59 protein-coding genes and 4 tRNA genes (2 of these 63 running past the window's edge) are annotated in these 56,790 nt (G+C 32.8%); 46 read left to right on the top strand and 17 right to left on the bottom strand.

Features of this window, described 5'->3' with window-relative positions; genetic code table 11:
• On the top strand, positions 1-397 hold the end of the coding sequence (locus ELQ09_RS03725) for an HD domain-containing protein (protein ID WP_052859121.1). 830 nt of this gene lie to the left of the window's left edge; the window shows 397 of its 1,227 coding nt (coding positions 831-1,227); its start codon lies off the left edge, out of view; it ends in the stop codon at positions 395-397.
• A gap of 91 nt (positions 398-488) precedes the next feature.
• Complete coding sequence (locus ELQ09_RS03720) at positions 489-1,013, top strand: YagU family protein (protein WP_070316619.1); 525 nt, start codon at positions 489-491, stop codon at positions 1,011-1,013.
• A gap of 11 nt (positions 1,014-1,024) precedes the next feature.
• Here the strand turns inward: ELQ09_RS03720 and ilvD are convergent, their stop codons facing one another.
• Entirely contained in the window at positions 1,025-2,701 is a 1,677-nt protein-coding gene (gene ilvD / locus ELQ09_RS03715; protein ID WP_134224680.1) for a dihydroxy-acid dehydratase, read from the bottom strand.
• Positions 2,702-2,860: 159 nt separating this feature from the next.
• Between ilvD and ELQ09_RS03710 the strand changes: the two genes are divergently transcribed.
• From ELQ09_RS03710 to ELQ09_RS03700, 3 genes are all read left to right on the top strand, one after another.
• Positions 2,861-3,508, top strand: a complete 648-nt coding sequence (locus ELQ09_RS03710) for a ferritin family protein (protein WP_002855562.1) — start codon at positions 2,861-2,863, stop codon at positions 3,506-3,508.
• A 64-nt stretch (positions 3,509-3,572) separates the two neighbouring features.
• Positions 3,573-3,812, top strand: coding sequence for a ComEA family DNA-binding protein (locus tag ELQ09_RS03705; protein WP_002855574.1), 240 nt, complete (start codon positions 3,573-3,575; stop codon positions 3,810-3,812).
• Positions 3,813-3,845: 33 nt separating this feature from the next.
• Entirely contained in the window at positions 3,846-4,421 is a 576-nt protein-coding gene (locus tag ELQ09_RS03700) for a ribonuclease HII (RefSeq protein ID WP_134224679.1), read from the top strand.
• Here the strand turns inward: ELQ09_RS03700 and ELQ09_RS03695 are convergent, their stop codons facing one another.
• The 3 genes from ELQ09_RS03695 to ELQ09_RS03685 form a co-directional block, all read right to left on the bottom strand.
• The gene (locus ELQ09_RS03695) at positions 4,422-5,867 is read right to left on the bottom strand and encodes a glutamate synthase subunit beta (RefSeq protein WP_134224678.1); all 1,446 of its coding nucleotides are present in this window, start codon (positions 5,865-5,867) and stop codon (positions 4,422-4,424) included.
• A gap of 10 nt (positions 5,868-5,877) precedes the next feature.
• Complete coding sequence (gene gltB, locus ELQ09_RS03690; RefSeq protein ID WP_002877914.1) at positions 5,878-10,368, bottom strand: glutamate synthase large subunit; 4,491 nt, start codon at positions 10,366-10,368, stop codon at positions 5,878-5,880.
• A 133-nt stretch (positions 10,369-10,501) separates the two neighbouring features.
• Complete coding sequence (locus ELQ09_RS03685; protein WP_134263773.1) at positions 10,502-11,809, bottom strand: Na+/H+ antiporter family protein; 1,308 nt, start codon at positions 11,807-11,809, stop codon at positions 10,502-10,504.
• Positions 11,810-12,012: 203 nt separating this feature from the next.
• Here ELQ09_RS03685 and ELQ09_RS03680 point away from each other — a divergent pair, with 203 nt between their 5' ends.
• Both ELQ09_RS03680 and ELQ09_RS03675 read left to right on the top strand, forming a co-directional pair.
• Positions 12,013-13,251, top strand: coding sequence for a sulfite oxidase (locus tag ELQ09_RS03680; RefSeq protein WP_070316613.1), 1,239 nt, complete (start codon positions 12,013-12,015; stop codon positions 13,249-13,251).
• Between the two features lie 2 nt (positions 13,252-13,253).
• A complete protein-coding gene (locus ELQ09_RS03675) occupies positions 13,254-13,595 on the top strand; it encodes a monoheme cytochrome C (RefSeq protein ID WP_070316612.1) in 342 nt (113 codons plus the stop codon).
• 25 nt (positions 13,596-13,620) lie between these two features.
• On the opposite strand, the gene gyrB is transcribed toward ELQ09_RS03675, so the two are convergent.
• The 3 genes from gyrB to dnaA all read right to left on the bottom strand — a co-directional run bounded on the left by gyrB (position 13,621) and on the right by dnaA (position 18,508).
• Entirely contained in the window at positions 13,621-15,930 is a 2,310-nt protein-coding gene (gene gyrB / locus ELQ09_RS03670; protein ID WP_134263772.1) for a DNA topoisomerase (ATP-hydrolyzing) subunit B, read from the bottom strand.
• Between the two features lie 28 nt (positions 15,931-15,958).
• A complete protein-coding gene (dnaN, locus tag ELQ09_RS03665; RefSeq protein WP_002855594.1) occupies positions 15,959-17,026 on the bottom strand; it encodes a DNA polymerase III subunit beta in 1,068 nt (355 codons plus the stop codon).
• A 159-nt stretch (positions 17,027-17,185) separates the two neighbouring features.
• Positions 17,186-18,508 (bottom strand): chromosomal replication initiator protein DnaA, encoded by a 1,323-nt coding sequence (dnaA, locus tag ELQ09_RS03660; protein ID WP_088303444.1) that lies wholly within the window; start codon positions 18,506-18,508, stop codon positions 17,186-17,188.
• Between the two features lie 95 nt (positions 18,509-18,603).
• On the opposite strand from dnaA, the gene ruvC reads away from it, so the two are divergent.
• The 4 genes from ruvC to ELQ09_RS03635 all read left to right on the top strand — a co-directional run bounded on the left by ruvC (position 18,604) and on the right by ELQ09_RS03635 (position 23,272).
• The gene (gene ruvC / locus ELQ09_RS03655) at positions 18,604-19,086 is read left to right on the top strand and encodes a crossover junction endodeoxyribonuclease RuvC (RefSeq protein WP_011050020.1); all 483 of its coding nucleotides are present in this window, start codon (positions 18,604-18,606) and stop codon (positions 19,084-19,086) included.
• A gap of 201 nt (positions 19,087-19,287) precedes the next feature.
• Positions 19,288-21,855 (top strand): flagellar hook protein FlgE, encoded by a 2,568-nt coding sequence (gene flgE, locus ELQ09_RS03650; RefSeq protein ID WP_134263771.1) that lies wholly within the window; start codon positions 19,288-19,290, stop codon positions 21,853-21,855.
• A 246-nt stretch (positions 21,856-22,101) separates the two neighbouring features.
• Positions 22,102-22,485, top strand: a complete 384-nt coding sequence (gene queF / locus ELQ09_RS03640; RefSeq protein ID WP_070209957.1) for a preQ(1) synthase — start codon at positions 22,102-22,104, stop codon at positions 22,483-22,485.
• A 139-nt stretch (positions 22,486-22,624) separates the two neighbouring features.
• Positions 22,625-23,272: an outer membrane beta-barrel protein gene (locus ELQ09_RS03635; RefSeq protein WP_134263769.1), complete on the top strand. Its 648-nt coding sequence runs from the start codon at positions 22,625-22,627 to the stop codon at positions 23,270-23,272.
• A 27-nt stretch (positions 23,273-23,299) separates the two neighbouring features.
• Here the strand turns inward: ELQ09_RS03635 and ELQ09_RS03630 are convergent, their stop codons facing one another.
• Positions 23,300-23,929, bottom strand: coding sequence for a hypothetical protein (locus ELQ09_RS03630; RefSeq protein WP_134263768.1), 630 nt, complete (start codon positions 23,927-23,929; stop codon positions 23,300-23,302).
• Between the two features lie 317 nt (positions 23,930-24,246).
• On the opposite strand from ELQ09_RS03630, the gene leuA reads away from it, so the two are divergent.
• From leuA to leuD, 4 genes are read left to right on the top strand one after another with little or no spacing between them, the layout of a single operon-like run.
• Positions 24,247-25,782, top strand: a complete 1,536-nt coding sequence (gene leuA, locus ELQ09_RS03625; protein ID WP_134263767.1) for a 2-isopropylmalate synthase — start codon at positions 24,247-24,249, stop codon at positions 25,780-25,782.
• Positions 25,779-26,855, top strand: coding sequence for a 3-isopropylmalate dehydrogenase (gene leuB, locus ELQ09_RS03620; RefSeq protein WP_134263766.1), 1,077 nt, complete (start codon positions 25,779-25,781; stop codon positions 26,853-26,855). Before leuA ends, leuB begins: the two co-directional genes overlap by 4 nt.
• Positions 26,842-28,254, top strand: coding sequence for a 3-isopropylmalate dehydratase large subunit (leuC, locus tag ELQ09_RS03615; RefSeq protein ID WP_134263765.1), 1,413 nt, complete (start codon positions 26,842-26,844; stop codon positions 28,252-28,254). The genes leuB and leuC overlap by 14 nt, the downstream gene beginning before the upstream one ends.
• Before the next feature lies 1 nt (position 28,255).
• On the top strand, positions 28,256-28,858 hold the full coding sequence (gene leuD, locus ELQ09_RS03610) for a 3-isopropylmalate dehydratase small subunit (RefSeq protein ID WP_052785404.1): 603 nt from the start codon (positions 28,256-28,258) through the stop codon (positions 28,856-28,858).
• On the opposite strand, the gene ELQ09_RS03605 is transcribed toward leuD, so the two are convergent.
• The 5 genes from ELQ09_RS03605 to ELQ09_RS03585 form a co-directional block, all read right to left on the bottom strand.
• Positions 28,838-29,368: a GNAT family N-acetyltransferase gene (locus ELQ09_RS03605; RefSeq protein ID WP_070316608.1), complete on the bottom strand. Its 531-nt coding sequence runs from the start codon at positions 29,366-29,368 to the stop codon at positions 28,838-28,840. The two genes, leuD and ELQ09_RS03605, sit on opposite strands and share 21 nt — an antisense overlap.
• Before the next feature lie 27 nt (positions 29,369-29,395).
• Positions 29,396-29,471: transfer RNA gene (locus ELQ09_RS03600), tRNA-Val, on the bottom strand.
• 3 nt (positions 29,472-29,474) lie between these two features.
• Positions 29,475-29,550: transfer RNA gene (locus ELQ09_RS03595), tRNA-Ala, on the bottom strand.
• Positions 29,551-29,689: 139 nt separating this feature from the next.
• Positions 29,690-30,646, bottom strand: coding sequence for a glycosyl transferase family 90 (locus tag ELQ09_RS03590; RefSeq protein ID WP_070300166.1), 957 nt, complete (start codon positions 30,644-30,646; stop codon positions 29,690-29,692).
• Between the two features lie 113 nt (positions 30,647-30,759).
• A tRNA-Ser gene (locus tag ELQ09_RS03585) sits at positions 30,760-30,847 on the bottom strand.
• Positions 30,848-30,981: 134 nt separating this feature from the next.
• Here ELQ09_RS03585 and ELQ09_RS03580 point away from each other — a divergent pair.
• Positions 30,982-31,058: transfer RNA gene (locus ELQ09_RS03580), tRNA-Met, on the top strand.
• A 13-nt stretch (positions 31,059-31,071) separates the two neighbouring features.
• On the opposite strand, the gene ELQ09_RS03575 is transcribed toward ELQ09_RS03580, so the two are convergent.
• Genes ELQ09_RS03575 through ELQ09_RS03565 form a run of 3 tightly spaced genes read right to left on the bottom strand, consistent with a single transcriptional unit; the run spans position 31,072 to position 32,796 of the window.
• Positions 31,072-31,170 carry a hypothetical protein gene (locus ELQ09_RS03575; RefSeq protein WP_070240248.1) on the bottom strand — a complete coding sequence of 33 codons (99 nt, stop codon included), beginning with the start codon at positions 31,168-31,170 and terminating at the stop codon, positions 31,072-31,074.
• Positions 31,167-32,237, bottom strand: a complete 1,071-nt coding sequence (gene rlmN / locus ELQ09_RS03570; RefSeq protein WP_070316607.1) for a 23S rRNA (adenine(2503)-C(2))-methyltransferase RlmN — start codon at positions 32,235-32,237, stop codon at positions 31,167-31,169. The genes ELQ09_RS03575 and rlmN overlap by 4 nt, the downstream gene beginning before the upstream one ends.
• Positions 32,238-32,259: 22 nt before the next feature.
• Positions 32,260-32,796: a purine-nucleoside phosphorylase gene (locus tag ELQ09_RS03565; RefSeq protein ID WP_002855603.1), complete on the bottom strand. Its 537-nt coding sequence runs from the start codon at positions 32,794-32,796 to the stop codon at positions 32,260-32,262.
• Between the two features lie 80 nt (positions 32,797-32,876).
• On the opposite strand from ELQ09_RS03565, the gene rsmA reads away from it, so the two are divergent.
• The 26 genes from rsmA (at position 32,877) to ELQ09_RS03435 (ending at position 49,837) form a co-directional block, all read left to right on the top strand.
• Entirely contained in the window at positions 32,877-33,677 is an 801-nt protein-coding gene (rsmA, locus tag ELQ09_RS03560) for a 16S rRNA (adenine(1518)-N(6)/adenine(1519)-N(6))-dimethyltransferase RsmA (RefSeq protein ID WP_002937496.1), read from the top strand.
• Positions 33,646-35,640 (top strand): ribonuclease J, encoded by a 1,995-nt coding sequence (locus ELQ09_RS03555; protein ID WP_134224670.1) that lies wholly within the window; start codon positions 33,646-33,648, stop codon positions 35,638-35,640. The genes rsmA and ELQ09_RS03555 overlap by 32 nt, the downstream gene beginning before the upstream one ends.
• Positions 35,641-35,675: 35 nt before the next feature.
• Positions 35,676-36,437 carry a pseudouridine synthase gene (locus ELQ09_RS03550; RefSeq protein ID WP_002853086.1) on the top strand — a complete coding sequence of 254 codons (762 nt, stop codon included), beginning with the start codon at positions 35,676-35,678 and terminating at the stop codon, positions 36,435-36,437.
• A gap of 197 nt (positions 36,438-36,634) precedes the next feature.
• Positions 36,635-36,946: a 30S ribosomal protein S10 gene (gene rpsJ / locus ELQ09_RS03545; RefSeq protein ID WP_002779353.1), complete on the top strand. Its 312-nt coding sequence runs from the start codon at positions 36,635-36,637 to the stop codon at positions 36,944-36,946.
• A 9-nt stretch (positions 36,947-36,955) separates the two neighbouring features.
• Positions 36,956-37,531: a 50S ribosomal protein L3 gene (gene rplC / locus ELQ09_RS03540; RefSeq protein ID WP_002779987.1), complete on the top strand. Its 576-nt coding sequence runs from the start codon at positions 36,956-36,958 to the stop codon at positions 37,529-37,531.
• Entirely contained in the window at positions 37,528-38,142 is a 615-nt protein-coding gene (gene rplD / locus ELQ09_RS03535) for a 50S ribosomal protein L4 (RefSeq protein WP_134263764.1), read from the top strand. Before rplC ends, rplD begins: the two co-directional genes overlap by 4 nt.
• Positions 38,143-38,144: 2 nt before the next feature.
• Positions 38,145-38,426: a 50S ribosomal protein L23 gene (locus ELQ09_RS03530; RefSeq protein ID WP_002856384.1), complete on the top strand. Its 282-nt coding sequence runs from the start codon at positions 38,145-38,147 to the stop codon at positions 38,424-38,426.
• A gap of 1 nt (position 38,427) precedes the next feature.
• Positions 38,428-39,258 (top strand): 50S ribosomal protein L2, encoded by an 831-nt coding sequence (gene rplB, locus ELQ09_RS03525; protein ID WP_134263763.1) that lies wholly within the window; start codon positions 38,428-38,430, stop codon positions 39,256-39,258.
• Position 39,259: 1 nt separating this feature from the next.
• Positions 39,260-39,541 carry a 30S ribosomal protein S19 gene (gene rpsS / locus ELQ09_RS03520; protein WP_002851509.1) on the top strand — a complete coding sequence of 94 codons (282 nt, stop codon included), beginning with the start codon at positions 39,260-39,262 and terminating at the stop codon, positions 39,539-39,541.
• 10 nt (positions 39,542-39,551) lie between these two features.
• Entirely contained in the window at positions 39,552-39,995 is a 444-nt protein-coding gene (gene rplV / locus ELQ09_RS03515; RefSeq protein WP_002855723.1) for a 50S ribosomal protein L22, read from the top strand.
• Positions 39,995-40,696: a 30S ribosomal protein S3 gene (gene rpsC / locus ELQ09_RS03510; protein WP_002851138.1), complete on the top strand. Its 702-nt coding sequence runs from the start codon at positions 39,995-39,997 to the stop codon at positions 40,694-40,696. Before rplV ends, rpsC begins: the two co-directional genes overlap by 1 nt.
• Positions 40,697-40,698: 2 nt before the next feature.
• A complete protein-coding gene (rplP, locus tag ELQ09_RS03505) occupies positions 40,699-41,124 on the top strand; it encodes a 50S ribosomal protein L16 (RefSeq protein ID WP_002779441.1) in 426 nt (141 codons plus the stop codon).
• On the top strand, positions 41,111-41,296 hold the full coding sequence (gene rpmC, locus ELQ09_RS03500) for a 50S ribosomal protein L29 (RefSeq protein WP_002851566.1): 186 nt from the start codon (positions 41,111-41,113) through the stop codon (positions 41,294-41,296). Before rplP ends, rpmC begins: the two co-directional genes overlap by 14 nt.
• 9 nt (positions 41,297-41,305) lie before the next feature.
• Entirely contained in the window at positions 41,306-41,557 is a 252-nt protein-coding gene (rpsQ, locus tag ELQ09_RS03495) for a 30S ribosomal protein S17 (RefSeq protein WP_002851549.1), read from the top strand.
• On the top strand, positions 41,557-41,925 hold the full coding sequence (gene rplN / locus ELQ09_RS03490) for a 50S ribosomal protein L14 (protein WP_002779438.1): 369 nt from the start codon (positions 41,557-41,559) through the stop codon (positions 41,923-41,925). The genes rpsQ and rplN overlap by 1 nt, the downstream gene beginning before the upstream one ends.
• Entirely contained in the window at positions 41,925-42,158 is a 234-nt protein-coding gene (rplX, locus tag ELQ09_RS03485) for a 50S ribosomal protein L24 (RefSeq protein ID WP_002779437.1), read from the top strand. Before rplN ends, rplX begins: the two co-directional genes overlap by 1 nt.
• A 3-nt stretch (positions 42,159-42,161) precedes the next feature.
• Complete coding sequence (gene rplE / locus ELQ09_RS03480; RefSeq protein WP_002851453.1) at positions 42,162-42,707, top strand: 50S ribosomal protein L5; 546 nt, start codon at positions 42,162-42,164, stop codon at positions 42,705-42,707.
• Between the two features lies 1 nt (position 42,708).
• Entirely contained in the window at positions 42,709-42,894 is a 186-nt protein-coding gene (locus ELQ09_RS03475) for a type Z 30S ribosomal protein S14 (protein ID WP_002851478.1), read from the top strand.
• A gap of 9 nt (positions 42,895-42,903) precedes the next feature.
• Positions 42,904-43,299: a 30S ribosomal protein S8 gene (gene rpsH, locus ELQ09_RS03470; RefSeq protein ID WP_052799086.1), complete on the top strand. Its 396-nt coding sequence runs from the start codon at positions 42,904-42,906 to the stop codon at positions 43,297-43,299.
• A gap of 78 nt (positions 43,300-43,377) precedes the next feature.
• Positions 43,378-43,914 (top strand): 50S ribosomal protein L6, encoded by a 537-nt coding sequence (gene rplF / locus ELQ09_RS03465; protein ID WP_057033977.1) that lies wholly within the window; start codon positions 43,378-43,380, stop codon positions 43,912-43,914.
• A 9-nt stretch (positions 43,915-43,923) separates the two neighbouring features.
• Positions 43,924-44,280, top strand: coding sequence for a 50S ribosomal protein L18 (rplR, locus tag ELQ09_RS03460; RefSeq protein WP_002785535.1), 357 nt, complete (start codon positions 43,924-43,926; stop codon positions 44,278-44,280).
• A gap of 11 nt (positions 44,281-44,291) precedes the next feature.
• Positions 44,292-44,735 carry a 30S ribosomal protein S5 gene (gene rpsE, locus ELQ09_RS03455; RefSeq protein WP_052777998.1) on the top strand — a complete coding sequence of 148 codons (444 nt, stop codon included), beginning with the start codon at positions 44,292-44,294 and terminating at the stop codon, positions 44,733-44,735.
• Positions 44,736-44,739: 4 nt separating this feature from the next.
• Entirely contained in the window at positions 44,740-45,132 is a 393-nt protein-coding gene (gene rplO / locus ELQ09_RS03450) for a 50S ribosomal protein L15 (protein WP_002922071.1), read from the top strand.
• Entirely contained in the window at positions 45,132-46,397 is a 1,266-nt protein-coding gene (gene secY, locus ELQ09_RS03445) for a preprotein translocase subunit SecY (protein WP_002866819.1), read from the top strand. Before rplO ends, secY begins: the two co-directional genes overlap by 1 nt.
• Positions 46,398-46,587: 190 nt before the next feature.
• Complete coding sequence (locus ELQ09_RS03440) at positions 46,588-47,841, top strand: MFS transporter (RefSeq protein ID WP_070316603.1); 1,254 nt, start codon at positions 46,588-46,590, stop codon at positions 47,839-47,841.
• Positions 47,825-49,837: a CocE/NonD family hydrolase gene (locus ELQ09_RS03435; RefSeq protein WP_134224668.1), complete on the top strand. Its 2,013-nt coding sequence runs from the start codon at positions 47,825-47,827 to the stop codon at positions 49,835-49,837. The genes ELQ09_RS03440 and ELQ09_RS03435 overlap by 17 nt, the downstream gene beginning before the upstream one ends.
• A 58-nt stretch (positions 49,838-49,895) precedes the next feature.
• On the opposite strand, the gene ELQ09_RS03430 is transcribed toward ELQ09_RS03435, so the two are convergent.
• Positions 49,896-51,167 (bottom strand): MFS transporter, encoded by a 1,272-nt coding sequence (locus ELQ09_RS03430; RefSeq protein ID WP_070316601.1) that lies wholly within the window; start codon positions 51,165-51,167, stop codon positions 49,896-49,898.
• Between the two features lie 194 nt (positions 51,168-51,361).
• On the opposite strand from ELQ09_RS03430, the gene topA reads away from it, so the two are divergent.
• The 4 genes from topA to ELQ09_RS03410 all read left to right on the top strand — a co-directional run.
• Entirely contained in the window at positions 51,362-53,464 is a 2,103-nt protein-coding gene (topA, locus tag ELQ09_RS03425) for a type I DNA topoisomerase (protein ID WP_134224667.1), read from the top strand.
• 1 nt (position 53,465) lies between these two features.
• The gene (locus ELQ09_RS03420; RefSeq protein WP_002932087.1) at positions 53,466-54,302 is read left to right on the top strand and encodes a biotin synthase; all 837 of its coding nucleotides are present in this window, start codon (positions 53,466-53,468) and stop codon (positions 54,300-54,302) included.
• A complete protein-coding gene (locus ELQ09_RS03415; protein WP_134263762.1) occupies positions 54,283-55,458 on the top strand; it encodes a cation:proton antiporter in 1,176 nt (391 codons plus the stop codon). Before ELQ09_RS03420 ends, ELQ09_RS03415 begins: the two co-directional genes overlap by 20 nt.
• 113 nt (positions 55,459-55,571) lie before the next feature.
• Positions 55,572-56,790, top strand: the 5' portion of a protein-coding gene (locus ELQ09_RS03410) for a citrate synthase (RefSeq protein WP_070316600.1). 50 nt of this gene lie beyond the right edge of the window; the window shows 1,219 of its 1,269 coding nt (coding positions 1-1,219); it begins with the start codon at positions 55,572-55,574; its stop codon lies off the right edge, out of view.

The raw sequence follows: 56,790 nt of genomic DNA, 5'->3' as shown, positions 1-56,790 counted from the left end.
TATTAATGAAAGAATTTTACCCTTTGTACCTGAGGGTTTAAGGGCTGAGTTTTCTTATATTTTAGGCATTAGAGAAGGTAGAAACGATGAGTCAAATTTTGTAAAAAATGAGTTTGAAAATCGCACCTATAAAAATGCTAAAATAGAACTTTGCAGCGGAAGTTTAAGTTCTTTTAATGAAAATGAATTTGGTGCTATAGATGGTAAGGCGCTTAAATACTGCGATAAAATTGCTGCTTATATAGAAGCAGGACTTAGTATAAGCTATGGTGTAAAGTCTAAAGAACTTGAAAGTGGTTTTTTAGGAATGCATGAGTTTTTTAAAGAAAATCCTACTATAGATGGGGTGAATTTTTTTGAAATTTGTGAAAGTTTAAGAGAGTATTTTAAAATTTAAATAAGATTTTTATACTCCTATTTTCAATATATTTTAAATAAAAATATTATAAATTAAAATTTTATTTTGTATAAAATATAAAGGAGTTATTATGAAAAAATACTTTCAAAAGCGCTATACTTTAGCCTTTTTTATAGGTATATTAGCGGGTATTTTCGGAGCTATTGTTAAATGGGGTTGGGAAGTACCTTTTCCTCCAAGAAATCCCAATGTTTTTTGGCCAGTAGATGCCTTAGAACGCGTTACTCCGCCTAAAATTTTTCTAGAACAACTAGGCTTGCCTACTGATTGGACTTATATGTTTTCAGGTATGCAAATGCCTTTGTCAATTTTTATAGTGCATGTCGGTTTTTCTATTGTTTTTGGAGTGGCTTATTGTATGATAGCAGAAAAATGGCGCCGTATTACTATGTGGCAAGGTGCAGTTTTTGGATTTTTTGTTTATCTTTTTGCCCATGTTATTGTAATGCCTTTAATTGCAGAAGTTCCACCACTTTCTGAAATTCCTTTTGATGAACACCTGTCTGAAATTTTTGGCCATATTGTTTGGCTGTGGGGTATGGAAATAGTTCGTAGAGATATAAGAAATCGTATAACTAAAGAAATAGAAGAATGAAAGGTTTCCTTTCATTCCATATCTAAAACTGCACCTTTACTAGCATTGCTGACAAGTTTTTGATACATTCTAAGCCATCTTGAAGGCACTTCTTTTTGAGGTAATACAAATTCTTTTTTGCGTTTAGCGATTTCTTCTTCGCTTAAATTTGCATGGATGGTATAAGCATCTACATCAATTTCTATTTCATCTCCATCTTTTAAAAGTCCTATAAGACCACCTTCAGCTGCTTCAGGGGAAATATGACCCACGCTTAAACCCCTTGTAGCCCCGCTAAAACGACCATCAGTGATTAAAGCCACATCAGCACCCAAACCCATACCCATTAAAAGTGAAGTAGGGCTTAACATTTCTTGCATACCAGGACCCCCTTTTGGACCTTCATAGCGTATTACACAAACATTTCCTTTTTGTACCTTGCCTTTGATAATGCCTTTAATAGCTTCATCTTGAGAGTTAAAACAAACAGCTTTGCCTTTAAATTTTCTTTCTCCGATTATTCCTGCGGTTTTTATAACACAACCTTGCTCAGCTAAATTTCCAAACAAAATAGCAAGCCCACCTACTTTTGAGTAAGCATTATCTACTTTACGAATGATATTTTCATCTTTGATTTTGGCATTTTTTAAGCGTTCTTTGAGACTTTCTCCTGTGATAGTCAGTGCATCAAGTTCTAAAATATGTCCTTGTCTGCTTGAAATTTCAGCCATAACTGCACTCACACCACCTGCTTTGTGGACATCATCCATATAAACACTATTTAGCGATGGGGCTATTTTTGCTATGTGTGCAACTTTACTTGAGATGAAATTTAAATCTTTAATATCTAGTGCCACCCCTGCTTCACGCGAAATGGCAAGCATGTGTAAAACAGTATTGCTACTTCCACCCATTGCCATATCTACTACCATGGCATTACGCACGGCTTTTTGAGTGATGATATTGCGAATTTTAAAACGCTCATCTAAGGCGATTTCACAAATACGACGCGCTGCTTTTCTTAAAAGCTCTTCTCTTTCTTTGCTTAAGGCTAAGATGGTTCCATTACCTTCTAGTGCTATACCCATAGCTTCGCACAAGGTATTCATGGAATTTGCTGTAAACATTCCCGAGCAAGATCCACCACTTGGACAGGCTGAACATTCTATATCTTTAAATTCTTCTTCGCTAATTTTTTTGGCTTCATAAGCTCCTACAGCTTCAAAAACAGAGCTAAGACTGATCTTTTCTCCTTTTTTGGTTACTCCTGAAGCCATAGGCCCACCACTTACAAAAATGGTTGGAACATTAACCCTTAAAGCTCCCATTAACATACCAGGAGTGATTTTATCGCAGTTTGGGATACAGATTAAAGCATCAAGTTGATGAGCATTCATCACCGTTTCAATAGAATTTGCGATGATTTCACGACTTGGTAAAGAATAAAGCATACCTTCATGCCCCATAGCTATACCATCATCTACACCTATGGTATTAAACTCAAAAGGCACACAACCATTTTTGCGTATCTCATCTTTAATGATTTTAGCATAATCATTTAAAAAATAATGCCCTGGGATTATGTCTATATAGCTATTTGCTACACCTATAAAAGGTTTGTCAAAATCTTCATCTTTCAAACCACAAGCACGAAGTAAAGAACGATTAGGCGCTTTTAAATGTCCTTTTTTTATCGCATCGCTTCTCATTGTAACTCCTGATAATAATTTTTTAAAATTATATTTAGCAAAGCTTAATTTTTGTGAAATTTATTTTGATATACATTTTCATAAATGATAAAAATTATTAATTGACAAAAATATTTTTTTATAATACAATGCTTTTTGATAATCAAAAAAGGAGTCAAAATGAGACAATATGAAACCTATAAATGCCAAAAATGTGGCAATGAAGTAGAAGTTCAAAATGTAGGTGGCGGTAAGCTTAGCTGTTGTGGTGAAGAAATGAAATGTATCACTACAGATTTAACTGCAGTAAATTTGATGAAAGCTTTTGCAGGTGAATCTATGGCAAGAAACAAATACGATTTGTTTGCTGATGTGGCTGAAGAAGAAGGTTGGCACGCGGTTGCTAGACATTTTAGAGAAGCAGCTGAAAATGAAAAATGGCATGCAAGAGCAGAATTTAAAGCTTATCATGAAATCGTTGATGGCAAACCTTTAGAAGTAACTACTAAAAACCTAGTAAGTGCTGCAGAAGGTGAAAACTATGAACACACAACTATGTATCCAAATTTTGCAAAAATCGCTGAAGATGAAGGTAAAAAGGCTATAGCAAGATTATTTACAGCTATTGGTAAAGTAGAAATCGAACACGAAAGAGAATATCTAGCACTTAAAAAAATGCTTGAAGAAGAAGAATTTTTTAATAGCGAAGTAGAAGAATTATGGGTTTGTGAAGTGTGTGGACATATACATCGTGGCAAAAAAGCTCCAGCAGCCTGTCCTTTATGTAAAGCACCAAAAGAGTATTTTAAACGCGAATTTTTGGGTTAAGTTAAGAAATTCTTATCCTTTTTAAGATAATATTATAATTATTTTTTAATAAAAGGATAAGAAAATGAAAAAATTACTATTTTTATTTTTTGCTTTAACGGCTTTTCTCTTTGGTGCTGTAAATATCAACACTGCAACACTAAAAGAATTAAAAAGTTTAAATGGTATTGGAGAAGCTAAGGCTAAAGCGATTTTAGAATACCGCAAAGAAGCAAATTTTACAAGTATTGATGATCTTAAAAAAGTTAAAGGCATAGGTGATAAGCTTTTTGAAAAAATCAAAAATGATATCACAGTAGAATAAAAGGGCATTTTTGCCCTTCTTTTTAGAAAAATTTTGAAAACTTTATTTGACACAAAAGAACTTTTAAACGAATTTGATATAAATTTAATCGGTATTGATGAAGCAGGACGCGGTGCTTTAGCAGGTCCTATGATGATGGCGGCTTGTAAACTGAACAAAAAACTTGATGGGTTGTGCGATTCTAAAAAACTAAGCGAAAAAAAACGCGAAGAACTTTATGAAATCATCATCAAAAATTCAAATTATCTCATACTTTCTTTTTCTTCAGAACAAATCGACGCACTAGGCTTAAGCACTTGTTTAAAAACAGGCTTAAAGCTTATAAAAAAGCATTTTAAAGCAGAAAATAACTTCTTATATGATGGAAACACCAACCTAGGCATAAACGGAATAAAAACACAAATCAAAGCCGATGCTAGCATTTTGCAAGTAAGTGCAGCTAGCATACTTGCAAAAGTTAGTAAAGATAGGGCGATGAATTTCTTAGCTAAAGACTTTCCTTGTTATGAATTTGAAAAAAACAAAGCCTACGGCACAAAAGCTCATAAAGAACTTATAGCTAAATTTGGAATTTGCAAACTCCACCGAAAAAGTTTTAAACTTTTATGATTATTTTGCTAAATTTTGATGCAAACTCAAAGCACATTCTATACCATCTTTTATAGCCCAAACAACTAAAGATTGTCCTTTTCTAGCATCTCCACAAGCAAAGATTTTTTTATGAGTGGTTTGGAAATTTTCTGTGCTTATGTTGTTTTTCTCATCTAATTTCACTCCAAAATTTTTAGAAATAGCTTCTTCGCACCCGCTAAAACCCATAGCTAAAAGTACTAAATCCGCTTTATAAGTTTTTTTAGAATTTGAAATTTCGACATTTATAGCTTTGCCTTCTTTAAACTCGCGTTTTAAATCATTTGCTTCAACACCTTCTACATGAGTTTTTCCTAAAAATTTCTTTGTCATTTTTTGATATTCCCTAGGATCTTTGCCATATACACCAATGGCTTCTTCTAAACCATAATCAGTAGTAAAAATGTCAGCTTTTAAAGGCCAAGGATTGTTTTGGCCTCTTTGCAAAGGTCTTTTTGGACTTCTTTCAAAACGCACTATAGATTTAGCTCCTTGTCTTGTCGCTACAGCGATACAATCCACACTTGTATCCCCGCTTCCTATAACCAAGACATTTTTACCTTTGGCCGTATCTGCACCCTTGCCTGTTTTTAACAAAGTTTTGGTATTTTGCGTTAAAAAATCAAGAGCAAATTCAACCCCTTTTAGTTTTCTACCTTCTATATCAAGATCTATAGGCTTACTTGCTCCTGTACAAAGTACCAAAGCATCAAATTCTTTTAGAAGTTTTGAAACCTTATCTTTGCTGTCTATATTTTCATTCACTTTAAATTCAATCCCACTTTTTTTAAGCAAATCCACCCGTCTTTGAACTATACTTTTATCAAGCTTCATATCAGGGATGCCATACATCAAAAGTCCGCCTATTTTATCGCTTCTTTCAAAAACACTCACTTTATAACCTAGTGAATTTAAAGTATTAGCACAAGCAAGCCCAGCAGGCCCACTTCCTATGATAGCGATTTTTTTGCCATTGTATTGCTTAGGTTTATTTACTCTTACTAAATTTTCCTTAAAAGCATTTTCTATGATGGATAATTCATTATTTTTTATGCTCACACTAACACCATTTATCGCACACACACAAGAATCCTCACAAGGAGCAGGGCAAACACGACCGGTAAATTCAGGAAAAGGATTGGTAAGATCAAGTCTTTCATAAGCTTCTTCCCATAAAGAACGATAAATAAGATCGTTCCATTCAGGAATGAGATTATTTAAAGGACAGCCCACATCTTTTCCTTCGCTCATCACACCCGTATGACAAAAGGCCACACCACAATCCATACATCGTCCGCCTTGAATTTCTTGTTCTTTTTTATCCAAAGGTATAGTAAATTCTTTGAAATTTAAAACCCTTTCCTTAGGAGCAATTTTTTTAAAATCCATTCTTTTAAAGTCTAAAAAACCTCTTGCATTTCCCATTTTTTACTCCTTATTTTTGTGTGATTTTCAAAAATGCTGCTAAATTTGGATCTTTTTCATTTTTACAAAGATCAAGCATTTTTAACATCTTTTCATAATCTCTTGGCATGACTTTAAAAAAGTCTTTTTTATCGAATTTTTCTAAGATATCTTTAGCCTTTTTAGAATCTGTATAAGCGATATGTTTTTCTATCACAGCTTTTAATTCTTTTTCATCCTTAGCATTAAGATCTTTAATATCCACAAGCTCGGTATTTACATGAGCTTCATTGTGTCTTCCAAAGATATAAACAACGCCCCCACTCATACCAGCAGCGAAATTCGCACCCACATCTCCAAGAACTACAACTTGCCCACCTGTCATATATTCACAACCATGCACGCCTGTTCCTAAAACCACAGCCAAAGCTCCTGAATTTCTTACACAAAATCTTTCCCCTGCTATACCATCTAAATACACTTCGCCTTTTGTAGCTCCGTATAAACAAGCATTTCCTGCGATGATATTTTCTTCAGGTGAAAAAGTAGCTTCATTTGAAATTTTTGCTATGATTTTACCACCACTTAAACCCTTGCCTAAATAATCATTGCTATCGCCTATAATCTCAAGTTTAATACCCTTTAACAAAAACGCTCCAAAGCTATTGCCTGCATTGCCTATAGCTTTGATATGGATACTATCCTCATCTAAAGCATCTTTTCCATAAGTTTTTAAAATTTCACTTGAAAGCATAGTCGCAAAAGTACGGCTTTGATTTCCTACTTCTAAAGAAAGTTTGATAGGCTCTTTTTTCTCCACAGCATTTTTACAAAGCGGAAGTAAAATTCTATAATCAATCGTTTTTTCAAGCTTGTTATCTTTATAGTCTTTAAAATGCACAGCGGTTCTATTATAAGTAGGCAAGGATTTTAAAATTTTATCCAAATTTAGCTTTCCTGCTTTACCTTGCACACTTTTTTGGCGGAGTTTATCCACACGACCTATCATATCATCTAGGCGTTCAAAACCAAGCCTTGCCATGTATTCTCTAAGCTCCTCAGCTATAAAATACATAAAATTAATCACATCATCTACTTTGCCTTTGAAGCGATCTCTAAGTTCTGTATCTTGAGTGGCTATACCAAAAGGACAGGTATTTAGATGACAAACTCTCATCATCGTACAACCTAAAACAATCAAAGGCGCGGTTGCAAAACCAAATTCTTCAGCTCCTAAAAGTGCCGCTATGGCTAAATCACGCCCATTCATAAGCTTTCCATCAGTTTCTAATCTTACCCTATCTCTAAGCTTATTTAAAATCAAAGTTTGATGTGTTTCAGCCAAACCTAACTCCCAAGGAATTCCTGCATGCGGTATAGAGGTTCTAGGACTTGCACCCGTACCTCCATCATAACCTGAAACAAGGATTAAATTCGCTCCTGCCTTAGCCACACCTGCAGCAACCGTTCCTATGCCATTTTCGCTTACAAGTTTTACTGAAATTTTAGCGTCTTTGTTAGCATTTTTTAGGTCATAAATAAGTTGAGCCAAATCTTCTATAGAATAAATATCATGATGAGGAGGTGGGGAAATAAGCGTCACACCTGCAGTAGAATGTCTAGCCTTAGCTATCCAAGGATAGACTTTAAAGCCCATTAATTGTCCGCCTTCTCCTGGTTTTGCGCCTTGAGCGACTTTGATTTGAATTTCTTTTGCATGACTTAAGTAGTTTAAATCCACGCCAAAACGCCCACTTGCTACTTGCTTAATGGCTGAGTTTTTATCCACACCCTCTTTGATTTCATAGCGTTCTTCATCCTCGCCACCTTCACCTGAATTTGATTTAGCACCTATTTTATTCATAGCTTGTGCTAAACACTCGTGTGCTTCTTTGGAAATAGAACCATAACTCATCGCCCCTGTTCTAAAGCGTTTAACTATACTTTCTACACTTTCAACCTTATCTATACTGATAGCTTCACTAAAATCAAATTCCATCAAAGAACGCAAATTAACTTGTTTTTCATCTACTAAAGCCGAGTATTTTTTAAAGCTTTTATAGTCTTTGTTGCGACAGGCTTGCTGAAGATTAAAAATCACAAGCGGATCGATTAAATGTTCTTCTTTAGCACTTCTAAAACCATGAATTCCTTTAGAATCTAAAGCCTTATGTGTATCATTAAAAGCATGTTTGTGTAAAGCAATGAGTTCTTTTTCAAAATCTTCTAAATCCATACCTTCAATGCGTGAAGTTGTAGAAGTGAAGTATTTATCAATCACCTTAGAGCTTAAACCCAGACATTCAAAAAGTGCAGAGCCATTATAACTTTGCAAGGTAGAAACCCCCATTTTAGAAGCAATTTTGACTATACCACTTGAACTTGCCTTGATGAAATTTTCTACCGCCTTTTCATAACTTAAATTTAAATCTTTATTGGCAATGAGTTTTTGTATGCTCTCATAAACCAAATAAGGATTAATAACAGTCGCACCATAACCTAAAAGACATGCAAAATGATGAATTTCTCTAGGTTCACCACTTTCGATGATAAGACTTGTGTGTGTTCTTAAATTTTTTCTTACTAGATGATTATGCACTCCAGAAACAGCAAGCAAAGCGGGGATATAAGCGTTTTTTTCATCCACTCCTTTATCGCTTAAAATGATAATAGAAACACCTTTTTTAACCTCATCTTCTATCTTAACGCAAAGCTCATCTAAAGCCTTTTCTAAAGTTTTTTTAGAATAATCATAAAGTATAGAAAATTCTTTAACTTGAAATTTATTTAAAGCCTTAACTTCAAAAAGTTCTTCATTGCTTATCACAGGCAGGGCTATTTTTACGCGTTTTGCATTGTTTTCATCGGGTTTTAATAAATTGCCTTCGCTTCCTAGATAAATCCTTGTAGAAGTAACGATCTCTTCTCTTATGGCATCAAGAGGAGGATTAGTTACTTGTGCAAAAAGTTGTTTAAAATAATTATACAAAGGTTGATAAGTTTTAGAAAGTATAGCCAAAGGAGTATCTACACCCATAGCTGCTATAGCTTCTTTGCCATTTTGAGCCATAGCAGCCACACTCATTTTAAGCTCATCATAACTCCAACCAAAAGCTTTTTGGAGTTTTAAAACCTCATCTTCTTTTAAAAACTGATGTTTATAAACTCCGCTTTTTTGTTTTTCAAGTTCAACTAAATTTTTAAGCCATTTTTTATAAGGCTTAGCATTAGCATAATGCTCTTTGATTTCATTATCAGCTATAACCCTACCTCTTGCTGTATCAACGAGTAAAAGTTTTCCAGGTTCTAAGCGTTTTTTAGCTTTGATATTTTTTTCATCAAGTTTTAAAGCCCCTGTTTCACTTGAAAGTATGAGCATATCATCTTTTGTAAGATAATACCTTGAAGGACGAAAACCATTTCTATCCAAACTCGCCCCCATAATCACTCCATCAGTAAAAACTATAGCAGCAGGTCCATCCCAAGGCTCCATCAATAAAGAATGATATTCATAAAAAGCACGCTTTTTGCTTTCCATATTTTCATTTTTATGCCAAGGTTCTGGCACCATCATCATAAAAGCTTCTTCTAAAGTGCGACCATTTAGAGCTAAAAATTCTAAAGTATTATCAAACATTGCAGAATCACTGCTAGGTTTAGCTATAATGGGAAAAATTTCATCTAAATTTTCAAAATACTCACTTTGCATCAAGCCTTCTCTAGCTCTTATGCTATCAACATTTCCGCGTATGGTATTAATCTCTCCATTATGCACCATATAGCGGTTTGGATGTGCTCTTTCCCAACTTGGAAAGGTATTAGTCGAAAAGCGAGAATGCACCAAAGCGATGGCTGATTTCATATTGACATCTTTAAAATCAAGATAAAAATCGCTCAATTGAGTTGAAAGAAGCATTCCTTTATAAACTATGGTGCGTGAAGAAAAACTTGAAAAATAAAATTTTGGCACATTAATAGCTCTTTTTTCTATAAGGCGACGCGTACTATAAAGCACTCTTTCAAACTCAAGTCCTGCACTTATTTTACTTGGTTTTTTCACAAAGGCTTGTAAAAAATAAGGCATAGCTTTTAAAGCACTTGCACCTATATCGCTAGGATTAAAAGGCACTTCTCTAAAACCTAAAAATTCAAGTTTTTTATCCTTTAAACCTTGTAAAAATATCTCTTTTGCTTCTTCTTTTGCATCAGTATTGGGTGATAAAAACATCTGTGCTACGGCATAATCACCCTTTTTAGGAAGTTCAAAACCCAATTCTTGAGTTTTAAAAAAATCATGTGGAATTTGGATCAAAATCCCCGCCCCATCACCTGAATTTTCTTCAGCTCCTGCACCACCTCGGTGCTCAAGATTCATCAAAATTTCTAAAGCATCACAAATAACCTTATAAGAAGCAATACCGCGTATATTAGCAACTGCAGCGATACCACAGGCATCGTGTTCGTTCTTTGGGTGATATAAACCTATGCTTTGATTATTTTCTAGGATATTTTCTAAATCCATTTTGCTCTCCTTATAAGACTGATTTAAATTTTGTTAGCTTTATAAGGATTATAGCATATATTTTTTTAAAATCGATATAATTTTTATCTTAAAAATAAATAAATTAAAAAATATTTTAATAGATTTGCAAAAATTATAAAAACATGGCGATAATACTACCTAAAATCAATAATGGGCCATTATAAAAAATAAAAGTTGGTATGCAAGTATCTTTAATGTGATCGTGTTGTTTATCAGCATTTAATCCTACAGTAGTTCCCATGGTTGTTTCACTGGCTGGACTTCCTGCATCTCCTAAAGCTCCTGCTACTCCTAAGATAAATATAATAAGTGCTGTACTAAAACCAAGTTCCAAACAAATAGGACAAAAAAGCGTAGCTATGATAGGTATAGTTCCAAAAGAAGTACCTATACCCATAGTGATGATAAGTCCTATTAAAAGCATGAAAAATACTGCTAAAAATTTACTTTTCCCCATCCAAGGAACGACTGAATTTACAAGATCTACTACTGATCCACTTTCTTTTAAAACTTCTCCATATCCTGCAGCAACAAGGATAACAAAAGCTATAAAACCCATCATTTTAAGCCCATCATCAAAAACTTCATTGACTTTTGAAAATTCAACTCCACCCAAAATAACCATTAAAACAAAACCCAAAAGCCCTGATAAAGGCAAATTCATAGTCAAAATTTGCAAAATTAAAGTTAAAACAAGCCCAGCTAAAACGCCCCATTCCTTACGCGTCATTTCAAGATTTTCTAAATCCACTTTAGCAATTTCTACTTCTTGATACTCTCTTGGCTTACGATAAAACACAAAAAGCGCTAGAAAAAGTCCTGCTATCATACAAATAGCAGCAAAATACATAGTATTTGTAACATCATTTAAAGATACACTTACATTATTTGCATTTAAATTATCTTTTAAAAGATCTTGAAAAGTAAGCCCAAAACCTACTGGCAAAACCATATAAGGCGTAGTAAGGCCAAAAGTTAAAGCACAAGCAACCGCTCTACGATCAATTTTAAGTTTATTAAAAAGACTTAAAAGAGGTGGAATCAACAAAGGTATAAAAGCTACATGAATAGGAATTAAATTTTGAGAAAAACAAGAAATCAAAGCTATAGACAAAAGCAATAAATATTTTTTATGAGATATAAAATGACTTACTATCTTGATCAAATATGCAGTTAAATTTGTCTTTGAAATCGCTGCGGCAATGGCCCCTAAGAGTATATAGCTAAGAGCTGTTTTTAAATTTTCTTTCATTCCGCTTATAAGTATACTCATAGTATCTACGAGTTCAAGATGAGAAAATACACCTGCAACAAGAGCTGAGATCAAAAGACTCAAAAGCACATTAAAACGAAACAAACAAAGTAAAGTCATCAAAACAACACTGATAATGATAGGATTAGTAAGTAAAGTCAAAATCATTCCTTAAATAATTTTAAAAATTTAATTGTAGAAAAAACTTAGTTAAAATGTAATAAAACTCGAACATATAATGATTTTATTTTAATATGCAAAATTATAAAAATAATTAATTTTTTTAATCAAAAAGATTAATATAATCAATTATTTAAATTCCTAAAATTTATAATAAAATAAAAAAATCATAAAAATATAAGGATATTTCAATGAAACAAAACAATCAAAAAGAAGATCGCAGAGATTTCTTAAAAAATATAGGATTTGGTTTGCTTGGCATCAGTGTATTGTCAAATTTTTCTTTTGAGAATTTTTTAGGAAGTAAGGCTTTGGCAAAAGAATTGCCTGATTTTAAAATAGAAGGTAAAAAAGATCTTATCTACCATGGCGAAAAACCATTAACAGCAGAAACTGAAATTTATGCTCTTGATTCTGATTTTACCAAACCTGAAAATTTCTTTGTTAGAAATAATGGCTTACCACCAAGCCTAGAAACGATAAAAGAAAGACTTCACAAAGGTTGGACTTTAGAAATTGATGGAGAAAGCATTATCAATAAAAAATCTTACACCATAGAAGATTTAAAAAAGAAATTTAAAACCTACACTTATGCCTTAACAGTTGAATGCGGTGGAAATGGTAGATCCGAAGTTATACCTAGCACAAAAGGAACTCAATGGGGTTATGGTGCAGTAGCTTGCGGTAGATGGACAGGAGTGCGTTTAAAAGATATTTTAAAAGATTGTGGCATCAAAAATAATGCAGTTTATATCGGATATTATGGCATAGATACAAAATTAAATGGTGAAGAAACTTCACCTATTAGTAGAGGAGTTCCTATTTCTAAAGCTTTACAAGATGAAACTCTAATAGCTTGGGCTTATGAAGGCAAAGATATTCCTTTAGTCAATGGCTATCCACTTAGACTTGTTTGTGGTGGTTACCCTGCAAGTACAAGCGGTAAATGGCTTTATAAAATTTCAGTAAGAAATAAAATTCATGATGGTGAAAAAATGGAAGGTTCTTATAAAGTTCCTGTAAATCCGGTAAAACCAGGAGATTTTAACTATAAAGGCGAGATGAAAATCATAGAATCAATGCCTATAAGATCTGTAATTACTAATATCAAAAATGGTTCTGAAATAAAAGCAAATAAAAAATTTGAAGTTAGAGGTAAAGCTTGGGCTGGAGAACTTGAAGTTAGTGAAGTTTATGTAAGCAATGATTATGGCGTAACATGGACTAAAGCAAAGGTAGAAAAACCATTAAATAGATTAGCATGGCAAAAATGGAGTGCTCAAATATCAATACCAACAAAAGGATATTATGAAATTTGGGCAAGAGCTATCGATAGTCAAGGTAACAGTCAACCTATGGTTTTAGCACAGTGGAATCCAGGAGGATATATCAATAATGCATGCCATAGAGTTAATGTTTATGGAGTTTAAGTATGAAAAAAATTATATTGATCTTAGCATTGTTTTTGAGTGCAAGTTGGACTCAAAATCTTGAAATTAACCCTGATACAGGATTGATTATCGATCCTGATTCACCTTTAGTGGAAGCAAATTGTTTAGCTTGTCATGGATCCAATCTCATTACCAATATGCATGCAAGTAGAAAAGCTTGGTTAGCAGCTATAAGATGGATGCAAAATAGTGAAGGACTTTGGGAAATAGAACCTGAAGATGAAGAAAAAATTTTAAATTATCTTGAAAAATATTATGGAGAAAAATACGATACAAGAAGAAGAATTCCTCTAGCTATACTCTTACAAAACAAAACTCATTGAAGAAATCATTTCTTCAATGATAAATTTACACATCCAAATGTTTTACATCTTTAGCGTGTGCTTGGATATAATCGCGTCTTGGTTCAACCTCATCACCCATAAAGAGATTAAAGGTATCATTTGCACTTTGTGCATCTTCAATAGTAATTTTTAAAAGTCTTCTTACACTTGGATCCATTGTGGTTTCCCAAAGTTGCTCAGGATTCATTTCCCCTAAACCTTTATAGCGTTGTATAGTAGCGCCTTTTTTAGCATTGGTTTCAACATCTTCAAGAACTTCTAAAATATCTTTATCAAATTTCAAGCCTCTGTCTTTAATCTTATCAAAAATATAATTTGCTTCTTCATATAATGGATGAGTGAAAAGTTCTTCGTTGATCACAAGTTCTTCTAAGCCATTTTGAGTTTGAACGAAAGCTCGAATTTCATTTTCATTGATATAATGATTTAAGATATTGTGTCCTTGTGTTTCTAAAAATTGTTTGATTGCACTAAATAATTCTTCATTATTTCCTTTGACTAAATTTGAATTTTCTATCATATAGCGTATTACAGAAATTACATTAAAACGCTTTTCAAGATCTTTTAAAATCACACGATAAGCTGCGACGATTTTTAAATAATCTTTTAAATCATTCATTCCTATACCTTCATAGTTTAAACCTTCTATTCCCGTTTCTATCAGGTATTCACTCAAAGCTTTTTCATCTTTTAAATAAATTTGCTTTTTAGCTTTTTTATAAAGATATAAAGGTGGTTGTGCTAAATAAATATGTCCATTTGCCACAAGTTCATTCATAAAACGGAAGAAGAAAGTTAAAAGCAAAGTTTGTATATGTGATCCATCAACATCCGCATCTGTCATGATGATAATTTTATGATATCTAAGTTTTGAAAGATCAAAATCTTCACCTATACCACAGCCAAAAGCGGTAATCATATTTTGAATTTGCTCAGATTTTAAAATTTTATCCAGTCTTGCTTTTTCAACATTTAAAATTTTACCACGCAAAGGCAGTATAGCTTGGAAAGATCTTTCTCTACCTTGTTTTGCAGAACCTCCTGCAGAATCCCCTTCCACAAGATAAATTTCACTTTCATTTGGATCTTTACTTTGACAATCAGCTAATTTCCCTGGTAAAGTTCCTACGCTTAAACTTTCTTTTTTACGCGTTAATTCTCTAGCTTTTTTCGCTGCTTCTCTTCCGCGTGCTGCCATTAAAGCTTTGTTCATTATAGCTTTAGCTTCGATAGGATTTTCTTCAAAATATTTAGTCAAATACTCAAAACTTGCTTTTGAAACTATAGGACGCACATAAGTTGAACCAAGTTTTCCTTTGGTTTGTCCTTCAAATTGTGGTTCAGGCACCTTTACACTTACAACAGCGATCAAACCTTCACGCACATCTTCACCCGTGATTTTATTATCCTTTTCTCTAGCACTTGCATTTGCTTCTATATAGTTACTTATCACACGAGTTAAACCCATTCTAAAACCAGCTTCGTGTGTTCCACCATCTGGGGTTTTGATATTATTTACAAAAGAGAGTAAATTTTCACTATAAGTATCATTGTAAAGCAAAGCTACTTCAACATTCACATCTTCTTCATCTACGCTAAAGAAAATTGCTTTAGTTAAAGCTTCTTTTTTATTTAAGTCTGTAACAAACTGAGAAATTCCACCTTCAAAGTGAAAACTTTCATGTTTGCCTACGCGGTTATCTTTAAAATTTATAGTGATTTTTGGATTTAAGTATGCAAGTTCACGAAATCTTTTAGCCAAAATTTCATAATCAAATTCAGTTACTTCAAAAATTTGATCATCAGGCCAAAATTCTATAGTTGTTCCTGTTTTTTTACTTTTTCCTATCACACCAAATTCACTGATAACTTTACCTTCTGAAAATTCTTGACGATAAATTTCTCCATTTCTTTCAACTGTAGCTACAAGTTTTTTAGAAAGTGCATTTACAACCGAAACCCCAACACCGTGCAAACCGCCTGAAACTTTGTAAGTATCTTTATCGAATTTTCCCCCTGCATGAAGGACAGTTAAAACAACAGTTAAAGTTGGCATATTTTCAGTTGGGTGCATATCAACAGGAATACCACGACCATTATCACTAATTATACAGCTTCCTTCAGTAGTGATTTCTACATCTATAGTATCACAATGTCCTGCCATAGCTTCATCGATAGAATTATCCACAACTTCATAAATCATATGATGAAGTCCGCCTATGTTTGTATCTCCTATATACATACCTGGGCGTTTTCTAACAGCTTCTAAGCCTTTTAGGACTTTAATATTACTCGCACCGTAATTTTCTTGCATATTTTTCCTTTATCTTTTACTTGTTTTATTACAAAATCATAGGCATGATAATCATTGATAGTCCTTGGGATTTGACTATAAATGCTGAATTAGGTTCATTTACACTTAAAGTGAATTTTTCTTCTTCTATAGAAGTTAAAAAATCAAGTAAATATTTGATTTTTATAGTAAGATTAAATTCTTCACTTACTCCTGTTTGAATTTCAAGCTCTGTTTTTGCTTCCATATTGTCTAAACTTATACCTTCAAAGATGATTTTATCTTTGTTAAAATGAAGTTTCATTTTTTCAGTTACAACGCTGATTTTTTTAAGACTATCTATAAAATCTTCAGTTGAAAAACTGAGTTCTTGTTTGAAAGTTTTTGGTATAACTTTTTCATAATCTGGAAATTTATCGTTAATAAGTTTTGTAAAGAATTCGAAATTTTCATTTTTAGCGATAAGCATATTTTGATCATAAAAAATTTCTATTTTTTCATAGAAAAGTTTTTGCATTTCCATGATAGCCTTTTTAGGGATACTAAAACTAAATTCTTGATTATTTGCTTTTTCTAAAGTATAGATTGCAAGGCGTTTTGTATCAGTTCCTACGAAGTTAATTTTATCTGTTTTTATATCTAAAAATGCACCATTTAAGGAGTATTTTGGATTGTTTGTATCAATACTTGGTAATATCTTTTTAAGAGAACGACTTAAGTCACTTGAATCAATGTCAAATTGGTTTTTTCCTTCTGTATTTGGAAAATTTGGAAAATCTTCATGATTAAACATAGGAAGTTTGTATTTTGTGCTTTTTTGTCTTATAAATAAGAAATTATCAATGGTTTCTAAAACAACTTCTTCATTATTTAAGCTTTTAATAACATCTGCAATACTTTTTGCGTTTGCAGTAGCAAAACCACTTGATTCTACGCGGATTTTTTTTATTTTATAGTTGATACCTATTTCATAATCACTAGCTCTAATAAGAAGTTTATCTTCATCAGCATGAAAAAAAAGATGAGAAGTAATGGTGCTTGAGTCTTTTTTTTCTACATAAGCATTACATAAAATCACTGCAGATTCTAAAGTATTTTTATTGATACTTAACTTCATTTTTTCTCCTTGGTTTATTTTAATTTTAAATTCGTTGTAATAATAAGCTTGTTGAAATTGTGAAATTCTTCAAAGCAAAATAATCAAATTTGTATTTTATCATACTTTGCTTAATTTCTTTTTTTCACACCCTAGAATTTATTTTTCACATCCTTTCACTTAACTTTGACTTTTAACAAGAATTTTGTTTTTAAGTTCTTCGATTTTTGCTTTTAAAGAAGCATCATTTTCTATCATTTCTGTGATTTTTTTAACATTATGTGAAATAGCTGTATGATCTTTCATTTCAAAATAATTCGCAAGTTGTGGCATAGTCAAAGCTGTAAGTATCCTAGCTAGGTAAATCACAATGCGTCTTGCTGTGACTATATTTTGAGTTTTTTTATTGGATTTCACATCGCTTGGTTTGATGTTAAATTCTTTACATACCAAAGATAAAATGTCATCTATAGTGATATTTTCTTTCTTTTCTTTGATATGATCTTTCATCACACTTTTGGCAAGTTCGAGTGTGATTTCTTGTCCTAGTATGGTTGCATAAGCATTTAAACTTATGATGATACCTTCTATTTCTCTTATATTATCCCCTAAAGAAGTGGCGATATAGTTTATGATATCATTAGAAAGATTGATATCGTTAAATTCACATTTTTTTCTTATGATGGCTATTTTTGTATCTAGTTGAGGTGGAGTTATATCAGCTATGATCCCATGTGCAAAACGACTTTTTAAGCGTTCGGTTATACCTTTTAGCATGTTAGGTGGATTGTCTGAAGTCATGATGATTTGTCCATCGTTGTTTTTGATTTCATTGAATATAAAGAAAAATTCTTCTTGAATTTTATCGGTTTTTCCTAAAAACTGCACATCATCTATAAGTAAAACATCGCAGTTTCTATACTTTTCATGAAATTTATCTAAAGAGCCATTTTTTAAATTTGAAGTAAAATCATTGATAAAATTTTCACTGGTAGCGTAAATAACTTTTTTTCCCATTTCTAAGCTTGCATTTCCAACTGCTTGAAGTAAATGTGTTTTTCCAAGTCCTGTAGGCCCATAAACAAAGATAGGATTATAAAGTTTTCCAAGCTTGTCTTTATGTGTTATAGCTTTACATGCTCCATAAGCGTATTTGTTAGAATCCCCCACAACAAAACTTTCAAAAGTAAAAGAAGGATTTAAAATCGTGCTTTGTGCCTTTATATGAGCTATGTCGATTTTTGTGCTTTTGTTGCTTTGCTTAGCACTTTGTGCTTGTATGTTTATGATAGCTTTATTTCCGCTTTGCACTTCATAAAAATGCGCAATTTTTTTGCCGTATTTTGTTTGTATGAATTTAGCCATGAGTTCATTTGGAGCGTTAAAAACCAAAAGATCTGCTTTGCTTTGTTTTTCGTTGAATTTTAAATTTGATAAGTAGTTTTCGTATTCGTTTTCGCTTAATTCTTTTTTTAAATTTTCAAGTATTTGGCTTGGATTCATAATCTCTCTTTAAATTTTTGCATAATGTATAAATTTTATCTTAAATTTCATAAAAAAAGGTTAAAATCCGCTTTTGTATTTTATTTTCAAAAGGTATGAATTTGAAAATTTTAGGTATAGATCCAGGTTCGAGAAATTGTGGTTATGCTATCATAGAAGCCAACAAAGGAAAAAACATTCTCATAGAAGCAGGACTTATAAAGATAAAGCCAAGTACTTTACAGTATCAAATCACAGAACTTTGCGAGGGTTTGGATTTGATTTTTAAAAATCATTCTTTTGATGAGGTAGCTATAGAAGATATCTTTTTTGCTTACAATCCAAAAACCGTTTTAAAACTCGCGCAATTTCGTGGAGCTCTATCTTTAAAAATCCTTCAAATTCATGGAGACTTTGCAGAATACACTCCCTTACAAGTGAAAAAAGCCGTTACAGGTAAGGCAAAAGCCACAAAAGAACAAGTTGCCTTTATGGTAAAAAGACTTTTAGGACTTAGTAAAGATATCAAGCCTTTAGATATCACAGATGCGATTGCAGTGGCTTTAACTCATGCGGCAAATTTAAGAGTTAGGGTATGATTTGGTAATTTTCATTACACAAAAGCCTAAAGCTCCATAAACTCCGAAAATACCTTTAAATTTTTTCTATATTTTTTCTAGAATTTCCTAAAAAATTTCAAAAGTTGGAACAGAACTTGCTTATAAACTTCACATAAACGCAAAAGTTTTTTAAAGCCAAAGCGTTAAATTTTTAAAGCAATATTTTATAAAGGATTTAAGATGATGAGATCACTTTGGTCTGGCGTAAGCGGACTACAAGCACATCAAGTTGCGATGGATGTTGAAGGTAATAACATTTCAAATGTTAATACCACTGGTTTTAAATACTCTCGTGCAGATTTTGGGACTATGTTTAGCCAAACAGTAAAAATCGCTACTGCTCCAACTGATGGAAGAGGCGGATCTAATCCACTTCAAATCGGTCTTGGTGTTTCAGTAAGTTCTACAACAAGAATTCACTCTCAAGGTTCAGTTCAAACTACAGATAAAAACACTGACGTTGCTATCAATGGTGATGGTTTTTTTATGGTAAGTGATGATGGTGGACTTACAAACTATCTTACAAGAAGTGGGGACTTTAAGCTTGATGCTTATGGAAATTTTGTTAATAATGCAGGCTTTGTGGTTCAAGGATGGAATATCAACTGGGATACACAAAGTATAGATAGTTCAAGAAGTCCACAAAATATTTTCATCGATCCAGGTATGCATATCCCTGCAGCACAATCAACCGAAGTGGCAATAAAAGCAAATTTAAATAGTGGGCTTAGTATAGGCACAGCTAGCACCCCTTTATATGCACTTGATTCTGTTCATGGATATAATGTAAAAACAAGTGAAACTAAAGATGAAAATGATACAGGAACGACTCAGTTTTATACTACTTCTAAAAATTCAGTTGAAGTAACTGAAAAAGGTGTGGATGCGGCTTCTTTGTTTAATTCTAATGGTCAAGGGCTTAATCTAAGAGATGGTCAAGGAATTTGGGTTTCATATGCAGATGCACAATATTCTACCAATAAATTAGGTGTAAGTGCTTTTGATGCAAATAATCATAAAACTCAAACAGCGGCTTTTTGGGGAAATGACAATCAAAAAACAAAATTAAGCATAGTTCTAAATGGTGTTAAAATAGAAAATGAAAATATAACAAGCATAGATGACGCTATAACTTATATTAACACTTTCACAGCTTCTAATGACACAAGAACAGGAACTGGAGTAAAAGCGGTTAAAAATAAAGATGGAAGTGGAATTGATTTTGTCAATACAAATTCTGATGGTACCACAGATAGTATGAAAAATATCAATCTTGTAGTAAATTCTGATAATACTGCAGGTGAGGTTTGGAAAGCTACTTGGACAGATGGGCAAAATGGAAATGCAGGAAGTTTTACAAAATATGAACAAGTGACACAAGCGAATGCTTCTTTATGGACAGCGACAACTGGAACAGCTGGAACAGAGAATAGTTTACAAGGTGGTAGAAATGCTCAAGTTATCACTGCTCATAAATATATTTATAGTTCTTCAGCTCAAACTCTTCCTCCTATGTATAATCCTGATGGTGGAAGTGCATATGTACCTGGAACTAATGGTCAACCCAATCCAACTTTTACAGATCCTGCATCTCAAAATTATTATAATGCAGTAATGAATGGATCTTTATTAAATACTGATGCAAGGACTTTTCACACTACTGAGGATTTAAGAGAGCTTTTACAAAGAGATGCAAGATATGGGGTGGATTATGATGGAAGTGGAACTTTTGCTGCAGCAGATGTAAATGAAAATGTTAAAGTGGTGGTAAATTCATCAGGGGCTTTTTCTATCACCAATGTTAATGAAAGTTCAAATAGTCCACAACTTGTTACAGGGGGTCAAGGATCATTAAGTTTTGGATCTCATAATATGAATTTTAATATCACTGCTTATACAGATGAAAAAGGCACTGTAAGTACCAATGATGCTTTTACAAAGATCTTTAAAGGTCTTGATGGATCTTTTCCTGCAGGAAATCAAGTTAAACAAAGCGAACTTTTAAAACTTAGTGCTTTTTCAGCTGGACTTGAAATTTATGATTCTTTAGGTTCAAAACATACTTTAGAAGTGCAATTTGTCAAACAAAGCACCACTCAAGATGGGGGTAATGAATGGCAAATGATTATCCGTGTGCCAGAACCTGCAGAGATCAACACTACAGGAGAAGGTCCGAACAATATTATCGTAGGTAGTGCAAGATTTAACAACGATGGATCTTTGTCAAACTATACTCCAAGAACTATAAATTTCTCACCAAATAATGGTGCTGCACCAAACCAACAAATCAAACTTTCTTTTGGAACAAGCGGAAGCAATGATGGTCTTGTAAGTTCAAATTCAGCTTCAACTTTAACTTCTCAAGCAACCGATGGTTATACTTCAGGTAACTTAAAACCTGATGCGATTCGTGTGGATGATAAAGGAAATATCTTAGGCGAATTTACCAATGGAAAAACCTTTGCAGTAGCAAAAATAGCTATGGCTTCAGTGGCTAATAACTCAGGTCTTGAAGAAATAGGTGGAAACCTTTTCAAAGTCACTGCTAATAGTGGTAATATCGTAGTAGGGGAAGCAGGAACAGGCGGACGTGGGGAGATGAAAACCTCAGCTCTTGAAATGTCAAATGTGGATTTAAGTCGTTCTTTAACTGAACTTATCATCATTCAAAGGGGTTATCAAGCAAACTCAAAAACCATTTCAACGAGTGATCAAATGCTTCAAACCTTGATCCAGCTTAAACAATAATTTAAGCTTAGCATTCTATAAAATATTGTTTTTTGCTCCCTTTAAGGGAGCAAGCCTTGCTTTGCAAGCCTATCTTGGTAGTCTTGTAATACTAGGCTTAGGCTTGAACTGCCTTCAATTTATTGCTAACTCACTCTTGCTAGGGGTGAGTTGCAATAAAATTACATTTTCTTATCTGTATCATAATCGTTTTAAAAACTTATTTTGTTATAATTTTTGCTTGAATTTAAATTTAAAGGAAAATCTATGCGTTATGGTGAAAAAGAAATCAAAGAATTTGATGTAGAAAATATGGAAATTTGGCCAAATGATGCGAAAAATGACTATATCATAAAAATTACTTTACCTGAATTTATGTGTACTTGTCCGCGTTCGGGTTATCCTGACTTTGCGACGATTTATCTTGAGTATATGCCTGATAAATTTGTGGTTGAGCTTAAGGCGATAAAACTTTATATCAATACTTTTATGTATAGAAATGTTTCACATGAAGCAAGCATCAATGAAATTTATAATACTTTAAAAGATAAATTAAAACCAAAATGGATTAAAGTTGTGGGGGATTTTAACCCGCGTGGAAATGTGCATACGGTAATAGAATGTCGTAGTGATATAGTTGTTCCAAAATAATATTTGAGTAAAATATTCACATATTTTTATGTAAAGATTAAATATTTTATAAAAAGATCTTATTTAACCTTTGAAGAATATATAATATAAAAAGATCTAAATTTTTTAGATCGAATTTTATTATATAAGGAGTTAGGTTATGAATAAAAAATTATTAAGCATTGTCGCAAGTGCTACTTTGTTTTCAAATTTGGCTTTAGCAGATGAGAATTCCGGTTTTTTTATAGGTGCTGATGCAGCTTTTTTACATACTAAAGTAAAAAGCGATCTTAAGCATAATGGGAGTAAAAGTTTAGTGATCAATGGAGATATGATAGAAAATATTCCGGTTTTAGACTTGAAAATAGGATATCGTTTAAATCAACTTCATAGAATTTATTTTCTTTATGCTAATTCTGATGGCTTTGATGATTTTATTACAACTCCTCGGTTTAATATAGAAGCTGATTTTTCTATAAATAAATTTTTATTAGGTTATGATTTTACTCCAGAACTTTTTGAAAAAACTAGAGGAGTTTTAGGTGTGTATTCTGGTTATGCAAGAACAGATATTGATTTAAAAACTTCGCTTTTATCTTTATCTAAAAAATTTGATGGTTTTGTTTATGGAGTTAAAGCAGGTGTTATATATGAGCTAACTGAACACAATGAAATAGAACTAGGTGTTAAAGCTGAACAAATAAGATATAATTCTAGAAATTTTTATGAAAATAGCATCGGATCAAATTTTTATGATCCTAAACAAACAAACTATAGTATTTATTTAGGATATGCTTATAAATTTTAAAAAAATGCAACTTAAAGTTGCATTTTTTTAACCTCCACCGATAAAGTATTTTTCAACATCATCAAGTAATTTTTCACAAATTTGAGAATCTGTGCCTTTGTCTACTATAAGATTTATATAAGTTTTAGTATCTCTAAAGCTTCCTGCTGATTTTGAATTTTCACGAGTGAGTTTTTGAGTATCTCTAGTGTATTCTATATTGATGTTAAATTTTAGTGCAGCACTTGCTTCACCTAAATTCGTTTTTATTACTACATTCATTTTAGAAGCTTTAGCGAGTGTAGCTTGGGTTTTATTTATGATTTCTTTAAAGCGTTGGCAAGATCGTATGAGCGTAGCAATAAATTTGTTATCAAGTCCCTCATAAGCTACTTTGAGTTTGTTTTTGATATCTTTTGTACTTTCCTTTTCAGGGGCGACAAAAACCATGTAAAAACCATTTTTTATAGCTACATTGTCTGTTTTTACATCGCGTCCACTTGACATAACTTTAACATAAATGGCATTATCAAGATAAACACGATCTACCATAGGGCCATAAATTTCGTATTCTTTTTTTCGGACTATGACTTCACGGGCTAGCATATTTAATTTTACATTGGCTTCGTGAATAACAGGTTCCATTTCTTTTTTAATCTCTAAGAGTTCTTTTAACATCAACATCCTTTTTGTTACTTAAAATTACAATTATATCAATAATTTTCTTAATTTAAGAATTTTACAAATACATTTACTAAAAATATGATACATTAAGGATTAATTTTAACAAAGGAGGAAAAGATGAAACAAATTTTTAAAATTTCAAATTCAGTCCAACAAAAAAGTAAAGATACTTTTAATCTGCTACTGCAACTCTCATTCTAAAACTCAATTTTATTTTTAATCATTTTTTATATTTTTAAGTTTTTATCATTGTTGTTAAGTTTTTGAATTTTTTAATTCATTTAGTCTGTTTGGTTTTAAAGGATTAAATCATGAAAGATAATAAAATCATAATCTTTGATACCACTTTGCGTGATGGAGAACAAGCTTTAGGCAGTTCTTTGGGTATCAATCAAAAATTACAAATTGCTTTAGCGCTTGAAAATTTAGGCGTAGATGTGATAGAAGCAGGTTTTCCGGTATCTTCACAAGGGGATTTTAAAGCGGTGCAAAATATCGCTTCTAAGGTTAAAAACTCAACCGTTTGTGCACTTTCTAGGGCATTGGATAAAGATATAGATATGGCTTATGAAGCTTTAAAAGTGGCAAAGCATTTTAGAATTCATACTTTTATAGCCACTTCGACTTTGCATATACAAGATAAATTAAAAAAAGATTTTGATGAAATTTTGTCTATGGCAAAAAGAGCGATTATAAGAGCAAGATCTTATACTGATGATGTAGAATTTTCATGTGAAGATGCAGGAAGAACTCCTATAGACAATCTTTGTTTTATGGTAGAAAATGCGATAAAAGCAGGCGCTAAAACCATAAATATCCCAGATACTGTGGGCTATACCTTGCCAAGTGAATTTGCTAATATCATCAAAATTTTATTTAACAAAGTGCCAAATATAGACAAAGCTATCATTTCTGTGCATTGTCACAATGACTTAGGTATGGCAACGGGCAATAGCTTAAGTGCTATTTTACAAGGTGCAAGACAGATAGAGTGCACTATAAATGGACTTGGCGAAAGGGCGGGCAATTGCGCTTTAGAAGAAGTGGTTATGGCGATAAGAACTAGGAAAGATTATTTAAAAGGTTTTTATACTGATATTAAATGTGAAAATATCTCTAAAACTTCAAAATTAGTTTCAGCTATCACTAATGAAAGCATACCTTCGCATAAAGCTATAGTGGGTAGCAATGCGTTTTCTCATAGTTCAGGCATTCATCAAGATGGAGTGCTTAAAAATAGGCAAACTTACGAGATCATAAGCCCTAGTGCCATAGGAATTCATGAAAATCGTATGCTAATGACAGCAAGAAGCGGAAGGGCTATGATAAAAACTTGCCTTGAAAATTTAGGCTATGATGAAAATACTTATAATTTAGATGATGTTTATGAGCGTTTTTTACGCCTTGCGGATAAAAAGGGTCAAGTGTATGATTATGATTTGGAAGCGTTGATGTTTTTAAGCTATGAAAATGAAGAAGAAAATGAATTTATACTTGAAAAATTAAGCGTGATTAGTGGCAATATCCCAACCGCTTGTGTTTGTATGCGTATCAAAGAAGAGCTAAAAACTGAGGCTTGCACAGGAAATGGTCCTGTTGAAGCAGTTTTTAACTGCATTGCTAGGATAACGAATTTAAAGCCCGTACTAAAAGCTTATAGTATCAATGCAAAAAGTTCAGGGGTAGATGCTCAAGGACAAGTGGATGTGGATTTGGAATTTAAAGGGAGACAATTCCATGGAAAAGGACTTTCAACAGATGTTATAGAAGCTTCAGCACAAGCTTTTGTGAGTGCTTACAATGCGATTTATCGCTCTTTAAAAGTAGAAGAAAGGAAAATGGCATGAAAACTTATAAAGTAGCTGTTTTAGCAGGAGATGGCATAGGGCCTTTGGTAATGAAAGAGGCTTTAAAAATTTTAACTTTTATCGCACAAAAATACAATTTTAATTTTGAATTTAATGAAGCTAAAATAGGTGGTGCAAGTATAGATGCTTATGGAGTGGCTTTAAGTGATGAAACTTTAAAGCTTTGTGAGAAAAGTGATGCGATTTTATTTGGTTCTGTGGGTGGGCCTAAGTGGGATAATTTACCCATAGATCAAAGACCTGAAAGAGCCTCGCTTTTGCCTTTAAGAAAGCATTTTAATTTGTTTGCAAATTTGCGTCCTTGTAAAATTTATGAAAGTTTAACTCATGTTTCACCTTTAAAAAATGAGATTATCCAAAAAGGAGTGGATATTTTATGTGTTAGAGAACTTACAGGTGGGATTTATTTTGGTAAGCAAGATTTAGGCAAAGAAAGTGCGTATGATACTGAAATTTACACTAAAAAAGAGATAGAAAGGATAGCACATATAGCCTTTGAAAGTGCAAAAATAAGAAAGAAAAAAGTACATTTAATCGATAAGGCGAATGTTTTGGCAAGTTCTATTTTGTGGCGAGAAGTGGTGGCAAATGTTGCAAAAGATTATCAAGATATAAACTTAGAGTACATATATGTGGATAATGCTGCGATGCAGATTGTAAAAAATCCTAGCATTTTTGATGTTATGCTTTGTTCAAATCTTTTTGGTGATATTTTGAGTGATGAGTTAGCTGCTATTAATGGATCTTTGGGTTTGTTAAGTTCAGCAAGTTTAAATGATAAAGGTTTTGGACTTTATGAGCCAGCAGGTGGAAGTGCACCTGATATAGCTCATTTAAATATAGCCAATCCCATAGCTCAAATTTTAAGTGCAGCTTTAATGTTAAAGTATAGTTTCAAAGAAGAACAAGCCGCACAGGATATAGAAAATGCTATATCTTTAGCATTGGAACAAGGAAAAATGACTAAGGATTTAAATACTAAGTCGTATTTAAATACCGATGAAATGGGGGATTATATTTTAGAAATTTTAAAGGAGAATAACAATGGCTAAAACTTTATATGAAAAAGTCTTTGATGCTCATGTGGTTTATGAAGGCAAAAACGAACTTCCTATACTTTATATCGATAGACATTTAATCCATGAAGTAACAAGCCCTCAAGCATTTTCAGGACTTAAAATGGCTAAGCGTAGAATGGCAAGAGCGGATTTAACTTTGGCTACTATAGATCATGATGTTTCAACTAAAAGTGTAGATTTAAATGCTTGCTCTGATATGGCAAAAGAGCAAATTACAACTTTGATGCAAAATACTAAGGAATTTGGAGTAAGACTTTTAGGACTTGGAGATAAAAATCAAGGCATAGTTCATATAGTAAGCCCTGAGCTTGGCTTTACTTTACCTGGGGTTACTTTAGTTTGCGGGGATTCTCATACAGCAACTCATGGAGCTTTTGGAGCTTTAGCTTTTGGTATAGGCACAAGTGAAGTAGAACATGTCATGGCAACGCAAACTTTAAAACAAGCCAAACTTAAAACTATGAAAATCGAATGTAAAGGGCAGTTTCAAAAAGGCGTTTATGCTAAGGATTTGATTTTATATTTGATCGCACAATACGGCACGGCAAAAGGCACAGGCTATGCTATAGAATTTTGCGGAGAACTTATAAGAAATTTAAGTATGGAAGCTAGAATGACTCTTTGTAATATGGCTATAGAATTTGGAGCGAAAGTAGGTATGATAGCTCCTGATGAGATCACTTTTGAGTATATTAAGGGAAAGGAATTTACACCTAAAGGAGAAGAATTTCAAAAGTATTGTGAGTATTGGAAGAGTTTAAGAAGTGATGAAGGAGCAAAATATGATGAGAGTATTACTCTAGATGTAAGCAAGATAAAACCACAAATTAGCTATGGAACAAATCCTTCGCAAGTGATTGGTATAGATGAAAAAATTCCAAAAATAAGCGATTTTAAAAATCAAAGTGAGCAAAAATCTTTGCTTGATGCTTTATCTTATGTAAATTTAGAGCAAGATCAAGTTATAGAAGGGGTAAAAATCGACATTGTATTTATAGGATCTTGCACAAATGGGCGCTTAGAAGATCTTAAAATAGCCGCTGATATCTTAAAAGGGCATAAAATTCATAAAAATGTTAAAGCTTTAATCGTGCCTGGTTCAATGCAAGTAAGAAAAGAAGCTGAAAATTTAGGACTTGATAAGATTTTTATCGAGGCAGGGTGTGAGTGGAGATATGCAGGGTGTTCTATGTGTCTAGGCATGAATGATGACAAGGCAAATTCAGGTCAAAGAGTTGCTTCAACTTCAAATCGTAACTTTGTAGGCAGACAAGGTAAAGGTTCTATCACTCATTTGATGAGTCCTGCAAGTGCGGCAGCTTGTGCCATAGAAGGTGTTATTTGTGATAATAGAAAGTATTTAGGAGTCTAATATGCAAAAATTTATTATACATAAAGGTATAGCTTGTCCTTTAGAATATGCCAATATAGACACAGATCAAATTATACCTAAGCAATTTTTACTTGCAGTGTCTAAGCAAGGTTTTGGTAAGCATTTGTTCCATGATTTGCGCTATTTGGATGATAAAGAAAGTGTTTTAAATATGGATTTTAATCTTAACAAAGAAGAATATCAAAATAGTTCTATTTTGGTAAGTTTTGAAAATTTTGGTAGTGGATCTTCAAGAGAGCATGCGCCTTGGGCTTTGGTTGATTATGGTATTAGAGCTATTATCGCACCTTCTTTTGCAGATATTTTTAAAAACAATGCCTTAGGAAATGGTTTGCTTACCATAGAACTTGCTAAAGATGAGGTTGTGGGAATAGTTGATGAGTTAAAAAAATCTCAAGATAAAAATATAGAAATTTCTTTGTTGGAAAAAAGAGTAATTTTTAAAGATAAGATTTTTTCTTTTGATTTAGATGATTTTCGCAGAATTTGTCTTTTGGAAGGACTTGATAATATAGCTTTGACTTTAAAACATGAAGCACAAATCAAAGCCTATGAAAAAAACTCAAAAAGCTTTTTGGTTTAGAATTTTTTCATAAGCTAAAAAAGGATCTTGGTAATTAGGTATGTCAAAGTTTCCACAAAAATTAAAATCAAGCTTTTTAAAAAGCGAATTCATAGGAAAATTTTTACTATGAGTATCTGCTCTTAAACTTGCCTTGTGATTTTCCAAGGCAAAATTTTTGCAAAAATTTAAAAGTTTTTGTGCCACGCCTTTGCCTTTTGCATTTTGTTTGACGGCTAAACGGTGTAGATAAAAGGCTTTATCATCATAATTTTTGTTAAAAATAACTTGTTTGTAAAATTCAGGTTCAAATTTTTCATTGATGCAGATAAAGCCTAAAATTTCATCATTTTCTTTAAACACATAAAGTTCTTGTGCTTGTATATCTTCTTGAAAAACTATTTCATTGGGATAATTCTCATCCCATTGGTGAAAATTCATAGCTTTCATAGCATTTAAAGCATCTTTTGTGATTTCAAGTATAGAATTTAAATCTTTATGGACGGCTTTTTGTATGATAGTGTTTTGCATGATAATCCTTTGTATAAGGAAGGGTGATGGTGGCTCCGATTGGACTTGAACCAACGGCCACTACCATGTCAAGGTAGTGCTCTACCAGCTGAGCTACGGAACCATATGGTGGAGCATAGCGGGTTCGAACCGCTGACCCCAACGCTGCCAGCGTTGTGCTCTCCCAGCTGAGCTAATGCCCCTTTATAAGTCTGAGATTTTATCGCAATATTACTTGTTTTTGGCTGAAAACTAAAATCAAATTTTTAATTTATGATGTAATATATGTATAAAAAGATTTATTTTTTATGAAAAATTAGAGAATTAATGAGAGTAATTTTACTATTTGATTAATTCTAAAATATCTCTTTTTTTGTTAAGTTCAAGTTGTCTAGAATAATAAAAATATTTGGTCAAAACCAAAATTCCTATATGGAATTCTTTTTTCTTATCTAAAAATTTCTTAATATATTGATGAGCATTATTAATAATTTCCAATGCATCTTTTGGGCGACTTTTAAAATATTCAATTACTGCTGACAAATTCTCATTATCAATCAAAGCAAAGTGATAATTTGGTTTTAAAGTTCCTTCCATAAACCAAGTTTCGCAAGTTATTTTTGGAGCTAAAACTAAAGAATTAGAATTCATAGCCCATTTTAAGTTGCTTGCTACATCGTTACCCTCTAAAGAAATTATAAATTTATATTTCATTTGTTCTTTTTTGTTTAAAAAGTTTTTTTTCCATTGGCTAGGTTGTTTTGAAGTATCTCCTATATCGCAAAAAGTTCTACTAAAATAAGAATCAAAAAATTCTTTTCTATGTTTTTGATATACTGCTCCTCTAAATATTGCTATATCCTTTTTATTTTCATAGTTTATGTTATCTTTTAAAAAGCAAAAGTGCCTATTTTTATCAAGTTTTAATAAAATATTATTTATATTATTTTCCAAAGATCTCGATTTGCAAATAGTTGCTTCTTTAAAAGTATATCTTACATCGCCAAATTCTTTATTCCATAAAAATTCATCTTTAAAGTATTTACTGATTTCATAAGCATCAAAAGCATAAGAGGTGCTTTTAAAAGGAAATTTTCCTATTTTTTCCTTTGCTGTAGGTGTAAAAAATTCATTTATTTGATTATAATATTTAACTCGAGCTTGTATTTCTTCTAAGTCTTTAATATTGTATTTTAAAATATCATTAAAAATTTTATCTAAATTTATTTGAAAAAAATATCTTGGTATAAAAGATATTCCTATTCCTTTTAAATTCATCAAAAGTCTTGATTGTAGCATTATAAAAAACCTGATAAATAAAATTTTTAAAATTTTATCAAAAATTTAAGAATTTATAAACAATAAAATAACTTTTGACAAAACAATAATATTTTAAATATTAAAAATAAGAATGGCAGACAGGAAGGGATTCGAACCCTCGAAAGCTTGCACTTTACACGCGTTCCAGGCGTGCTCCTTCAACCGCTCGGACACCTGTCTATGAAATAAAGAATTCATTATATCTATAAAAGCTTTAAAAATAAAGAAATTTTTTAAATATTGAAAATAAAATTATTTTTTAAAAAATCAGAAAATTTTTAGTAAAAAGTAGTATAATTATATTTTTATTTTTAGTCAGGGTAGCTCAGCTGGTTAGAGCGCTGGTCTCATAAGCCGGAGGTCGGGAGTTCAAGTCTCCCCCTTGACACCATTAAGTGTAATAATTATTTTTTTTCTTTTGTTACTACAAAAACAATTCCACCAAAACCTATAATCACAACAGCTGTTATAAAAACGATTTCGAAAATATCTAGTATTGTCATTGTTCTTTTGCCCTTTCTTTAAGCTGTCCACAAGCAGCTGAGATATCAAGTCCTTTACTTTCTCTTATAGTGCAAGTTACACCTTTATTGCTGAGTAAATCTTGGAATTTAATCGCATTTTCTAAACTAGGACGTTTATATAAACTTCCTTCATGTGGATTAAAGAGTATTAAATTTACTTTAGCTTTAATGCCATTTAAAAGTTTAACTAATTCTTTGGCGTGTTCAAGCTTATCATTGATACCATCGATCAAAAGATATTCAAACATTATTCTTTTTCTTTGATCTATAGGAAATTCACGCACCGCATCCATAATCGCAGCGATATTATAAGCTTTATTGATAGGCATGAGTTCGGTTCGAAGCTCGTCATTAACCGCATGTAATGATATAGCAAGTAAAACACCTAAATTCATTTGACCTAATTCTTTGATTTGTTTTGCCAAACCGCTAGTACTGATGGTTTGACGGCGAGGACTTATGGCAAGCCCATCATTTTGTGCTAAAATTTTTACCGCTTTAGAAACATTTTTAAGATTATCCAAAGGCTCGCCCATACCCATATATACTATATTTACACGGTGTTCATAAGGGATATTATTTTGTTTTTTGATCCATAAAATTTGTCCGACTATCTCCCCTGCACTTAAATTTCTTTTCAAACCACCCTTGGCAGTAAGACAAAAACTACATCCACTTTTACAACCCACTTGAGAAGAAACACAGATAGTGTATCTTGCATGAGAAATTCTTTTGCCTTCTGCATCTATTTTTTCTTCTTTCATAGGCAAAAGCACACTTTCTACCCTTAAACCATCAACGAGTTCAAAAAGATATTTTATACTTCCATCTTTACTTTGCTCATTTTTAACACATTTTACAGGGGAAAAATGAAAATTTTGCGCAAGTTCTAAACGCAAATCTTTTGGCAAACTTGACATATCGGAAAAATTATTGGCATATTTTTGATAAATCCATTGATAAATTTGTTTCACGCGAAACATCGGTTTGATTTTTTCTCCTAATTCTTCAGGTAAAAAATCTAAAATATTAACAAGCTCTTTCAAAATTATTTTCCTTTTTGAATTTTTAAATATAATGATATTTTTTTAAGTATTCTTCTAATTTTTCTTTTGCCTTTTGATGATTTTTTATAAAATCTTCGTGAGCGTTTTCATTGCAAAAATTTGTTGCACACAAAATACACTCTGCATCAATATTTAAATTTTTAGCTACACTTAAAACAGAAAAGGCTTCCATATTTTCTGCAAAAAAACCTAATTTCGAAAATTCTTTTGCTGCTTTTGAATTTTGACAAATATAATTTGAAGAATTGATCTTGATTGTTTCACGAGAAACATTTTCTTTTTCTAAACAAATTTCATATTTTGCAGGAGTATAAAAAGCATGTGAAATTTTAGAAAATTCTACATTAAAAGCGTGTGAACTTTTGTAAATTTCTAAAATTTTACCCTTATCGTAAAGCCCACAAGTTCCTATAAATATAAGTTTTGATGGTTTTTCTTTGAAGCAAAGTTGACTCAAATGAAAAGCTGATTCAACCAAACCTATACCTATAGCTTTTGCAAAAGAAAAATTTTCATTTCCACCCGCACAAACAATCATTTTGATCCTTATGAAATTTTACAAAAAATAATTCTACCTAAAAAGACTTAATTAAGAATTTTTAGATAAAATTATTTCTTATGGTTAAAGCAAAAAAACAATACGGACAAAATTTTTTAATCGATAAAAGCGTATTAGCAAAAATCATCCAAGCCATACCCAAAGAGATGAACAATATCATTGAGATTGGGCCTGGCTTAGGTGATTTAACGCAAGAACTTTTAAAAATTTCTCAAGTAAAAGCTTATGAAATCGATAATGATCTCATACCTATTTTAAAAAAGAAATTTCAAAAAGAACTTGAATGTGGAAAATTTAACTTGATCCATCAAGACGCAAGCGAAGCTTTTAATCCTAGTCTTGATGAAAAACCATATTTTTTGGTTGCAAATTTGCCTTATTATGTTGCAAGTCACATTATATTAAAAGCCTTAGAAGATAAAAATTGTCTAGGGCTTATTGTAATGGTGCAAAAAGAAATGGCTGAAAAATTCTGCGCTAAAGAAGGAAATAGTGAGTTTTCTTCCTTAGGTGTTTTAAGTGCAATGATTTGCGAAAGAAAAATGCTTTTTGATGTTGATCCACAATGTTTTAATCCTCCACCAAAAGTTATGTCAGCGGTGATGAGTTTGATTAAAACTAAGGATTTTGATGAACTTTGCGAAATAGAAAATTTCAAAAATTTTCTAAAAGACTGTTTTAAAGCTCCTAGAAAACAACTCTTAGGAAATTTAAAAACATATAAAGCAAAAGTTTTAGAAGTTTTAAGCACTCTTGGCTTAAAAGAAAACATCAGACCACATGAAATTTGCGTTGATTCATACCTTAAAATTTATGACAAATTAAAGGATGAATATGGACGAAAACAAAGAGATAAATAAAAACGAACAAAATCCGAACTCAAATTCAAAAAACAATAAACGCTATAAATATAAAAATCGCAGAAAAAAATTAGCCGATTCTTTGCAAAATGAAAATGATACTCCAAAAATTGATCAAAATTCCAACAAGGAAATTTCTGAAAACTCAGAGAATAAAACTGAGAAAAAAAAGAAAAAAAATCGCAATCTTCCTTCAAAACTCACAGGTAATGAAGATTGGCAAATCGCTCTTGCAGAATGTATAGAAGCTAACCGTGTTTCACATGAAAACCGCTTACACCCTTTAAAATATAATAATTCTAGCGAACATAAAATCTGCATCACTCCTTTAGGGGGTTTAGGAGAAATTGGTGGAAATATCAGTGTTTTTGAAACCAATAAAGATGCAATTATAGTAGATATAGGTATGAGTTTTCCTGATGGAACTATGCATGGGGTAGATATTATCATCCCTGATTTTGACTATGTAAGAAAAATTAAAGATAAAATTCGTGGTATAGTAATTACCCATGCGCACGAAGATCATATCGGTGCGGTGCCTTATTTTTTTAAAGAATTTCAATTTCCTATCTACGCTACACCTTTGGCTTTAGGGATGATTTCAAACAAATTTGAAGAACATGGCTTAAAAGCAGAACGCAAATGGTTTCGCCCTGTAGAAAAACGCAAAGTTTATGAAATAGGTGAATTTGATATAGAGTGGATCCACATCACACATTCTATCATTGATGCTTCAGCACTTGCGATCAAAACAAAAGCAGGAACTATCATCCACACAGGTGATTTTAAAATCGATCAAACCCCAATCGATGGCTATCCAACAGACTTAGGACGTTTGGCACATTATGGAGAAGAAGGAGTTTTATGTCTTTTAAGTGATAGTACAAATTCTTATAAAGAAGGTTATACAAAAAGTGAAAGCTCTGTAGGACCAACTTTTGATCAAATTTTTGCGCGTACTAAGGGTAGGGTGATTATGAGTACTTTTAGTTCTAATATCCACCGTGTTTATCAAGCTATCACTTATGGTTTAAAATACGGCAGAAAAGTTTGTGTTATCGGACGTTCTATGGAAAGAAATCTTTATACCACTATGGAATTAGGCTATATTAAACTTGATAGAAAAATTTTCATCGATGCTGATGAAGTAAGCAAATATAAAGACAATGAAGTGCTTATCGTAACTACAGGAAGTCAAGGCGAAACCATGAGTGCGCTTTATAGAATGGCAACTGATGAGCATAAATTTATAAAGATTAAGCCTACAGATCAAGTAATCATTTCAGCTAAAGCTATACCAGGAAATGAAGCAAGCGTTTCTGCAGTACTTGACTATCTTTTAAAAGCAGGGGCTAAAGTAGCGTATCAAGAATTTAGCGAAATTCATGTAAGCGGACACGCTAGCATAGAAGAGCAAAAGCTTATGCTAACCCTTACTAAGCCTAAATTTTTCTTGCCAGTTCATGGAGAATACAATCACATCACTAAACACAAAGAAACAGCGATGAAGTGCGGTATCCCAGAAAGAAATATCTATCTTATGAGCGATGGCGATCAAGTAGAACTTTGCCAAAAATATGTCAAACGCATAAAAACCGTAAAAACAGGTAAAGTTTTTGTGGATAATCAAATCAACAAACAAATCGCCGATGATGTAGTTATAGATCGTCAAAAACTTGCAGATAGTGGTATAGTGGTTATTATCGCACAAATTGACAAAGCCACAAAAACACTGATCAACAAACCAAGAGTATTTAGCTATGGGCTAGTAGCTGACAAACACGATCATGCTTTTAGCAAAGATATGGCTGAAGTTTTAGGACAATTTTTCATCAATGTTAAAGATGAAGTGCTCAATGATCCAAGATTTTTAGAAAATCAAATCCGCCAAGTTTTAAGAAAACACATCTTTAGAAAGATTAAAAAATACCCAACCATAGTTCCAACTATTTTTGTAATGTAAAAAAGGGCAAAAACGCCCTTTTTAAGGAAGATCAAATGAGAATTAATAAATTTATATCCCATAACACCCGCTATTCACGCCGTGAAGCTGATGAGCTTATCAAACAAGGCTTAGTAAAAATAAACAACAAAATTGCCCTTTTAAGCGATGAAGTTAAATTTGATGATAAAGTCTTTGTTAAAGGTAAAAGAGTACAAAAAAGAACGCAATTTAGCGTGATAATCTACCATAAACAAAAAGGTGAAATTGTCAGTAAAAAAGACGATCGTGGAAGAAAAACTATATACGATACCTTGCCAAGACAATTTAGTACTTGGCTTAGCGTAGGTAGGCTGGATTATGCAAGTGAAGGCTTACTTTTGCTTACAGACTCTCCTGTGATTGCCGATGCTTTAATGCATAGCGATTTAGAAAGAGAATACTACCTTAAAGTTAAAGGCACGGTGAGCAAACAAGTCATCGAAGCCATGCAAAATGGACTTGAGATTAAAAATGAAAAAAAAGGCGCACATGCAAAAACTAAAATTACCTCTATGAGTTTTGCTCCTTTTATAGACTTTGAAATTTTTGGATCAAGCGGAGGCTATACCAAGCTTAGAGTGGTTATAAATGAAGGTAAAAATAGAGAGCTTAGACGCTTTTTTGGACATTTTGATCTTGAAGTCATGGATCTTAAGCGTGTTGCTTTTGGGGCCTTAGATCTTGGTATGTTAAAGGCAGGAAAACATCGTTATTTAGAAAATGGCGAATATGAAAAATTAAGAGATTTTTTAAAATTTAATGAAATAAGATATTGACCATTATATATAAAAATTTAAAAAATAATGATAATTTTTAAATTCTAAAAATTCTATTTTTATCCTTTTTAAAAGGAAAATAATAGAAAAATTTCATCAAATTCCTTGACTTTGAAAACAAGATTTTATATACTCTCATTTCAATTTTTATAAATTGGTTAGTTTTTAACTAACGAGTTCTTTTTAAAGGAAATATTATGGAAAGAATTAGGCTTAAGCTAAAAGCTTATGACCATCGAGTACTAGACAGAACAGTTGCAGCAATCGTAGAAGCTGTTAAAAGAACAGGTGCGGATATCAGAGGTCCGATACCAATGCCTACTAAAATCAAACGCTATACAGTTTTAAAATCTCCACACATTAACAAAGATTCTCGTGAGCAGTTTGAAATAAGAATTCACGCGCGTATGCTAGATATAGTAGCAGCGACTCCAGATACAGTTGATTCTTTAACTAAGCTTGATTTAGCGCCAGAAGTAAGCGTTGAAGTAAGAGCTATGGGTAAGTAAGGATAAGATATGGAATATATTGTAGAAAAAATCGGAATGAGCAGAACAATTACTAATCCAAGTATCGCTGTAACTTTACTAAGAGTTGTAAATGCAAAAGTATGTGAAGTTGAAGGCGGAAAGGCTTTAGTAGCATATCCAAAAGGCAAAGCAAGTAATAAATGTGTCGCAGGACAACAAAAAAAGTATAATCTTTCTGCAGAATACAATAGATTTGCGACTTTAGAAGTAGCAAATACTGAAGCAGGAGATTTAGATGAAACTCCATTAAATGAAGCAAAAATTTTAAAAGTAAGCTTTAACACTAAAGGTAGAGGTTATAGCGGTGTTATGAAAAGACATAACTTCGCAGGGGGTCCAGCAAGTCATGGTTCGAGATTTCATAGACGCCACGGATCTATTGGTAATAGAGAATGGCCAGGTCGTGTTCAACCAGGTATGAAAATGGCAGGACATTATGGAAATACTAAAGTAACCGTTAAAAACGAAGTTGTATCTTATGATGCTGAAAACAAAATTTTAGTAGTTAAGGGTGCAGTACCAGGTTATAATGGTGCTATGGGTAAAATAAGGATTGCAAAATGAGTAAAGTAGTTGTTTTAAATGATAAATTAGAAAAAGCAGGTGAACTTGATTTACCTTCAAAATATGCGGAAGTAAATCCACACAATCTTTACTTATATGTAAAATCTTACCTTGCAAGTTTAAGAGCAAATACAGCTCATACTAAAGGTAGAAGTGATGTAAGTGGTGGTGGTAAAAAACCTTGGAGACAAAAAGGTCGTGGCGGTGCTAGAGCGGGTTCAATAAGAACTAACGTTTGGGTAGGCGGTGCGGTTGCTTTTGGTCCAACAAATGAAAGAAACTACTTCCAAAAAGTAAATAAAAAACAAAAAAGATTGGCGCTTGAAAGAGCTTTAGCAGATAAAGCAGCTAAGGGTGCATTGTTTGCTACTGATTCTTTAGCTATTGAAAGTGGCAAAACAAAAGATGCAAACGCTGTGATTAAAAAACTTGGCGTCAAAGATGCTTTAATCGTTAAAGATTTACTAGATGAAAAAACACTTTTAGCTTACAGAAATTTAGCAAATTGCTATGTAGTTGATGTAAGCGAAGTAAATGCTTATTTAGTATCTGTATTTAATGCTGTTATCATAGAAAAATCAGCGTTAGAATCTATTACAAAAGAGGGATAATTATGGCAGATATTACTGATATAAAGACTATACTTTACACAGAAAAAAGTTTGAATTTGCAAGAGCAAGGTGTCGTAGTTATTCAAACTTCACCAAAGATGACCAAAACAGGCTTAAAAGCGGTTTTAAAAGAGTATTTTGGTGTAACTCCAAAAAGCATCAATTCTTTAAGAATGGATGGAAAAGTTAAGCGTTTTAGAGGTCGTTTAGGTCAAAGAAACGATTACAAAAAATTCTATGTTAAGCTACCTGAAGGTGTTAGCTTAGAAAATACGGAGGCTTAAGATGGCAATTAAAACCTATAAACCATATACTCCAAGTAGAAGATATATCACAGGTTTAAGTTCTGAAGATATTACAGCTAAACCAAGTGTACGCTCACTACTTGTTAAACTTCCAGCACACGCAGGTCGTAACAGCTATGGAAGAATTACAAGTCGTCATAAAGAAGCGGGTGCTAAAAAACTTTACAGAGTTATTGATTTTAAACGCCGTAAATTTGGTATAGAAGGTAAAGTAGAAGCGATCGAGTATGATCCATATAGAAATTGTAGAATTGCTTTGATTGCTTATAAAGATGGGGAAAAAAGATATATTCTTCAACCACGTGGATTAAGCGTTGGCGATATCGTTGCAGCTGCTGAAAGCGGACTTGATATTAAACCAGGTAATGCAATGAAACTTAAAAATATTCCTGTGGGTACTATTGTTCATAATGTTGAGTTAAAACCAGGTAAAGGCGGTCAAATGATCCGTTCTGCAGGTGCTTATGCACAACTTATGGGTAAAGAAGAAAAATATGTTATTTTAAGACTTGCAAGTGGCGAAATGAGACAAGTTTTAGCTGAATGTATGGCAAGTATCGGTGAAGTTGGAAATGAAGAATGGGCTAATGTAACTATCGGTAAAGCAGGTAGAAATCGCCATAGAGGTATCCGCCCGCAAACTCGTGGTTCTGCAATGAACCCAGTAGATCACCCGCACGGTGGGGGTGAAGGTAAGAAGAATTCAGGCCGTCATCCAGTAACTCCATGGGGTAAACCAACCAAAGGTGCGAAAACTCGTCGTAAAAAAGCTAGCGATAAGCTAATAATTTCAAGAAGAAAAGGAAAGTAAGATGGCTAGATCACTAAAAAAAGGTCCTTTTGTTGATGATCATGTAATGAAAAAAGTCATCGCTGCCAAAAAGGCTAATGATAATAAACCAATTAAAACTTGGTCAAGAAGAAGCACAATTACTCCTGATATGATAGGACTTACATTTAATGTTCATAATGGTAAAAGTTTCATTCCAGTTTATATTACTGAAAATCACATCGGTTATAAACTTGGTGAATTTGCTCCAACACGCACATTCAAAGGGCATAAAGGCTCTGTGCAAAAGAAAATTGGTAAGTAAGGGATAAGATATGAGTAAAGCATTAATTAAATTCATAAGATTATCTCCAACTAAAGCAAGATTGATTGCTAGAGAAGTTCAGGGGATGAATGCAGAATTAGCTATGGCTAGTTTAAAATTTATGCCAAATAAAGGTGCAAAATACATCGCAAATGCAATTTCAAGTGCAGTAGCAAATGGTGGCTTTGAAGCAAACGAAGTGGTTGTAAAAAGTTGTCGTGTTGACGCAGCTGCGGTATTAAAAAGATTTAGACCAAGAGCTAGAGGAAGTGCAAGTCGTATTAGAAAACCAACTTCACATATTTTAGTAGAAGTGGCAAAAGCAGAAGTGAAAGCTGAAGAGAAAAAAACAGTAGCTAAAAAAGCTCCAGCAGCTAAAAAGACTACTACAACAAAAGCTCCAGCTAAAAAAACAACAAGCACTAAAAAAGCAACAGCGAAAAAGGAAAGCTAATGGGACAAAAAGTTAATCCAATTGGTCTAAGACTAGGAATCAATAGAAACTGGGAATCAAGATGGTTTCCGACTAAAGCAAATTTAGTAGAAAATATCGGTGAAGATTACAAAATCAGAGCTTTCTTAAAAAGAAAACTTTATTACGCAGGAATCAGTCAAATTTTAGTAGAAAGAACTGCTAAAAAACTTCGTGTTACTGTAGTTGCTGCAAGACCAGGTATCATCATCGGCAAAAAAGGTAGTGATGTTGATAATTTAAGAAAAGAATTGCAAGATTTAATTGGTAAAGATGTAAATATCAATATCAAAGAAGAGAGAAAAGCAGGAGCTTCAGCTCAACTTGCTGCTGAAAGTGTTGCAACTCAACTTGAAAAAAGAATTGCTTTTAGAAGAGCAATGAAAAAAGTAATTCAAGGTGCGCAAAAAGCAGGTGCTAAAGGGATTAAAGTTTCAGTTTCTGGTCGTTTAGGCGGTGCTGAAATGGCAAGAACAGAATGGTATCTTGAAGGACGCGTTCCACTTCATACTTTAAGAGCAAAAATCGATTATGGTTTTGCAGAAGCTAGAACTACTTATGGAAACATAGGGGTTAAAGTATGGATCTTTAAAGGTGAAGTATTACACAAAGGTATGCAACCTGAAAAAACTGAAGAAAGTGCTCCAGCTAAAAAGCCAAGACGCACAAGAAGGGGTAAATAATCATGTTAATGCCAAAAAGAACTAAATATCGCAAAATGATGAAAGGGCGTAACAGAGGTTATGCTAATCGTGGAACAGAATTTACTTTTGGTGAATTTGCATTAAAAGCAACTGAAGCAGGACGCATTAACTCACGCCAAATTGAAGCAGCGCGTATCGCTTTAACTCGTTTTGTTAAAAGACAAGGAAAAACTTGGATTAGAGTTTTCCCAGATAAGCCTTTGACAAAAAAACCTTTAGAAACTCGTATGGGTAAAGGTAAAGGTGCTGTTGAAGAATGGGTAATGAATATCAAGCCAGGTCGTATCATTTATGAAATGGCAGGAGTAAGCGAAGAAATGGCAAGAGAAGCATTGACTTTAGCTATGCATAAACTTCCATTTAAAACTAAGTTTGTTACAAGAGAGAGCCAAAATGAAATATACTGAGATTAAAGATAAAACAGCAGCTGAGCTTGCAACAATGCTAAAAGAAAAAAAGGTGCTTTTATTCACTTTAAAACAAAAGCTAAAAACAATGCAACTTACTAATCCAAAAGAGATTAGCCAAGTAAAAAAAGACATTGCTAGAATAAATACAGCAATTAACGCTTTAAGATAAGGATAGAAAATGGCATTTAAAAGAGAAATTCAAGGCGTTGTTGTTAAAATCGCTGGTGAAAAAACCGCAAGTGTTTTGGTTGAAAGAAAAGTGGTTCATCCAAGATATAGAAAAATTGTTAAACGCTTTAAAAAATATCTAATTCATGATGAGAGAAATGAAGTTAAAGTGGGTGATACTGTTGTTGCAGTAGAATGCAGACCACTTTCAAAAAGAAAATCATTTCGCTTAAAATCTGTATTAGCTACAGGAGTTGAGTAATGATTCAAAGTTTTACAAGACTTGCAGTTGCTGATAATAGCGGTGCAAAAGAATTAATGTGTATCAAGGTTTTAGGGGGTAGCAAAAGAAGATACGCTACCGTAGGTGATGTAATCGTTGCATCTGTTAAAAAAGCTTTACCAAATGGAAAAGTTAAAAAAGGTCAAGTGGTAAAAGCGGTTATCGTTAGAACTAAAAAAGAAATTCATAGAGATAATGGTTCTTTGATTCGTTTTGATGAAAACGCTGCAGTTATTCTTGATAACAAAAGAGAGCCTATCGGAACTCGTATCTTTGGGCCAGTGGGCAGAGAAGTTAGATATGGTGGCTTTATGAAAATCGTTTCACTAGCACCGGAGGTATTATAATGGCGGTTAAATTAAAAATCAAAAAAGGTGATAGCGTTAAGGTTATCACAGGTGATGATAAAGGTAAAACAGGTAAAGTTTTAGCGGTATATCCAAAAACACTTAAAGTGGTAGTTGAAGGATGTAAAATCGCTAAAAAAGCTATTAAGCCGAGTGAGAAAAACCCAAATGGTGGTTTTATCAATAAAGAAATGCCAATGGATATTTCCAATGTGGCAAAAGTTCAGGAGTAAGCGATGATGAGATTAAAAGAAAAATACAATCAAAGCATTAAACCTGCATTGGTTAAAGAATTTGATATCAAAAATCCTATGCTTATCCCTGTGATCGAAAAAGTAGTTATTAGCGTAGGTGCTGGTGAGTTGGCTAAAGATCAAAAAGTATTGCAAAATGTTGCAGATACTATTTCTTTAATTGCAGGACAAAAGGCTGTGATTACTAAAGCTAAAAAATCAGTTGCAGGATTTAAAGTTCGCGAAGGTTTTCCTGTGGGTGTAATGGTAACTTTAAGAAAAGAAAATATGTATGCTTTTCTTGATAAATTAATTTCTATTGCTTTGCCAAGGGTGAAAGACTTTAGAGGTTTAAGTAGAGATGGTTTTGATGGACGCGGAAACTACAACTTCGGTCTTGATGAGCAGTTGATGTTCCCAGAAGTGGAGTATGATAAAATTTTAAGAACTCATGGTATGAACATTTCTATAGTTACAACAGCACAAAATGATAAACAGGCACAAAAGTTATTAGAACTTATCGGTGTGCCATTTACAAAAGGAAAGTAAGATGGCTAAAAAATCAATGATTGCAAAAGCGGCACGCAAGCCTAAATTTAAAGTTAGAGCTTATACAAGATGCCAAATTTGTGGGCGTCCGCATTCGGTTTATAGAGATTTTGGAATTTGCAGAGTTTGCTTAAGAAAAATGGGTAACGAAGGTTTGATTCCAGGTCTTAAGAAAGCAAGTTGGTAAGGATAAAATATGATAAATGATATTATTTCAGATTCACTCACTCGTATCAGAAATGCAGGAATGAGAAAGCTTGAAACAACCAAGCTTTTACATTCTAAAGTTGTAGAAGCTTTAGTTGGAATTTTTCAAGCTAAGGGCTATATTGAGAGTTTTAATGTTATTGAAGAAGATAAGAAGAAATTTATCAATGTAGTTTTAAAATACGATGAAAAAGGTAAGAGTGTTATCAATGAGCTTAAAAGAATTTCTAAGCCCGGTCGTCGTGTTTATAAAGGTAAAGATGAAATCAAGCGTTTTAAAAATGGTTATGGTACTATCGTAGTTAGCACAAGTCATGGTGTTTTAGCTAATGATGAAGCTTATAAAGTAGGTGTTGGCGGCGAAATTTTATGTACCATTTGGTAAAAAATCTGCTTTTTATGGCATTGGGTATCCATTCTTTTAAAAAAGTAGAAATATCCTAGACAAATAAAAAGGAAAAATATGTCTCGTATAGGTAAACAACCGATTGCTATTCCAGCAGGAGTAGAAGTAAAATTAGAAGGAAATTTGCTTAAATTTAAAAAAGGAAATTTGGCAAAAGAACTTGATACTAAAGCAAATGTAAATGTTGAGATTAAAGATAATAATATTCTTTTTTCTCCAAAAGGTGAAGACAGACAAAGTAGAGCTTATTGGGGAACTTACAGAGCTTTAGCTTACAATATCGTTGTAGGTTTAACTCAAGGTTTTTCAAAAACTCTTGAAATCAATGGAGTTGGTTATAAAGCAGCTTTAAAAGGTAAAGTTTTAGAACTAAGCCTTGGTTTTTCTCATCCTATTAATTATGATATTCCAGAAGGAATTGAAATTGTAGTGGATAAAAATACTATTGCAGTTAAAGGAAGTGATAAACAAGTTGTAGGTCAAGTTGCTGCTCAAATTCGTGAATTTAGACTGCCAGAGCCATATAAAGGAAAAGGCGTTAAGTATTCTGATGAACGCATTATCCGCAAAGCTGGTAAGACATCTAAGAAGTAAGGGTAGAATATGAGAGCAAATGTATTAAAAAGAAAACTAACTTTAAGAATCAAAAGAAAAAAAAGAATTAGAGCGAAAATTTCAGGTTGTGAAAATTTTCCAAGAATTTCTGTATTTAAATCAAACAGAACTCTATATATCCAAGCGATTGATGATGTAAAAGCTGTAACTTTAGCAGCAGTTGATGGACGCAAACTTGGCGTTAAAGCAAATAAAGAAGGTGCTAAAAAAATCGCTGCTGAATTTGCTAAAACTTTAAAAGCTAAAAAGATAGAACAAGCTGTTTTTGATAGAAATGGTTATGTATATCATGGTGTTATCGCAGCATTGGCTGAATCTTTAAGAGAAAATGGCATTAGGCTATAAGGGGTAAATCGATGGAAAAATATAATAGAGAAGAATTTGAAGAAGTAATCGTCGATATCGGCAGAGTTACTAAGGTTGTTAAAGGTGGTAGAAGATTTAGATTTACTGCTTTAGTTATCATTGGAAACCGCAAAGGTTTAGTAGGTGTTGGTTATGGTAAGGCTAAGGAAGTTCCAGATGCTATCCGTAAAGCTGTTGATGATGCGTTTAAAAATATCGTTGAAGTTAAAACTAAAGGCTCAACTATCGCTCACGATGTAGAGGTAAAATATAACGCAAGTAGAATTTTACTTAAACCAGCTAGTGAAGGTACAGGAGTTATCGCAGGTGGTTCTACACGCCCTATCGTGGAACTTGCAGGTATTAAAGACATCTTAACCAAGTCTTTGGGTTCAAATAATTCAGCTAATGTGGTTCGTGCTACAATCAAAGCTTTAACAATGTTAAAAGGATAAGAAGATGAATTTAACAAAAGCAGCGGGTTCAACGCATAAAACTAAAAGAATTGGCCGTGGTCAAGGTTCTGGCATGGGTAAGACTGCTACTAAAGGGGGTAAAGGTCAAACTGCTAGAAAAGGTTATAATGAAAAAAGAGGTTTTGAAGGGGGTCAACAACCACTTCAAAGAAGACTACCAAAAGTAGGTTTTACTTCTAAAATTCAAAAACCTTATGTGATCAATGTTGAAAAAATCACAGCTATAAAAGAGCTTAGTGAAATTACATTTGAGAGCATTAAAAGTGTTCACAAAATTTCAAAGTCTGTGAATAAAATCAAATTAATTGGTGCAAGTGCAAAAGACTTAGTATCAAAAATCAAAGACGAGAATATTAGCGTCACCGGATCAAAATAATGAATAGAGCATTGACGAATAAGATTTTAATCACCTTAGCATTTTTGTTTGCTTATAGGGTTCTGGCTTATGTGCCAGTTCCTGGCGTCAATGCTGATGTGATTGCGGAATTTTTTAATAACAATCAAAACAATGCTTTGGGTTTATTTAATGTTTTTAGTGGTGGAGCGGCTGAACGCTTTTCTATCATTTCTTTAGGTATTATGCCTTATATTACTGCTTCTATTATTATGGAGCTTCTTGCAGCAACTTTTCCAAATATCGGTAAGATGAAAAAAGAGCGTGATAGTATGCAAAAATATATGCAAATTATCCGTTATGCGACTATTGTGATTACTTTGGTTCAAAGTATAGGCGTTGCTATAGGCTTGCAAAGCTTACATGGTCGTGGTGGTGCAGGGGCTATAATGGTGGAAGATTTAAATATGTTTATCGCACTTTGTGCTATTTCTATGCTTGCAGGAACTATGCTTTTAATGTGGCTTGGTGAACAAATCACACAAAGAGGTATAGGAAATGGTATTTCTTTAATCATTTTTGCAGGTATTGTTTCAGGTATTCCAAGAGCGATTTCAGGAACTGTAGGGCAAATCAATTCAGGCGAGATGAATTTCTTAACCGCTTTTGCAATTTTTGCTTTGATTTTAATCACCATAGGCGTGATTATTTATGTAGAACTTGGAGAAAGAAGAATTCCTATTTCTTATTCTCGTAAAGTTGTAATGCAAAATCAAAACAAACGTATTATGAATTATATTCCTATTAAACTCAATCTTAGTGGGGTTATTCCACCGATTTTTGCTAGTGCGATTTTGATGTTTCCAACAACGATTTTACAAACTAGTACAAATCCTTATCTACAAGCTATTAATGACTTTTTAAATCCAAATGGTTATTTGTTTCATGTTTTAACTTTCTTGTTTGTGATTTTCTTTGCTTATTTTTATGCTTCTATCGTATTTAATGCTAAAGATATAGCAGAAAATTTGAAAAAACAAGGTGGTTTTATCCCTGGAATTCGTCCAGGTGAAGGAACTTCAAGTTATCTTAACGAAGTAGCTTCTCGTTTAACTTTATCAGGTTCTATTTATTTAGGGCTTGTTGCAACCTTACCTTGGGTTTTGGTGAAATTTATGGGTGTGCCTTTTCATTTTGGCGGTACTTCTGTACTTATTGTAGTTCAAGTAGCACTTGATACGATGAGAAAAATTGAAGCTCAAATTTATATGAGTAAATACCAAACTTTAAGTGCGGTAGGTTTGTAATATATTTCAACAAGGGTAATTTTCCTTGTTGAAATAATTTTTTTATTTTATTCTTTTTCTTGTATGTTTTATTTTTATCAAATGTGTAAATAATCTACAAAAATTTAAATTAGCTTTTAAAATTTTTCTAATTTTTTTAAAAAATACTAAAAATATGTAATACTAAAATTAGATTTGTTTAGGAGCAGCCATGAAGAATACTTTAAAAAAGAATTTTTTCACTTTGATTTTGCTTTCTTTTTGTGGCTCTATTATTTATGGTTTGCCTTATTTTAGAAAGTATTATTATGATGATTATATGGCTTTGTATCATTTAGATAATTTTCAAATGGGTTTATTAGGTAGTGCTTATGGTTTGTTAGGACTTTTTTCTTATGCTTTGGGTGGATATTTAGCAGATCGTTTTGCTCCTAAGAAGCTTTTGATCTTTTCTTTGGTGGCTACAGGATGTGGGGGTTTGCTTCATCTTTATTTTACTTCGCTTAAGGCTCTTATGATTATTTATGGGCTTTGGGGTATTACTTCGCTTCTTACTTTTTGGCCTTCTTTGATGAAAATCATACGCACTTTAGCCAGCGAGCAAGAGCAAGCAAGAGCTTATGGGGTCTTTGAAGGGGGTCGTGGTGTGGTTAGCGCTATACATTTAGCTATTGCTACGGCTATTTTTGGCTATTTTCAAACCAAGGCTTTAGCTTCTAAGGGTATAGAGATGATTATCATTTTTTATTCTTTAGCTCCTATAATTAGTGCAGTGATTTTGTTTTTTCTTTTAAAAGAGAGTAAGCATGAGAAAAGTGAAAATTTAAAATGGAGTGATTTTTTATCTCTTATTAAAAATCCTGCTTTATGGCTTGTGGTGGCCATCACTTTTTGTACTTATTTTTTCAATATGAGTTTTTATTATTTTACCCCTTATGCGAGTAATGTTATAGGCACTTCTGCTGTATTTGCAGCTATTTTAGCGGTTTTAGCCTCTTATATACGCCCCATTGCTTCTATAGTAGGTGGTTTTGTAGCTGATGGTTTTGGAAAGGCTAAGGTTATGTTAGTGGGTTTTGTAACTATGGGACTTGGAGTGGTGCTTTTAATGTTTAGTGCTTATTGGGGTGGTTTTATACAAATGGTGGCTTTAACCTTAGCTTGTGTGATTGTTTATGTGGCTATGTATTCTAATTTTAGTATTTATTATTCTTTATTAAGCGAGGGTAAAATTCCTGTACATTTAGCTGGTATGGCCATAGGTATAGTTTCTACTTTTGGATATTTGCCTGAAGTTTTTGCACCTGTTTTAGCCGGAGATTTGCTTGATAAATATCAAGGAGTAAAGGGTTTTCATATCTATTTTAGTATCATGATTGCTATGGCTATTATGGGTGCTATTTTTTGTTTGCTTTGGATAAAAAAATACAATAAAAAAGGAAAAAAATATGAAGAAAATAATTAAAGATTTTAAATTTAAAGTGAAAGTGATAGAAAATATTTGGATCACTTTAAAAGATGGCACAAGGCTTTCTTCTAGAATTTGGCTTCCACAAACCGATGAAAAACTTCCTGCTATTTTAGAATACATTCCTTATAGAAAAAATGATGGTACAAGAACAAGAGATGAACCTATGCATGGCTATTTTGCAGGCAATGGTTATGTTGTTGTAAGAGTGGATATGAGAGGCAGCGGGGAATCTGATGGACTCTTAAGAGATGAGTATTTAAAGCAAGAACAAGATGATGCCTTAGAGCTTATAGAATGGATAGTCAAACAAGAATGGTGCAATGGCAAAGTAGGCATGATGGGTAAGTCTTGGGGTGGTTTTAATTCTTTACAAGTGGCTGCTAGAAGACCTAAGAATTTAAAAGCCATTATAGTAGTGGGTTTTACCGATGATAGATATAACGAAGACATACATTATAAAGGCGGGTGCTTACTCAATGATAATTTTTGGTGGGGCAATATCATGCTTGCTTATCAAGCCCGTTTTGTAGATCCAAAAATCGATCCAAATGGAAGAGAGAAATGGCTTCATAGACTTGAAAATATGCCTTTATGGCCTGCTTTATGGATGGAACATAATTTAAAGGATAAGTATTGGAAACATGGCTCGGTGAGTGAAAATTATGAGGATATACAAGTACCTGTTTTTGCTTTAGATGGATGGGCTGATTCTTATACCAATCCTGTTTTTACTCTCATGCAAGGTTTAAAGGTTCCAAGAAAAGCCATTATAGGCCCTTGGGCTCATGTTTATCCGCACGATGGTTTTCCGGCTCCTGCTATGGGATTTTTACAAGAAGCTTTAAAATGGTGGGATAAATGGCTAAAAGATGAAGATAATGATGTTCTTGATTGTCCTATGATACAAGCTTATATAGAAGATCCTTTAAAACCTAGTTCTAAAGTGAGTGAGGTTAAAGGGCGTTTTGTGGGATTAGAAAGTTATCCTAGTAAGGATATAAATTATCATACCTATTTTTTAAATCCTTATAGACTCACTCAAGAAAAAAGCAAGCAAAGCATTAAGATTAATACCCCACAAAATCATGGACTTTTAGCTGGAGAGTGGATGGGAGCAGCCGTTTTGGGAGAAAGTCCTGCAGATCAAAGATTAGATGATGGTTTAGCTGTGGTTTTTGAAAGTGAAATTTTGCAAGATGAGCTTGATGTTTTAGGTTATCCTTTGTTAAAAGTGAAATTAAATAGCGATAAGCCTAAAGCTATGCTTTTTGCACAACTTAGTGAAGTAAGGGAGGATGGCTTTGTACAAAGGGTGAGCTATGGGGTTTTAAATTTAGCCTTAAATAAAGAAAGAAGTGAATTTACACCCTTAATAAAAAATGAATGGATCCAAAGAGAACTAAGGCTTGATTGTTGTGGGCATCGTTTTGCTAAGGGATCTAAGATAAGACTTTCTTTGGCTACAACCTTTTGGCCTATGTTTTGGCCTATGCCTGAAAATGTGACCTTGACTTTGGATTTAAATGAATGCGATTTTGCTTTACCTGTTTTTAGTGGCAAGGATAGCAATAAAGTGAATTTAGAAGCTCAAAGCGCTCCTTTAACTCCTCTTGCTTTGCTTAAAGAAGGTAGGGTAGATAGGAGTATAACTTATGATATTTTAAGCGATACTTACACTTGTATAACCGATGGAGTGGGTGGAGTTTTTGGCGAAGGTGTTTATAGATTTGATGAGATTGATGTTTTAGTAGAACACAATCTTAAAAGAGAGCTAGTCCTTCAAAATGAAGATCCTCTAAGTGCTAAATACACTATCACTCAAAAGATGAAAATTGGTAGGGAAAATTGTATGATGGATGCTGATATTATTCTTACTCAAACCAGTGATAAGGAGTATTTTTATATCAAGGGTAAAATGCAGGTTAAGGAAAATGAAAAACTTGTCTTTGATAAAAATTATAATTATAAAACTCTAAGAAAGAGTTTGTAAATCCTAGATAATTAAACCTAAATTTATCAGGTTTAATTAAAAATTATGAAGAATATAATTAATTTATCCTAGGTTTTTGCTTTAAAAATAAAAACACAATGCACACTATAAAAATTACTATTGACCATATTAAAAAAGCATCTACAAGACCCATTTGTCTAACGATGGGTTGAGAGATAATAGGACTTAAAAATTGTCCTAAAAATATACAACTTGCTAAAATTCCATAAGCCCTAGCGCGAGCATTTTCAGGACAGATTGAAAAAAGATAAGCCGTATTATTTACAAGCATAATACCTCCACCCATTCCAAGCAAAGCTAAGGTGATTAAAACTGTGAAAAAGCTATCTACTAAAAAAAGCAGCAAAAAAGAACAAGATACGATAAAAAGAGTTAAAACATAGATAGTTTTAATACTTAAGAATTTTATAATATATCTATAGCTTAGAGAGAAAAAACCATAACATAGTGCAGATACAGACATCGAAATACCTATATATTTAGGATCCAATCCTAAATGTTCTTCTATATAGTAAGGAAGTTGAGTTGGCGAAATATAATAAACTACCATGATAAAAAAACCTATAAAATAGATAGGGAAAAATTGCCAATAATTTGTTTTTGCTTCTATTTTTGTATGATTATAGAATTTAAATTTTCTAGGTTCAAAAAGATAAATGATAGCCATTAAGGTAATTAAAATTCCAAGTCCATATACTAAAAAAGGATAACGCCAAGAATAACTCGAAACAAATCCTGCAATAGAAATAAAAACAGCACCCCCTACCGCACAAAAAAATCCTTGAAGACTTAAAGCATTTTCTCTGCGATTAAAGCCACCACGACTATAATAATCTCCAAGTAAAGCCGAAGCACCTGTCATTATAAAAGCAGTTGCCATACCAAAAATAGCTCTTGAAGTCAGTATAGCATAAATATCATTTAAGAAAAAGCCACTTACTCCAGAAATAGTCCAAACCACCATAGCTGGAAGAATGAATTTTAATTTGCCAAATTTATCCATTAAAATACCAGCAAATGGAGATAAAATGACAACAAAAATAGCAGGGATGGTTAAAACTAAGCGAACAAGTATATCAAGATGGGCTAATGTGAAACTTGAAGCAAGAGTAGCGCCACTTTGGGTTAAAAGTTCTTCAAAATGTCTGTTGATAGCAGGCAGAGCAGATGAAATGACCACACTTCCTAGCATAGTCATAGCGGCCATAGAAAACACAGCCGCTTTAAATCCGGACTTTTCAGTAATTTGAATTATTTTTTTATCCATTTTCGTGTCATTTGGATGAAATTTATAAGTTTTGCCATTCATAATTTTTGCCTTTTTTGTTTTATTATACTCTAAAAATTATGGTTTGTATTTAAAATTACTTAAAATTATATTTTATTTATTTTGTTATGATAGTTTTGTTTTTAAAATATTTTAGCTTGATTAAAATATATTTTATAAGTAGAATTTTAAATATTTTTAGCTAAATTCAGCTTTTTATTTAACAAGGGTGCAAAATGAAGAAAAATTTAATCATAGTAGAATCTCCTGCAAAAGCTAAAACCATAGGAAATTTTTTGGGAAAAGATTATGAAGTTATCGCTTCTAAAGGACATATTAGAGATTTGCCTAAATCAAGCTTTGGGATTAAAATAGAAGATGATGAATTTATCCCTGAGTATAGAATCACAAGTGATCATAGCGCCTTAGTTAAAGAACTTAAAAGCAAGGCTAAAGATGCCAAAGAAGTCTATCTTGCAACGGATGAGGATAGAGAAGGAGAGGCTATAGCCTACCATATTGCAAAAGCTATAGGAAAAGATGAAAACACCTTACCACGTATTGTTTTTCATGAAATCACTAAAAACGCTATAGAAAATGCTTTAAAAAATCCAAGAAAATTAGATATGCACTCTGTAAATGCTCAGCAAACTAGACGCCTTTTAGATCGCATTGTAGGATATAAACTCAGCCCCTTATTGGGACAAAAAATTCAAAGAGGGCTTAGCGCAGGGCGTGTTCAAAGTGCGGCTTTAAAGATCATAGTCGATCGTGAAAAAGAAATTCGTGCCTTTGTACCCCTAGAATACTTTAGTATAGATATGATTTTTCAAAAAGATTTAGATGCAGAACTGGTTGAGTTTGACAAAGCTAAGATAGAAAAACTTACCATTGCCAACAAAGATCGTGCTAAGCTTATACTAGAGGCTTGTAAAAATGAAGCTTATGTTATAAGCGACATTGAAAGCAAAGAAAGAAAAATCGCTCCACCGCCTCCTTTTATGACTTCAACCTTGCAACAAAGTGCTAGCAATCGCCTTGGTTTTAACCCTAAAAAAACCATGATGATAGCTCAAAAACTCTATGAGGGAGTAAATACCCATGAAGGCGTGATGGGGGTTATTACCTACATGAGAACCGATAGTTTAAATTTAGCCAAAGAAGCTATAGAAAATGCAAGAAAATTCATACAAGCAAATTTTGGCAAAGACTATCTTCCAAGCAAAGCAAATGTATACACTACAAAAGCCAAAGGTGCTCAAGAAGCTCATGAAGCTATACGCCCTACAAATTTAAGTTTTGCTCCAGAAATTGCGGCCAAATTTTTGGACAAAGATGAGCTAAAACTTTACACACTCATTTATAATCGCTTTTTAGCCTGTCAGATGAACCCTGCTATTTCTCAAACTCAAAATGTATTTGCAAAAAATGATAGAGCAGTTTTTAAAATAAGCGGTAGAAAAATCCTTTTTAATGGATATTATAAAGTTTATGGTGATATGGATAAGGATAAAATTTTACCAAATTTTAAAATAGGTGAAAATTTAAAAATACAAAATTTAGAAATGAACTCGCATTTTACCGAACCACCTTCAAGGTATTCAGAAGCAGGACTTGTAAAAAAACTTGAAAGTTTAGGCATAGGTCGTCCTTCTACCTATGCGCCAACCATTTCTATACTTACAAGCCGTGATTATGTAAAAATAGATAAAAAACAACTCATTCCTAGCGATGTTGCTTTTAATGTAACCGAAGTGCTTGAAAAAAATTTTAGCGATATAGTAGATAGTAAATTTACTTCAAACCTTGAAAATACCTTAGATGAAATCGCAGAAGATAAGGCAGACTGGCAAGAAACTTTAAAAGAATTTTACTATCCTTTTATGAGAAAAATCGAAGAAGGAAAAACAAAAATTGCTAGTCAAAAAACTGTCACAAAACTAGGTGAAAGTTGTCCTGATTGCGGCGGGGAACTTGCTATTAGAAAAGGGCGTTTTGGAGAATTTGTAGCGTGTTTAAATTTCCCAAAATGCAAGTATTCAAGAAATTTAAAAAGTGAAAGTAAAAATGAAAGCGAAGATACTGCCGCAAAAGCTAAAGCTAATGGTACAGGTATTACTTGTCCAAGTTGTCAAAAAGGTGAAATCGTAGAACGCTTTTCAAAACGCGGTAAATTTTATGGCTGTAGTGCTTATCCAAAATGCAATTTTATAAGCAAATACAAACCAAGTGAAGAAAAATGCGAAGAGTGTGGCGAAACTTTAGTGATAAAAGAGCTTAAAAAAGGTACATTCTTAGAATGCTTAAAGTGCAAAATCAAAAAAGAAATGAAGGATTAGAATGCAAATCATGCTTTGTGCTATTTCAAATATAGCGAGTGGAAATTGTTCAGAAGACTGTAAATACTGTACCCAAAGTGCCCATGTAAAAACAGATATTCAAAAATATCGTCGCAAAGAACTTTCACAAATCGTTTTAGAAGCGAAAATGGCAAAGAAAAATGAAGCCTTGGGTTTTTGTTTGGTTACAGCAGGACTTGGGCTTGATGATGAAAAGCTTGAGTATGTTTGTGAGGCTGCTAAGGCTGTGCAAAAAGAAGTGCCTAATTTGCTTTTAATTGCCTGTAATGGTATGGCAAGCGTGGAACAACTCAAAGAACTTAAAAAAGCAGGAATTTTTTCTTATAATCACAATCTTGAAACTTCTAAGGAATTTTTTCCACAAATTTGCACCACTCATACTTGGGAAAGTAGATTTCAAACCAATTTAAACGCTAAAGAAGCAGGACTTATGCTTTGTTGTGGTGGAATTTATGGTATGGGTGAGAGTGAAGAAGATAGGCTAAGTTTTAGAAAATCTTTGCAAGAATTACAGCCTTTTTCAACGCCTATTAATTTTTTTATAGCCAATGAAAATTTAAAACTACAAGTTCCAAGACTTAGTGCTGATGAAGCTTTAAAAATCGTGCGTGACACCAAAGAGGCTTTACCGCAAAGCGTGGTAATGGTAGCAGGTGGGCGTGAAGTGGTATTGCAAGAAAGGCAGTATGAAATTTTTCAAGCAGGTGCTGGGGCTATTGTTATAGGGGATTATTTAACCACTAAAGGTGAAGAACCAAGTCAAGATATAGTAAAATTAAAAGAAATGGGATTTACTTTTGCATCAGAGTGTCATTGATCCGCAAGGTTTAATTGATCTAAAAATTCTTATTGTTATAGCTTTATGCTTACTTTTTTCTCCGCATATTGCAAAAATTTTACGCTTGCCTCTTTCAGCTACTGAAATTATTTTAGGGGCAATAATAGCATATTTTGGTTTCATAGGAAAAAGTGAAAATTTTGCACTTTTAGCCAATGTAGGTTTTTATTATCTAATGTTTATAGCGGGCATGGAGGTAAATTTAAGAGCCTTTTTTAATATGGATAAAGAAGTTGTCAAAAAAAGTTTTTTTTATATTTTTTTACTTTACGCTTTATCTTCTCTTATAGTATGGATTTTTGGACTTTCTTTAGTATTTGTTATCATTATACCTGTGATGAGTGTAGGGCTTTTATCTTTGCTTTTTAAGGATTTTGGAAAAGAGTGTTATTGGCTAAATATTGCTATGATAGTGGCTACTTTAGCTGAGGTGATTTCTATTGTGCTTTTGACTATAGCGGGAGCTTTTTTGCGCGAAGGAACAGATATTATTGATGTAGCGCAAAGTATTTTATATCTTAATATCTTTTTGGGGCTTTGTTTACTCGGATTTAAAATGCTTGGTGTGCTTTTTTGGTGGTATCCTCAGCTTAAAGTTGTGCTTATGCCATGGGAAGATAAAAATGAAAAAGATATAAGATTTTGTATGGCCATTTTTATACTGATCATTGTTGCTATGGTTATTACAAAACTTGAAATCGTTCTTGGTTCTTTTATAGCAGGTTCATTTATAGCTACTTTTTTTGATCATAAAAAAGATCTTGAGCACAAGCTTTCTACTTTTGGACACGGGTTTTTGATCCCTATTTTTTTTATCCATATAGGTTCAACCTTTGATCTTAAAATGATTTTAGATTATAAAATCGTTTTACAAGCATTTTTACTTATGTTTGTTATGGTGGGTTTAAGAATGTTATGTGCAAGTGTTTTTTTAAAAAGAATTGGTTTTAAAAATATGATTTTATTTGGTCTTAGTCATTCTATGCCTTTAACCTTGCTTATAGCAACAGCTACTTTGGGTTATTCGGGCAAGGTTATTGATGAGAAGCTTTATTCAGCACTTATTTTAACAGCGTTATTTGAGGCTATTATTGTTATGAGTATGATTAAATTTCTTTCTAATTCTAAAAAATGAAAGTTACTTTTTTACTCAAAAAAGCAAACAAAATCTTAAAAATTTAATAATAAAAAACTCATAATCGTCCTTTTTTGTTAGAATTAATAAAAGCAACAATAAAAGGAGCGAAAATGTCAAATTCCGTTACTATAACCGATAATAGAAATGGAAAAAGCTATGAATTTCCTATATATGATGGTACAACTGGGCCAAGCGTTGTAGATATGTCAAGTTTTTATAAACAAACAGGAATGTTTTCTTATGATGAGGGCTTGACTTCTACAGCTACTTGTAAATCAAAAATCACTTATATTGATGGAGAAAACGGGATCTTAATGCACCGTGGCTATCCTATAGAGTGGCTTGCTGAAAACAAACTTTATTTAGATGTGGTTCATCTTTTACTTTATAAAGAACTACCCGATGCTACGCGTCTTGAAGCGTTTCGTTATGAAATGAAAAAACGTTCTTTTATCCATGAAGGTATGCATCGTCTTTTTGATTCTTTCCCTGATAATGCTCATCCTATGGCAGTTTTACAAGGTGCTGTTTCATCGCTTAGTGCTTTTTATCCTGATCATTTAAACATGAATGTAAAAGAAGAATATATGGAAATGGCAGCTAGAATAGTCGCTAAAATCCCTACTATAGTCGCCACCGCTTATAGATATAAACATGGCTTTCCTATGGCTTATCCAAATTTAGATCGTGGTTTTACAGAAAATTTCTTATATATGCTAAGAACCTATCCTTACGATCATGTGGAGCTTAAACCTATAGAAGTAAAAGCACTTGATACAGTTTTTATGCTTCATGCAGATCATGAGCAAAATGCTTCAACTTCAACGGTTCGTGCTGTGGGTTCAACTCATGCTCATCCTTATGCCTGTATAGCAGCAGGTATTGGTGCACTTTGGGGTCATGCACATGGTGGAGCTAATGAAGGTGTTATTAGAATGCTTGAGCAAATAGGTAGTGTTGATAGGGTAGATGAATTCATTAAAAGAGCTAAAGATAAAAATGATCCTTTCCGCTTGATGGGCTTTGGGCATAGGGTTTATAAAAATTTTGACCCTAGAGCAAAAGTGCTTAAAAAACTTCGTGATCAACTTATTGATGAGTTGGATATTGATACCAATCTTATTAAAGTAGCAACTCGTATAGAAGAGATTGCTTTAAGTGATGATTATTTTGTTCAAAGAGGGTTATATCCGAATGTTGATTTTCATAGCGGACTTATTTTAAAAGCCTTAGGTATTCCAAATGAAATGTTTGCTACTTTATTTGTTATAGGGCGCACCCCAGGATGGATAGCTCAGTGGATAGAACAAAAAGAGCAAGAAAGTCTTA

The organism is Campylobacter sp. CH186 (assembly GCF_004378925.1).
Classification (GTDB): Bacteria; Campylobacterota; Campylobacteria; order Campylobacterales; family Campylobacteraceae; genus Campylobacter_D; species Campylobacter_D jejuni.
The sequence above is the reverse complement of the archived record's forward strand: the minus strand, read 5'-3'. Positions and strand labels throughout refer to the sequence as shown.

What these genes read in the sequence shown, in the direction of transcription:
- ELQ09_RS03720 (WP_070316619.1), top strand. Translation starts at nt 489, where the DNA reads ATGAAAAAATACTTTCAAAAGCGCTATACTTTAGCCTTTTTTATAGGT.
- ilvD (WP_134224680.1), bottom strand. Translation starts at nt 2,701, where the DNA reads ATGAGAAGCGATGCGATAAAAAAAGGACATTTAAAAGCGCCTAATCGT.
- ELQ09_RS03710 (WP_002855562.1), top strand. Translation starts at nt 2,861, where the DNA reads ATGAGACAATATGAAACCTATAAATGCCAAAAATGTGGCAATGAAGTA.
- ELQ09_RS03705 (WP_002855574.1), top strand. Translation starts at nt 3,573, where the DNA reads ATGAAAAAATTACTATTTTTATTTTTTGCTTTAACGGCTTTTCTCTTT.
- ELQ09_RS03695 (WP_134224678.1), bottom strand. Translation starts at nt 5,867, where the DNA reads ATGGGAAATGCAAGAGGTTTTTTAGACTTTAAAAGAATGGATTTTAAA.
- gltB (WP_002877914.1), bottom strand. Translation starts at nt 10,368, where the DNA reads ATGGATTTAGAAAATATCCTAGAAAATAATCAAAGCATAGGTTTATAT.
- ELQ09_RS03685 (WP_134263773.1), bottom strand. Translation starts at nt 11,809, where the DNA reads ATGATTTTGACTTTACTTACTAATCCTATCATTATCAGTGTTGTTTTG.
- ELQ09_RS03680 (WP_070316613.1), top strand. Translation starts at nt 12,013, where the DNA reads ATGAAACAAAACAATCAAAAAGAAGATCGCAGAGATTTCTTAAAAAAT.
- ELQ09_RS03675 (WP_070316612.1), top strand. Translation starts at nt 13,254, where the DNA reads ATGAAAAAAATTATATTGATCTTAGCATTGTTTTTGAGTGCAAGTTGG.
- gyrB (WP_134263772.1), bottom strand. Translation starts at nt 15,930, where the DNA reads ATGCAAGAAAATTACGGTGCGAGTAATATTAAAGTCCTAAAAGGCTTA.
- dnaN (WP_002855594.1), bottom strand. Translation starts at nt 17,026, where the DNA reads ATGAAGTTAAGTATCAATAAAAATACTTTAGAATCTGCAGTGATTTTA.
- dnaA (WP_088303444.1), bottom strand. Translation starts at nt 18,508, where the DNA reads ATGAATCCAAGCCAAATACTTGAAAATTTAAAAAAAGAATTAAGCGAA.
- ruvC (WP_011050020.1), top strand. Translation starts at nt 18,604, where the DNA reads ATGAATTTGAAAATTTTAGGTATAGATCCAGGTTCGAGAAATTGTGGT.
- flgE (WP_134263771.1), top strand. Translation starts at nt 19,288, where the DNA reads ATGATGAGATCACTTTGGTCTGGCGTAAGCGGACTACAAGCACATCAA.
- queF (WP_070209957.1), top strand. Translation starts at nt 22,102, where the DNA reads ATGCGTTATGGTGAAAAAGAAATCAAAGAATTTGATGTAGAAAATATG.
- ELQ09_RS03635 (WP_134263769.1), top strand. Translation starts at nt 22,625, where the DNA reads ATGAATAAAAAATTATTAAGCATTGTCGCAAGTGCTACTTTGTTTTCA.
- ELQ09_RS03630 (WP_134263768.1), bottom strand. Translation starts at nt 23,929, where the DNA reads ATGTTAAAAGAACTCTTAGAGATTAAAAAAGAAATGGAACCTGTTATT.
- leuA (WP_134263767.1), top strand. Translation starts at nt 24,247, where the DNA reads ATGAAAGATAATAAAATCATAATCTTTGATACCACTTTGCGTGATGGA.
- leuB (WP_134263766.1), top strand. Translation starts at nt 25,779, where the DNA reads ATGAAAACTTATAAAGTAGCTGTTTTAGCAGGAGATGGCATAGGGCCT.
- leuD (WP_052785404.1), top strand. Translation starts at nt 28,256, where the DNA reads ATGCAAAAATTTATTATACATAAAGGTATAGCTTGTCCTTTAGAATAT.
- ELQ09_RS03605 (WP_070316608.1), bottom strand. Translation starts at nt 29,368, where the DNA reads ATGCAAAACACTATCATACAAAAAGCCGTCCATAAAGATTTAAATTCT.
- ELQ09_RS03590 (WP_070300166.1), bottom strand. Translation starts at nt 30,646, where the DNA reads ATGCTACAATCAAGACTTTTGATGAATTTAAAAGGAATAGGAATATCT.
- ELQ09_RS03575 (WP_070240248.1), bottom strand. Translation starts at nt 31,170, where the DNA reads ATGACAATACTAGATATTTTCGAAATCGTTTTTATAACAGCTGTTGTG.
- ELQ09_RS03565 (WP_002855603.1), bottom strand. Translation starts at nt 32,796, where the DNA reads ATGATTGTTTGTGCGGGTGGAAATGAAAATTTTTCTTTTGCAAAAGCT.
- rsmA (WP_002937496.1), top strand. Translation starts at nt 32,877, where the DNA reads ATGGTTAAAGCAAAAAAACAATACGGACAAAATTTTTTAATCGATAAA.
- ELQ09_RS03555 (WP_134224670.1), top strand. Translation starts at nt 33,646, where the DNA reads ATGAATATGGACGAAAACAAAGAGATAAATAAAAACGAACAAAATCCG.
- ELQ09_RS03550 (WP_002853086.1), top strand. Translation starts at nt 35,676, where the DNA reads ATGAGAATTAATAAATTTATATCCCATAACACCCGCTATTCACGCCGT.
- rpsJ (WP_002779353.1), top strand. Translation starts at nt 36,635, where the DNA reads ATGGAAAGAATTAGGCTTAAGCTAAAAGCTTATGACCATCGAGTACTA.
- rplC (WP_002779987.1), top strand. Translation starts at nt 36,956, where the DNA reads ATGGAATATATTGTAGAAAAAATCGGAATGAGCAGAACAATTACTAAT.
- rplD (WP_134263764.1), top strand. Translation starts at nt 37,528, where the DNA reads ATGAGTAAAGTAGTTGTTTTAAATGATAAATTAGAAAAAGCAGGTGAA.
- ELQ09_RS03530 (WP_002856384.1), top strand. Translation starts at nt 38,145, where the DNA reads ATGGCAGATATTACTGATATAAAGACTATACTTTACACAGAAAAAAGT.
- rplB (WP_134263763.1), top strand. Translation starts at nt 38,428, where the DNA reads ATGGCAATTAAAACCTATAAACCATATACTCCAAGTAGAAGATATATC.
- rpsS (WP_002851509.1), top strand. Translation starts at nt 39,260, where the DNA reads ATGGCTAGATCACTAAAAAAAGGTCCTTTTGTTGATGATCATGTAATG.
- rplV (WP_002855723.1), top strand. Translation starts at nt 39,552, where the DNA reads ATGAGTAAAGCATTAATTAAATTCATAAGATTATCTCCAACTAAAGCA.
- rpsC (WP_002851138.1), top strand. Translation starts at nt 39,995, where the DNA reads ATGGGACAAAAAGTTAATCCAATTGGTCTAAGACTAGGAATCAATAGA.
- rplP (WP_002779441.1), top strand. Translation starts at nt 40,699, where the DNA reads ATGTTAATGCCAAAAAGAACTAAATATCGCAAAATGATGAAAGGGCGT.
- rpmC (WP_002851566.1), top strand. Translation starts at nt 41,111, where the DNA reads ATGAAATATACTGAGATTAAAGATAAAACAGCAGCTGAGCTTGCAACA.
- rpsQ (WP_002851549.1), top strand. Translation starts at nt 41,306, where the DNA reads ATGGCATTTAAAAGAGAAATTCAAGGCGTTGTTGTTAAAATCGCTGGT.
- rplN (WP_002779438.1), top strand. Translation starts at nt 41,557, where the DNA reads ATGATTCAAAGTTTTACAAGACTTGCAGTTGCTGATAATAGCGGTGCA.
- rplX (WP_002779437.1), top strand. Translation starts at nt 41,925, where the DNA reads ATGGCGGTTAAATTAAAAATCAAAAAAGGTGATAGCGTTAAGGTTATC.
- rplE (WP_002851453.1), top strand. Translation starts at nt 42,162, where the DNA reads ATGATGAGATTAAAAGAAAAATACAATCAAAGCATTAAACCTGCATTG.
- ELQ09_RS03475 (WP_002851478.1), top strand. Translation starts at nt 42,709, where the DNA reads ATGGCTAAAAAATCAATGATTGCAAAAGCGGCACGCAAGCCTAAATTT.
- rpsH (WP_052799086.1), top strand. Translation starts at nt 42,904, where the DNA reads ATGATAAATGATATTATTTCAGATTCACTCACTCGTATCAGAAATGCA.
- rplF (WP_057033977.1), top strand. Translation starts at nt 43,378, where the DNA reads ATGTCTCGTATAGGTAAACAACCGATTGCTATTCCAGCAGGAGTAGAA.
- rplR (WP_002785535.1), top strand. Translation starts at nt 43,924, where the DNA reads ATGAGAGCAAATGTATTAAAAAGAAAACTAACTTTAAGAATCAAAAGA.
- rpsE (WP_052777998.1), top strand. Translation starts at nt 44,292, where the DNA reads ATGGAAAAATATAATAGAGAAGAATTTGAAGAAGTAATCGTCGATATC.
- rplO (WP_002922071.1), top strand. Translation starts at nt 44,740, where the DNA reads ATGAATTTAACAAAAGCAGCGGGTTCAACGCATAAAACTAAAAGAATT.
- secY (WP_002866819.1), top strand. Translation starts at nt 45,132, where the DNA reads ATGAATAGAGCATTGACGAATAAGATTTTAATCACCTTAGCATTTTTG.
- ELQ09_RS03440 (WP_070316603.1), top strand. Translation starts at nt 46,588, where the DNA reads ATGAAGAATACTTTAAAAAAGAATTTTTTCACTTTGATTTTGCTTTCT.
- ELQ09_RS03435 (WP_134224668.1), top strand. Translation starts at nt 47,825, where the DNA reads ATGAAGAAAATAATTAAAGATTTTAAATTTAAAGTGAAAGTGATAGAA.
- ELQ09_RS03430 (WP_070316601.1), bottom strand. Translation starts at nt 51,167, where the DNA reads ATGAATGGCAAAACTTATAAATTTCATCCAAATGACACGAAAATGGAT.
- topA (WP_134224667.1), top strand. Translation starts at nt 51,362, where the DNA reads ATGAAGAAAAATTTAATCATAGTAGAATCTCCTGCAAAAGCTAAAACC.
- ELQ09_RS03420 (WP_002932087.1), top strand. Translation starts at nt 53,466, where the DNA reads ATGCAAATCATGCTTTGTGCTATTTCAAATATAGCGAGTGGAAATTGT.